At 67.9% G+C, this 50289-nt stretch carries 55 protein-coding genes; 30 read left to right on the forward strand and 25 right to left on the reverse strand.

From position 1 onward, the window contains the following. The 3 genes from leuA to QZX79_RS03725 form a co-directional block, all read left to right on the forward strand. Positions 1-1645: 2-isopropylmalate synthase (leuA, locus tag QZX79_RS03715; protein ID WP_294564831.1), on the forward strand; the 1645-nt coding region annotated here is incomplete at its 5' end. Between the two features lie 35 nt (positions 1646-1680). Beyond that, the gene (gene recO, locus QZX79_RS03720) at positions 1681-2427 is read left to right on the forward strand and encodes a DNA repair protein RecO (RefSeq protein WP_294564842.1); all 747 of its coding nucleotides are present in this window, start codon (positions 1681-1683) and stop codon (positions 2425-2427) included. Further along, positions 2424-3233, forward strand: coding sequence for an isoprenyl transferase (locus QZX79_RS03725; protein ID WP_294564844.1), 810 nt, complete (start codon positions 2424-2426; stop codon positions 3231-3233). The genes recO and QZX79_RS03725 overlap by 4 nt, the downstream gene beginning before the upstream one ends. Positions 3234-3284: 51 nt before the next feature. Here the strand turns inward: QZX79_RS03725 and QZX79_RS03730 are convergent, their stop codons facing one another. Next, positions 3285-4343, reverse strand: a complete 1059-nt coding sequence (locus QZX79_RS03730) for an alpha/beta hydrolase (protein ID WP_294564846.1) — start codon at positions 4341-4343, stop codon at positions 3285-3287. A 69-nt stretch (positions 4344-4412) separates the two neighbouring features. On the opposite strand from QZX79_RS03730, the gene QZX79_RS03735 reads away from it, so the two are divergent. Next, on the forward strand, positions 4413-5492 hold the full coding sequence (locus tag QZX79_RS03735) for a quinone-dependent dihydroorotate dehydrogenase (protein ID WP_294564849.1): 1080 nt from the start codon (positions 4413-4415) through the stop codon (positions 5490-5492). Between the two features lie 140 nt (positions 5493-5632). Here QZX79_RS03735 and QZX79_RS03740 read toward each other — a convergent pair whose 3' ends face one another. Further along, on the reverse strand, positions 5633-6199 hold the full coding sequence (locus QZX79_RS03740) for a DUF3043 domain-containing protein (protein WP_366484669.1): 567 nt from the start codon (positions 6197-6199) through the stop codon (positions 5633-5635). A gap of 144 nt (positions 6200-6343) precedes the next feature. On the opposite strand from QZX79_RS03740, the gene QZX79_RS03745 reads away from it, so the two are divergent. The 6 genes from QZX79_RS03745 to QZX79_RS03770 all read left to right on the forward strand — a co-directional run bounded on the left by QZX79_RS03745 (position 6344) and on the right by QZX79_RS03770 (position 12445). Further along, on the forward strand, positions 6344-7768 hold the full coding sequence (locus QZX79_RS03745; protein ID WP_294564854.1) for a dipeptidase: 1425 nt from the start codon (positions 6344-6346) through the stop codon (positions 7766-7768). Between the two features lie 172 nt (positions 7769-7940). Then, entirely contained in the window at positions 7941-8327 is a 387-nt protein-coding gene (locus tag QZX79_RS03750; RefSeq protein ID WP_120165504.1) for an iron-sulfur cluster assembly accessory protein, read from the forward strand. A gap of 174 nt (positions 8328-8501) precedes the next feature. Then, a complete protein-coding gene (gene coxB / locus QZX79_RS03755; RefSeq protein ID WP_294564857.1) occupies positions 8502-9371 on the forward strand; it encodes a cytochrome c oxidase subunit II in 870 nt (289 codons plus the stop codon). After that, positions 9371-11098 (forward strand): cytochrome c oxidase subunit I, encoded by a 1728-nt coding sequence (ctaD, locus tag QZX79_RS03760; RefSeq protein WP_294564860.1) that lies wholly within the window; start codon positions 9371-9373, stop codon positions 11096-11098. Before coxB ends, ctaD begins: the two co-directional genes overlap by 1 nt. Next, positions 11095-11496 carry a cytochrome c oxidase subunit 4 gene (locus QZX79_RS03765; protein WP_294564862.1) on the forward strand — a complete coding sequence of 134 codons (402 nt, stop codon included), beginning with the start codon at positions 11095-11097 and terminating at the stop codon, positions 11494-11496. Before ctaD ends, QZX79_RS03765 begins: the two co-directional genes overlap by 4 nt. A 184-nt stretch (positions 11497-11680) precedes the next feature. Then, on the forward strand, positions 11681-12445 hold the full coding sequence (locus QZX79_RS03770; protein WP_294564986.1) for a GntR family transcriptional regulator: 765 nt from the start codon (positions 11681-11683) through the stop codon (positions 12443-12445). Between the two features lie 794 nt (positions 12446-13239). On the opposite strand, the gene QZX79_RS03775 is transcribed toward QZX79_RS03770, so the two are convergent. From QZX79_RS03775 to QZX79_RS03790, 4 genes are all read right to left on the reverse strand, one after another. Next, complete coding sequence (locus QZX79_RS03775; RefSeq protein WP_294564865.1) at positions 13240-14925, reverse strand: ubiquinol-cytochrome c reductase cytochrome b subunit; 1686 nt, start codon at positions 14923-14925, stop codon at positions 13240-13242. A gap of 2 nt (positions 14926-14927) precedes the next feature. Then, positions 14928-15953, reverse strand: a complete 1026-nt coding sequence (locus QZX79_RS03780) for a ubiquinol-cytochrome c reductase iron-sulfur subunit (protein ID WP_294564868.1) — start codon at positions 15951-15953, stop codon at positions 14928-14930. Positions 15954-16027: 74 nt separating this feature from the next. Beyond that, a complete protein-coding gene (locus QZX79_RS03785) occupies positions 16028-16819 on the reverse strand; it encodes a c-type cytochrome (protein ID WP_133402349.1) in 792 nt (263 codons plus the stop codon). Positions 16820-16905: 86 nt separating this feature from the next. Next, positions 16906-17484, reverse strand: coding sequence for a heme-copper oxidase subunit III (locus QZX79_RS03790; RefSeq protein WP_294564988.1), 579 nt, complete (start codon positions 17482-17484; stop codon positions 16906-16908). 209 nt (positions 17485-17693) lie between these two features. On the opposite strand from QZX79_RS03790, the gene trpD reads away from it, so the two are divergent. After that, positions 17694-18755: an anthranilate phosphoribosyltransferase gene (gene trpD / locus QZX79_RS03795; RefSeq protein ID WP_294564875.1), complete on the forward strand. Its 1062-nt coding sequence runs from the start codon at positions 17694-17696 to the stop codon at positions 18753-18755. Positions 18756-18822: 67 nt separating this feature from the next. On the opposite strand, the gene QZX79_RS03800 is transcribed toward trpD, so the two are convergent. Genes QZX79_RS03800 through QZX79_RS03810 form a run of 3 tightly spaced genes read right to left on the reverse strand, consistent with a single transcriptional unit; the run spans position 18823 to position 21003 of the window. Beyond that, positions 18823-19104: an Lrp/AsnC family transcriptional regulator gene (locus tag QZX79_RS03800; RefSeq protein ID WP_294564878.1), complete on the reverse strand. Its 282-nt coding sequence runs from the start codon at positions 19102-19104 to the stop codon at positions 18823-18825. Between the two features lie 31 nt (positions 19105-19135). After that, complete coding sequence (locus QZX79_RS03805; protein ID WP_294564881.1) at positions 19136-19561, reverse strand: DUF3054 domain-containing protein; 426 nt, start codon at positions 19559-19561, stop codon at positions 19136-19138. A 38-nt stretch (positions 19562-19599) separates the two neighbouring features. Then, a complete protein-coding gene (locus tag QZX79_RS03810; RefSeq protein ID WP_294564884.1) occupies positions 19600-21003 on the reverse strand; it encodes a GntP family permease in 1404 nt (467 codons plus the stop codon). Positions 21004-21387: 384 nt separating this feature from the next. Between QZX79_RS03810 and QZX79_RS03815 the strand changes: the two genes are divergently transcribed. Genes QZX79_RS03815 through QZX79_RS03825 form a run of 3 tightly spaced genes read left to right on the forward strand, consistent with a single transcriptional unit; the run spans position 21388 to position 24737 of the window. Next, on the forward strand, positions 21388-22776 hold the full coding sequence (locus tag QZX79_RS03815; RefSeq protein ID WP_294564891.1) for an ABC transporter substrate-binding protein: 1389 nt from the start codon (positions 21388-21390) through the stop codon (positions 22774-22776). 54 nt (positions 22777-22830) lie between these two features. Continuing rightward, complete coding sequence (locus tag QZX79_RS03820) at positions 22831-23793, forward strand: carbohydrate ABC transporter permease (RefSeq protein WP_294564894.1); 963 nt, start codon at positions 22831-22833, stop codon at positions 23791-23793. After that, entirely contained in the window at positions 23790-24737 is a 948-nt protein-coding gene (locus QZX79_RS03825; protein ID WP_294564896.1) for a carbohydrate ABC transporter permease, read from the forward strand. The genes QZX79_RS03820 and QZX79_RS03825 overlap by 4 nt, the downstream gene beginning before the upstream one ends. 16 nt (positions 24738-24753) lie before the next feature. Here QZX79_RS03825 and QZX79_RS03830 read toward each other — a convergent pair whose 3' ends face one another. After that, entirely contained in the window at positions 24754-25194 is a 441-nt protein-coding gene (locus tag QZX79_RS03830; RefSeq protein WP_294564899.1) for a pyridoxamine 5'-phosphate oxidase family protein, read from the reverse strand. A gap of 342 nt (positions 25195-25536) precedes the next feature. Beyond that, the gene (locus QZX79_RS03835; protein ID WP_294564901.1) at positions 25537-25989 is read right to left on the reverse strand and encodes a pyridoxamine 5'-phosphate oxidase family protein; all 453 of its coding nucleotides are present in this window, start codon (positions 25987-25989) and stop codon (positions 25537-25539) included. 278 nt (positions 25990-26267) lie between these two features. On the opposite strand from QZX79_RS03835, the gene QZX79_RS03840 reads away from it, so the two are divergent. Further along, positions 26268-27167 carry a universal stress protein gene (locus tag QZX79_RS03840; protein ID WP_294564903.1) on the forward strand — a complete coding sequence of 300 codons (900 nt, stop codon included), beginning with the start codon at positions 26268-26270 and terminating at the stop codon, positions 27165-27167. An 81-nt stretch (positions 27168-27248) separates the two neighbouring features. Here QZX79_RS03840 and QZX79_RS03845 read toward each other — a convergent pair whose 3' ends face one another. Then, the gene (locus QZX79_RS03845; RefSeq protein WP_294564906.1) at positions 27249-27812 is read right to left on the reverse strand and encodes an NADPH-dependent FMN reductase; all 564 of its coding nucleotides are present in this window, start codon (positions 27810-27812) and stop codon (positions 27249-27251) included. A 97-nt stretch (positions 27813-27909) separates the two neighbouring features. On the opposite strand from QZX79_RS03845, the gene QZX79_RS03850 reads away from it, so the two are divergent. Together QZX79_RS03850 and QZX79_RS03855 are read left to right on the forward strand one after the other, a co-directional pair. Beyond that, on the forward strand, positions 27910-28335 hold the full coding sequence (locus QZX79_RS03850) for a MarR family winged helix-turn-helix transcriptional regulator (protein WP_294564910.1): 426 nt from the start codon (positions 27910-27912) through the stop codon (positions 28333-28335). A 43-nt stretch (positions 28336-28378) separates the two neighbouring features. Further along, positions 28379-29176, forward strand: coding sequence for a TIGR02569 family protein (locus QZX79_RS03855; RefSeq protein WP_294564912.1), 798 nt, complete (start codon positions 28379-28381; stop codon positions 29174-29176). Positions 29177-29297: 121 nt separating this feature from the next. On the opposite strand, the gene QZX79_RS03860 is transcribed toward QZX79_RS03855, so the two are convergent. Together QZX79_RS03860 and QZX79_RS03865 are read right to left on the reverse strand one after the other, a co-directional pair. Beyond that, positions 29298-29807 carry a GNAT family N-acetyltransferase gene (locus QZX79_RS03860; RefSeq protein ID WP_294564915.1) on the reverse strand — a complete coding sequence of 170 codons (510 nt, stop codon included), beginning with the start codon at positions 29805-29807 and terminating at the stop codon, positions 29298-29300. Between the two features lie 89 nt (positions 29808-29896). After that, positions 29897-30730, reverse strand: a complete 834-nt coding sequence (locus QZX79_RS03865) for an alpha/beta fold hydrolase (protein ID WP_294564920.1) — start codon at positions 30728-30730, stop codon at positions 29897-29899. A gap of 43 nt (positions 30731-30773) precedes the next feature. Here QZX79_RS03865 and QZX79_RS03870 point away from each other — a divergent pair, with 43 nt between their 5' ends. After that, positions 30774-31151 carry a hypothetical protein gene (locus QZX79_RS03870; protein ID WP_294564923.1) on the forward strand — a complete coding sequence of 126 codons (378 nt, stop codon included), beginning with the start codon at positions 30774-30776 and terminating at the stop codon, positions 31149-31151. 86 nt (positions 31152-31237) lie between these two features. On the opposite strand, the gene QZX79_RS03875 is transcribed toward QZX79_RS03870, so the two are convergent. After that, complete coding sequence (locus QZX79_RS03875) at positions 31238-31816, reverse strand: GIY-YIG nuclease family protein (RefSeq protein ID WP_294564925.1); 579 nt, start codon at positions 31814-31816, stop codon at positions 31238-31240. A 198-nt stretch (positions 31817-32014) separates the two neighbouring features. On the opposite strand from QZX79_RS03875, the gene QZX79_RS03880 reads away from it, so the two are divergent. Next, entirely contained in the window at positions 32015-32737 is a 723-nt protein-coding gene (locus QZX79_RS03880) for an AAA family ATPase (protein WP_294564991.1), read from the forward strand. A gap of 98 nt (positions 32738-32835) precedes the next feature. Here the strand turns inward: QZX79_RS03880 and QZX79_RS03885 are convergent, their stop codons facing one another. Both QZX79_RS03885 and QZX79_RS03890 read right to left on the reverse strand, forming a co-directional pair. Next, a complete protein-coding gene (locus QZX79_RS03885; RefSeq protein WP_294564928.1) occupies positions 32836-33603 on the reverse strand; it encodes a nucleotidyltransferase domain-containing protein in 768 nt (255 codons plus the stop codon). A 59-nt stretch (positions 33604-33662) separates the two neighbouring features. Next, entirely contained in the window at positions 33663-34328 is a 666-nt protein-coding gene (locus QZX79_RS03890) for an SDR family oxidoreductase (RefSeq protein ID WP_294564930.1), read from the reverse strand. Positions 34329-34522: 194 nt separating this feature from the next. Here QZX79_RS03890 and QZX79_RS03895 point away from each other — a divergent pair, with 194 nt between their 5' ends. Then, positions 34523-36259 (forward strand): ABC-F family ATP-binding cassette domain-containing protein, encoded by a 1737-nt coding sequence (locus QZX79_RS03895; RefSeq protein WP_294564932.1) that lies wholly within the window; start codon positions 34523-34525, stop codon positions 36257-36259. A 3-nt stretch (positions 36260-36262) separates the two neighbouring features. On the opposite strand, the gene QZX79_RS03900 is transcribed toward QZX79_RS03895, so the two are convergent. The 3 genes from QZX79_RS03900 to QZX79_RS03910 form a co-directional block, all read right to left on the reverse strand. Next, on the reverse strand, positions 36263-36952 hold the full coding sequence (locus QZX79_RS03900) for a GAP family protein (protein WP_294564935.1): 690 nt from the start codon (positions 36950-36952) through the stop codon (positions 36263-36265). Then, positions 36922-37431, reverse strand: a complete 510-nt coding sequence (locus QZX79_RS03905) for a TetR/AcrR family transcriptional regulator (RefSeq protein ID WP_294564938.1) — start codon at positions 37429-37431, stop codon at positions 36922-36924. Before QZX79_RS03905 ends, QZX79_RS03900 begins: the two co-directional genes overlap by 31 nt. Before the next feature lie 91 nt (positions 37432-37522). Continuing rightward, entirely contained in the window at positions 37523-38305 is a 783-nt protein-coding gene (locus QZX79_RS03910) for a trans-aconitate 2-methyltransferase (protein WP_294564941.1), read from the reverse strand. Between the two features lie 185 nt (positions 38306-38490). On the opposite strand from QZX79_RS03910, the gene QZX79_RS03915 reads away from it, so the two are divergent. After that, positions 38491-39279 (forward strand): pentapeptide repeat-containing protein, encoded by a 789-nt coding sequence (locus QZX79_RS03915; RefSeq protein WP_294564944.1) that lies wholly within the window; start codon positions 38491-38493, stop codon positions 39277-39279. A 130-nt stretch (positions 39280-39409) separates the two neighbouring features. Here QZX79_RS03915 and QZX79_RS03920 read toward each other — a convergent pair whose 3' ends face one another. Then, complete coding sequence (locus QZX79_RS03920) at positions 39410-39811, reverse strand: VOC family protein (protein WP_294564947.1); 402 nt, start codon at positions 39809-39811, stop codon at positions 39410-39412. Positions 39812-40061: 250 nt separating this feature from the next. Between QZX79_RS03920 and QZX79_RS03925 the strand changes: the two genes are divergently transcribed. From QZX79_RS03925 to QZX79_RS03940, 4 genes are all read left to right on the forward strand, one after another. Continuing rightward, the gene (locus QZX79_RS03925) at positions 40062-40790 is read left to right on the forward strand and encodes a GAF and ANTAR domain-containing protein (protein WP_294564950.1); all 729 of its coding nucleotides are present in this window, start codon (positions 40062-40064) and stop codon (positions 40788-40790) included. 53 nt (positions 40791-40843) lie between these two features. After that, on the forward strand, positions 40844-41683 hold the full coding sequence (locus QZX79_RS03930) for a sigma-70 family RNA polymerase sigma factor (RefSeq protein WP_294564953.1): 840 nt from the start codon (positions 40844-40846) through the stop codon (positions 41681-41683). Between the two features lie 117 nt (positions 41684-41800). After that, entirely contained in the window at positions 41801-42037 is a 237-nt protein-coding gene (locus tag QZX79_RS03935) for a hypothetical protein (RefSeq protein ID WP_294564956.1), read from the forward strand. 234 nt (positions 42038-42271) lie between these two features. After that, positions 42272-42652 carry a VOC family protein gene (locus tag QZX79_RS03940; RefSeq protein ID WP_294564959.1) on the forward strand — a complete coding sequence of 127 codons (381 nt, stop codon included), beginning with the start codon at positions 42272-42274 and terminating at the stop codon, positions 42650-42652. Between the two features lie 17 nt (positions 42653-42669). Here the strand turns inward: QZX79_RS03940 and QZX79_RS03945 are convergent, their stop codons facing one another. Beyond that, on the reverse strand, positions 42670-43137 hold the full coding sequence (locus QZX79_RS03945; RefSeq protein WP_294564962.1) for a hypothetical protein: 468 nt from the start codon (positions 43135-43137) through the stop codon (positions 42670-42672). Positions 43138-43698: 561 nt separating this feature from the next. Here QZX79_RS03945 and QZX79_RS03950 point away from each other — a divergent pair. Both QZX79_RS03950 and QZX79_RS03955 read left to right on the forward strand, forming a co-directional pair. After that, the gene (locus tag QZX79_RS03950) at positions 43699-45111 is read left to right on the forward strand and encodes a glycosyltransferase (protein WP_294564965.1); all 1413 of its coding nucleotides are present in this window, start codon (positions 43699-43701) and stop codon (positions 45109-45111) included. Continuing rightward, positions 45108-45329 (forward strand): hypothetical protein, encoded by a 222-nt coding sequence (locus tag QZX79_RS03955; protein ID WP_294564968.1) that lies wholly within the window; start codon positions 45108-45110, stop codon positions 45327-45329. Before QZX79_RS03950 ends, QZX79_RS03955 begins: the two co-directional genes overlap by 4 nt. A 37-nt stretch (positions 45330-45366) precedes the next feature. Here QZX79_RS03955 and QZX79_RS03960 read toward each other — a convergent pair whose 3' ends face one another. Then, the gene (locus tag QZX79_RS03960; protein WP_294564970.1) at positions 45367-46134 is read right to left on the reverse strand and encodes a GAF and ANTAR domain-containing protein; all 768 of its coding nucleotides are present in this window, start codon (positions 46132-46134) and stop codon (positions 45367-45369) included. Positions 46135-46428: 294 nt separating this feature from the next. On the opposite strand from QZX79_RS03960, the gene QZX79_RS03965 reads away from it, so the two are divergent. Continuing rightward, on the forward strand, positions 46429-47160 hold the full coding sequence (locus QZX79_RS03965) for a GAF and ANTAR domain-containing protein (RefSeq protein ID WP_294564973.1): 732 nt from the start codon (positions 46429-46431) through the stop codon (positions 47158-47160). Positions 47161-47227: 67 nt separating this feature from the next. Here QZX79_RS03965 and QZX79_RS03970 read toward each other — a convergent pair whose 3' ends face one another. Then, entirely contained in the window at positions 47228-47449 is a 222-nt protein-coding gene (locus QZX79_RS03970; protein WP_294564976.1) for a hypothetical protein, read from the reverse strand. A 330-nt stretch (positions 47450-47779) separates the two neighbouring features. Here QZX79_RS03970 and QZX79_RS03975 point away from each other — a divergent pair, with 330 nt between their 5' ends. Then, positions 47780-48442 carry a DUF6766 family protein gene (locus QZX79_RS03975; RefSeq protein ID WP_294564978.1) on the forward strand — a complete coding sequence of 221 codons (663 nt, stop codon included), beginning with the start codon at positions 47780-47782 and terminating at the stop codon, positions 48440-48442. 159 nt (positions 48443-48601) lie between these two features. Beyond that, positions 48602-49792 carry a glycosyltransferase gene (locus QZX79_RS03980; RefSeq protein WP_294564980.1) on the forward strand — a complete coding sequence of 397 codons (1191 nt, stop codon included), beginning with the start codon at positions 48602-48604 and terminating at the stop codon, positions 49790-49792. Positions 49793-49846: 54 nt separating this feature from the next. Here QZX79_RS03980 and QZX79_RS03985 read toward each other — a convergent pair. Beyond that, a partial coding sequence (locus QZX79_RS03985; protein ID WP_294564983.1) for a hypothetical protein occupies positions 49847-50289 on the reverse strand: 443 nt, incomplete at its 5' end.

Genomic DNA, 50289 nt, shown 5'->3' on the forward strand with positions numbered 1-50289 from the left:
CGACAAGGTCATCACCAAGGCCCCGCGCTGGTGCGCGGTGGACCTGCGGGACGGCAACCAGGCCCTGATCGACCCCATGAGCCCCGAGCGCAAGCACAAGATGTTCGACCTGCTGGTGAAGATGGGCTACAAGGAGATCGAGGTCGGGTTCCCGTCGGCGTCGCAGACCGACTTCGACTTCGTCCGCCAGCTCATCGAGGGCGACCGCATCCCCGACGATGTCAGCATCCAGGTCCTCACCCAGGCCCGCGAGCATCTCATCGAGCGGACCTACGAGTCCCTCGAGGGCGCGGACCGCGCGATCGTGCACCTCTACAACTCGACCTCGATCCTCCAGCGGCGCGTGGTGTTCAACCAGGACCGCGACGGCATCGTCGACATCGCCCTGACCGGCGCGCGGCTCTGCAGAAAGTTCGAGGAGAGCCTGAAGAACACCCACGTGACCTACGAATACTCGCCCGAGTCGTTCACCGGGACCGAACTCGAGTTCGCCGCCCGCATCAGCAACGAGGTGGCCGCGGTGTTCGAGGCATCGGCGGACCGCCAGATGATCCTGAACCTGCCGGCCACCGTGGAGATGGCCACCCCGAACGTGTACGCGGACTCCATCGAATGGATGAGCCGCAACCTGGAGAACCGCTCCAACATCATCCTCTCGCTTCACCCGCACAACGACCGGGGAACGGGCGTGGCGGCGGCTGAGCTCGGCTATCTCGCCGGCGCCGACCGCATCGAGGGCTGCCTGTTCGGCAACGGGGAGCGCACCGGCAACGTCGACCTGGTGACCCTCGGGATGAACCTCTACAGCCAGGGCATCGACCCGCAGATCGACTTCTCCGACATGGACGCCGTGCGGCGCACCGCCGAATACTGCAACCAGCTCTCCGTGCCGGAGCGCTCCCCGTACGGCGGGGACCTCGTGTTCACCGCCTTCTCCGGCTCCCACCAGGACGCCATCAAGAAGGGGTTCGAATCGATGGAGCACGACGCCGCGGCCGCCGGAGTCAGCGTCGACGAGATCCCGTGGGCGGTTCCCTACCTGCCGATCGACCCCAAGGACGTCGGCCGCAGCTACGAGGCCGTCATCCGGGTGAACTCCCAGTCGGGCAAGGGCGGGGTCGCGTACCTGCTGAAGCATGAGCACAGCCTCGACCTGCCGCGGCGGGCGCAGATCGAATTCTCCGCCGTGGTGCAGCGGCGCACCGAGACCGTCGGGGGAGAGATCAGCGGTTCCGAGCTGTGGACGGTTTTCCAGGACGAATACCTGCCGGCCCGGGCCGACGGCGGCACCCGCTGGGGCCACTACGAACTCACCTCGGTCAACACCGACACCGCCGGAGACGGCTCCCTGAAGCTCACCGCCACGCTGATGGTCAACGGCGTGCAGCAGCGGCGCTCGGCCGAGGGCACCGGGCCGATCGACGCGCTGCTCGACATCCTCGGGCAGGACGGCGTGGACGTGCGGGTCCTGGACTACACCGAGCACGCCCTGTCGGCCGGCGGAAACGCACGCGCCGCGGCGTACGTTGAATGCGCCGTCGGCGGGCGGGTGCTGTGGGGTGTCGGCATCGACGCGAACACCACCATGGCGGCCCTGAAGGCCGTCATCTCCGCCGTCAACCGCGCCGTGCGGGACAGCGCCTAGGGCCCTTCCTCCCCGGTTGGTGGGAGACTTGGAGTATGTCCAAAATGTCAGCCCGTACCTACCGTGCCGAAGGCGTGGTGCTGCGGACCTACAAGCTGGGAGAGGCGGACCGCATCATCGTGCTGCTGACCCGGGAGCACGGGCAGGTGCGCGCCGTCGCCAAGGGTGTGCGGCGCACCAGCAGCAAGTTCGGATCCCGGCTTGAGCCGTTCATGGCCGTGGACCTGCAGCTTGCCTCCGGGCGGAACCTCGATGTGATCACGCAGGCGCAGACCAAGGGCGCCTACGGGCACGGCATCGCGGCCGATTACGGGCGCTACACGGCGGCGGCCGCCATTGCCGAGACGGCCGAGCGCCTCACCGACACCGACGGCGAGGCCGCCAGCGCCCAGTACGGCCTGGTCGCCGGCGCGTTCTCCGCGCTCAGCCGCGGGCTGCACCCCTCCGAGCTGATCCTCGATTCCTACCTGCTGCGGGCCCTGGCCACGGCCGGCTGGGCGCCGAGCTTCACCGACTGCGCCCGGTGCGGAGAACCCGGTCCGCACTCGGCGTTCTCGGCGCCCCTCGGCGGGGCCGTGTGCTCCACCTGCAGGCCGCCCGGGTCGGCGTCGCCGGCGCCCGGCACCATGGAGCTGCTGGCAGCCCTGCTGTCGGGGGACTGGACCGCCGCCGATGCCTCCGAGAACCCGGCCCGCCGCGAGGCGGCCGGGCTCGTGGCGGTGTATCTTCAATGGCACCTTGAGCGGGCCGTGAAATCCCTTCGACATGTGGAGCGTGTGTGACCCCGAACCGAACCCCTTCCCCGTCGCCGACGGCACCCTGGCCGCACCCGAGCGGGGCGCGGCCTCCGCGCCTGCCCGCCGAGCTGGTGCCGCGGCACGTCGCCATCGTGATGGACGGGAACGGACGCTGGGCCAACGAGCGCGGCCTGCCGCGCACCGAAGGGCACCGGGCGGGGGAGGCCGCGCTGCTCGACGTCATGGCCGGGGCCATCGAGATCGGCGTCCAGCACGTGTCCGTGTACGCCTTCTCCACCGAGAACTGGAAGCGCTCCCCGGAGGAGGTGCGCTTCCTGATGGGCTTCAGCAAGGACGTGCTGCGCCGGCAGCGCGACCAGCTCAACGAGTGGGGCGTGCGCATCCGCTGGGCCGGACGGCGGCCGCGCCTGTGGCGCTCGGTGATCGCAGAACTCGAAGAGGCCGAGGAACAGACCCGGGGCAACTCGACATGCACGCTCACCATGTGCGTGAACTACGGCGGCCGGGCGGAGATCGCCGACGCGGCGCGGGCCATCGCCGAGGAGGTGGCCGCGGGGAACCTCCGGGCGTCCTCGGTGAACGAAAAGACCATCCAGCGCTTCCTCGACGAACCCGACCTGCCCGACGTCGACCTCTTCCTGCGCACCTCCGGCGAGCAGCGGCTTTCGAACTTTATGCTGTGGCAGTCCGCGTACGCCGAGATGGTCTTCATGAACACGCTGTGGCCCGACGTGGACCGGCGGACCCTGTGGCGGGCCATCGAGGAGTATGCCTCCCGCGACCGCCGCTACGGAGGCGCCGTCGACGCCGCCGCGGGCCTGCCCGCCTGACGTCCGCCCGCTTCAGACCCGCCCGCCTGGCACCTTCCTGACGCCCGGCCCTTACCCCTGCGCGGCGGGGCCGGTGCACCGCAGCCAGCGGTCGAGTTCGGCATAGACCTCGGCGCGCACCTCTCGGCGGGACAGCAGGACGTCGTGAAGGGCGCCGTCGAACCGGGAAAGGGTGACCCGGCGGCCCAGACCGGTGGCCCGGCGGACCATCACCGACACGTCGAGGATGCTGTCCGCTTCGAGCATCGCCGAACTCCAGGTGGGGCTGACCGCCGAGCGGGCCGAGGCGAGCACCAGCACCGGCACCTCGAGGGACAGGCCCCGGGCGACGGCTGCGTGGCCGGAGAGCACCGCGGTGAGCCACCCGGCCCGGATCGGGAAGCCGAACTCGGGGCGCCACCGCCGGTCAAGGTTCCACTCTCCATCGGCCTCACTGCTGATGCTCCGCCAGTAGTAGCCGAACTCGGGCAGCCGCAGGCGCGCCTTGGGGCGGAACCTCACGAGGGGTTCGAGCAGGCCCTGGGTGGTGTTGCGGAACAGCGCGCTGCCCTGGGTGTCGAGCCAGGGGCTGTTGAGGATCAGGGACGCGACCCGGCCGGGATGCCGGTCCGCCCACAACACGGCCGTCAGGGCGCCGGTCGAGTGGGCCATCAGATTCAGCTCCACCGCCGCCCCGGGCCCGTGGCGCGCCTGGATCTCCTCCTGCACCGCGGCGAGGGCCGCGTCGAGGTCCGAGTCATACTCCCGCAGGTCCCGCACGTACCCCGGCGTCTGCCACTCCCGCAGGCTCCTGCCGTACTTGCGCAGGTCGAGGGCAAAGAACTCGATGCCCCGCTCCGCGCAGAACTCGGCCAGTTCGGTGTGGAAGAAGTAGTCACTCCACCCGTGGAGGTAGAGCAGGGCCGGAATCCGCCGCGGCTCCGGGGTCCGGCCGGAGGCCCGGGACAGCGCTGCCCCGAGGGCCCGGCGGAAGCGGGCCGCGGGCCGCCGGACGGGCGCGCGGTGGGCGACGAGCGTCGCGCAGCAGGGCCCCTCCTCGTCGGGCTCAAGATCGAGTGTGAGCCTGCTGTAGGCCGGGCCGAGGTGGTCGGGCTCCCACGTTCTCTCCATTGCCCCCGGTTCTTCCGAAAAATGCCGCCCGAGTTGTTCGGGCGGCTGTCCTCATGGGAACTTTAGAGCATGCAGATCTATCCGGCCTTCTTCCGCCTCGCCTTCTCCCGCATGGACGCGGAGCGCGCGCACCGGATCGGCTTCGGGCTGATCCGGCTGGCGGACCGGACGCCGGCCGGCTGGCTGCTGCGGCGCTACTCCAGCCCGCACGCCGACCTGCAGACCACCGCCTTCGGCGTCGTGTTCCCCTCACCGTTCGGCCTGGCCGCCGGCTTCGACAAGGGCGGCCACGGCATTTCGGCGCTGACGGCCCTGGGCTTCGGGCACATCGAGGTCGGGACCGTCACCGGCCGGGCGCAGCCCGGCAATCCGAAGCCGCGCCTGTTCCGCCTTGAGGCCGACCGCGCGGTCATCAACCGGATGGGCTTCAACAACGACGGCGCGGCCGCCGTGGCCCCCCGGCTCGCCGCGGCACGGACCCGGCTCGAGCGCACCTACCGCTCGAACCGCCCCATCATCGGGGTGAATATCGGCAAGACCAAGGCCGTCGACCTCGCCGACGCCGTCGGTGACTTCCTGCTCAGCACCGAGGCGGTGGCGCCGGCGGCCGACTACCTCGTCGTCAACGTCAGTTCGCCCAACACCCCGGGCCTGCGGCTGCTGCAGAACGTCGAATCGCTGCGCCCGCTCCTGAACGCGGTGCGTGCCACGGCCGACGAGGCGGCGGGCCGGCATGTGCCCCTGCTCGTGAAGATCGCTCCGGACCTGATGGACTCCGACATCGACGACATCGCCGCCCTGGCCCTCGACCTGAAGCTCGACGGCATCGTGGCCACCAATACGACCATCACCCGCAGCGGACTCACCACCGATGACGCCACCGTGATGTCGAAGGGTGTCGGCGGGCTGAGCGGTGCGCCCCTGAAGCAGCGCTCCCTCGAGGTGCTCAAGCGCCTCCGGGCCGCCGCCGGGGAGGACCTTGCCATCGTGTCGGTGGGCGGGGTGGAGACCGCCGGGGATGTCCTTGAACGGCTCGACGCCGGCGCCACCCTGGTCCAGGGCTACACCGCCTTCCTCTATGAGGGTCCGCTGTGGGCGGCGCGGATCAACCGCGGACTAGCCCGGGCCTTCCGCAGCCGCCGGGACTGAACAACTCCCAACTTGAAGAACCGCCCGAATCAAACAACCGCTTAAGCAACCGCGCCCGATCCCTGCAGGGATCGGGCGCGGTTATTTGGGTCTTGGGTGCAGGCGCGGGGCGCCGGGCCGGACCCGGCCGGACCTGCCGGCTAGACGGGGTAGTCCCCGCGCTTGACCTGGGGCTTGGGCAGCCGCAGCCGGCGCAGCTGCAGGGCGCGCGTCACCCCGTACCAGAGGTCACCCGCGTTGGGTGCCCCGAATTTCGCCGTGAGGCGCTTCTTCAGCGTGCGGCGCAGGAGGAAGCAGTCGACGATTACGGCCATAATCAGCACCCAGAACCCGAGCAGCACGGCGCTCTGTACCTCGACGGTCTGGATGAAGCTGAGCACGACGAAGACGAGCGCGGCGATCATGAGGAACTCGCCGAGGTTCCAGCGGGCGTCGACGAACTGCCGGATGTAGCGGCGGTTCGGGCCCTTGTCCCGCAGCGGCAGGTACCGCTCCTCGCCGGTGTTCAGGGCCTCGCGGATGCGCAGGCGCTGCTCGGCGGCGGCGTTGCGGCTCTGGCTGCGCGCCGCCCGGCGGTCCTCGGGAACCAGCGGCCGCTTGCGGGCGGCCTGCTGGACACTGCGCTTCGGGGTGGGCGCGCCCTTGCCGGCGCTACGCTGACGGTCCTCCCGCTCGCGGCTCGCGCGGTCAATGACATCCTGGGCCACGGGGGCGTCTTTCTTTCGTCCAAACACCCCCTCAGGATACCTGTCAGACGGCCCTCACCTGTACGGGCAACCGCTTACGGGCGCGCTCCCGGGGACGCCCGCCCGGGGCTGCGGGGCGGGCAGGAGCGTGTGTAGGGTCGAGACATGACTTCTCCCGAACCGGCCAACCCGCCGTCCGCCCTCTCCGACCACCCGGCGGAGGAGCTGCGCCGCAGCGTCTCCGCCGCCTTTCCCGCCACCGTCGACCAGCTCAAGGCCCTCGTCGGCATCCGGGGCATAGCCTGGGAGGCCTTCGACGCGAGCGAACTCGACCGCAGCGCCGAGGCCATCGCCGCACTGATCCGGAACTCCGGTGTCGAGGACGTGCAGATCCTGCGCGTCGACAACGACGGCGTCCCCGGCGGGCCAGCCGTCGTCGCCCGCCGCCCGGCCGCACCGGGCCAGCCGACGGTGCTGCTGTACGCGCACCACGACGTCCAGCCCCCGGGCGATCCGGACCTGTGGGAGAGCGACCCGTTCACCGCCGTCGAGCGCGACGGCCGCCTCTACGGCAGGGGAGCGGCCGACGACAAGGCAGGCGTCATGGCCCACGTCGGTGCCCTGCGCGCCCTCACCGAGGTGCTCGGCGACCGCTTCGGCGTTGGGGTCACCCTGTTCATCGAAGGGGAGGAGGAAGCCGGATCGCCGACCTTCCGCACCTTCCTGGAGACCCACCGCGACCTGCTGGAGGCTGACGTCATCGTCGTCGCGGACTCCAGCAACTGGAAGGTCGGCGTTCCGGCTTTGACCACCAGCCTCCGCGGCCTCGTCGACGGCACCATCGAGGTCCAGGTGCTCGACCACGCGGTCCACTCCGGAATGTTCGGCGGACCCGTCCTCGACGCGCCGACTCTCCTGGCGCGGCTGATCGCGACCTTCCACGACGACGCCGGCGACGTCGCCATCGCCGGCCTGGCCGGCGGCGACACCGCCACGGTCGACTATCGGGAAGAGGACTACCGGGCCGACAGTTCCGTCCTCGACGGGGTGCAGCTTGCGGGCACCGGCTCGATCGCCTCCCGCCTGTGGACCAAGCCCGCCCTGTCCATCATCGGCATGGACATGCCCAGCGTCGCGCTGTCCTCAAACACGCTCCTGCCGCGGGCCCGCGCCAAGTTCAGCCTCCGGCTTGCGCCCGGGCAGGACCCGGCGCAGGCGATGCAGGCCGTCCGGGCCCACGTGGAGGCCTCCGCACCCTTTGGCGCCCGCGTCACCTTCACCCCGGGCGAGACCGGCAGCCCGTTCTCGACAGATACCTCCGCGCCCGCGGCGCGGCTTGCCCTCGCCTCACTTGAGGAGGCCTGGGGCGTGGAGGCCGTGGAGGCGGGAATGGGCGGCTCCATCCCGTTCATCGCCGACCTGACCGAACTCTTCCCGGCGGCCCAGATCCTGATCACCGGGGTGGAGGACCCGGATTCGCGGGCGCACAGCGCGAACGAATCCCTGCACCTTGCAGAGTTCGAGCGGGCCGTGCTCGCCGAGGCGCTGCTGCTCGCCCGCATCAACGCGGGCGGCCTCTCCGGCTCCTGACTGGAGCGCCCCTGCTCCTCCGCCGTGCGGCCGCCGCTGCGGCGGGGGAGCAGGGGTGTCAGCGCTCACGCGCCTCCGGTGTTAACTGCACGGGATGCGCGGCGTACCATGGAAGGGACTCCAGAACGCCGCAAGCGGTGTTCAGCAACGGATCCAGGCTAGGAGAGACACCATGAGCACCACCACGCCAGAGACCACCACGGCCCCCGACGAGACGTCGGCCTCCCTTCCGGAGCACGAAGTGCAGCTTTCCGAGGTCGCCGCGGGCAAGGTGCGCAGCCTCCTGGAGCAGGAAGGCCGGACCGACCTCCGCCTCCGCGTGGCCGTCCAGCCCGGCGGCTGCTCCGGCCTGATCTACCAGCTCTACTTCGACGAGCGGGTCCTCGACGGCGACGCAGTCCGCGACTTTGACGGCGTTGAAGTAATCGTTGACAAGATGAGCGTTCCCTACCTTTCCGGTGCCTCGATCGACTTCGAGGACACCATCTCCAAGCAGGGATTCACCATCGACAACCCGAACGCCGGCGGATCCTGCGCCTGTGGTGATTCCTTCCACTGACCTGCGGTTTTGCGGGGCCCGTAGCACGCTGAAAGGCGCGCCACGGGCCCTTTCGCATGTCACACGATGGCTTCGACGGCGGGTAAGCTCTACAGTGAGTAGTAAAACTGGAGGGGCACCCCGAACTGCATCAGATCGCGGGTGGCAACGCACGTAGAAAAGGATGGTCCGTCTGTGAGTTCGCAGGACCGAACCGGCGGCAAGAGCGCCAGGATCGCAAAGATTTCCAGCATTTCGCTGGCCGGGGCGCTTTTGCTGTCCGGTTGTTCAACGGAAGCCCAGAATGGCTGGCTGCCGGGGGACAGGAACACCACCAACCACACCGGGCTGATCACCGACCTGTGGGTGAATTCATGGATCGCGGCCCTCGTGGTCGGCATCATCACCTGGGGCCTCATCATCTGGTGCATGGTCGCCTACCGGCGCCGGCGCAACGACACCGGCTACCCGCGCCAGCTCAGCTACAACCTGCCGCTCGAGATCTTCTACCTGACCATCCCGCTGTTCATGGTGCTGGTGTTCTTCTACTTCACCCAGCGCGACCAGGGCATCATCGACACCCGCGTTGAGGACCCCGACGTGATCATCGACGTCCGCGGCAAGCAGTGGTCCTGGGACTTCAACTACGTGAAGCAGGACAAATACTCCACCGGAGTGCAGGCCGAGCTGACCGGCGAGCCCGGCATCCCGGACAAGCTGCCCACCCTCTACCTGCCGGTCAACCAGAGCGTCGAGCTCCAGCTGCGCGCCCGCGACGTCCAGCACTCCTTCTGGGTGCCGGCCTTCCTGCAGAAGCGCGACCTCTACCCGGGCCGCATCAACTACATCAACCTCACCCCCACCCAGGAGGGGACGTTTGATGGAAAGTGCGCCGAACTCTGCGGCCAGTACCACTCGGAAATGCTTTTCAACGTGGCAGTCGTCTCCCAGGAGGAGTTCGACGCCCGGATGGAAACCCTCGAGGACGGCCAGCTCGGCGACGAGTATGACCGCGACTCCTACCCGGACACCGACCCCGACTTTGACCCTGCCAGGAGCAGCTGATGTCCACCTACGAATACACCCTTGAGGAAGCCGGCACAGTAGCCGCTCCACGCGTCGTACCGCGCTCCAAAGGCCGCATCGTCGTCAACTGGATCACCTCGACCGACCACAAGACCATCGGGTACATGTACCTGATCGCCTCCTTCGTCTTCTTCTGCTTTGCCGGGGTCATGGCGCTGGTGATCCGGGCCGAGCTGTTCGAGCCCGGTCTGCAGATCCTGCAGACCAAGGAGCAGTACAACCAGCTGTTCACGATGCACGGCACGATCATGCTGCTGATGTTCGCCACCCCGCTGTTCGCCGGGTTCGCGAACGTCATCATGCCCCTGCAGATCGGCGCACCCGACGTCGCCTTCCCGCGCCTGAACGCGCTGGCGTTCTGGTTCTTCCTCTTCGGCAGCACCGTCGCCGTCTCCGGCTTCATCACCCCGCAGGGTGCCGCGTCCTTCGGCTGGTTCGCCTACACGCCGCTGTCGAGCACGACGTTCTCGCCGGGCGTCGGCGGGGACCTGTGGGTCTTCGGACTCGCCCTGTCCGGGTTCGGCACCATCCTCGGCTCGGTCAACTTCATCACCACGATCATCTGCATGCGCGCCCCGGGCATGACCATGTGGCGCATGCCGATCTTCACCTGGAACACCCTGGTGACGGCCATCCTCGTTCTCATGGCGTTCCCCCCGCTGGCCGCCGCGCTGTTTGCCCTCGGTGCGGACCGCCGCTTCGGTGCCCACATCTTCGACCCCGAGAACGGTGGCGCCATCCTCTGGCAGCACCTGTTCTGGTTCTTCGGGCACCCCGAGGTGTACATCATCGCCCTGCCGTTCTTCGGCATCGTCTCGGAGATCTTCCCGGTCTTCAGCCGCAAGCCGATCTTCGGCTACAAGGGCCTGGTCTACGCGACAATCGCCATCGCCGCCCTCTCGGTCACCGTGTGGGCCCACCACATGTACGTCACCGGTGCCGTGCTGCTTCCGTTCTTCGCCTTCATGACCATGCTCATCGCGGTCCCGACCGGCGTGAAGTTCTTCAACTGGATCGGCACCATGTGGCGGGGATCCATCACCTTCGAAACCCCGATGCTGTGGAGCATCGGCTTCCTGGTGACGTTCCTCTTCGGTGGCCTGACCGGCATCATCCTGGCCTCGCCCCCGCTGGACTTCCACGTCTCTGACACTTACTTCGTGGTCGCACACTTCCACTACGTGGTCTTCGGCACCGTCGTCTTCGCGATGTTCGCCGGCTTCTACTTCTGGTGGCCCAAGTTCACGGGCAAGATGCTCAACGAGCGCCTCGGCAAGATCCACTTCTGGCTTCTGTTCCTCGGCTTCCACGGCACCTTCCTGATCCAGCACTGGCTGGGCGTCATCGGCATGCCGCGGCGTTACGCGGACTACCTGCCCGAGGACGGGTTCACAGCGATGAACCAGTTCTCGACCATCGCCTCGTTTGTACTGGGCGCCTCGCTGATCCCGTTCTTCTGGAACGTGTACATCACCTGGCGCACCGGCAAGAAGGTCGAAGTTGATGACCCGTGGGGCTTCGGAGCCTCCCTCGAGTGGGCCACCTCCTGCCCGCCGCCGCGGCACAACTTCACCTCGCTGCCCCGGATCCGCTCGGAGCGCCCGGCGCTGGACCTGCACCACCCGGAACTCCAGCAGCAGCACACCGACGAATCCGCCGCCGGCAAGGTGCTCGGCTCCGCAGCCCGGAAGGACGCTACCCAGTGAAAATTGAGACACGCCTGTTCACCCTCCTTGCGCCGTTCTTCTTCCTGGTCGGCACCGTCTACGGGGTCCTCGTCGAATGGCAGGAGCCCGTAGGGTTCCTCGGGCTGTACCTGACCGGTGGCCTGGCCATCATGATCGGGTTCTACCTCGGCTTCACCGGCAAGAGGGTCGGCATGCGGCCGGAGGACCGGCTCGACGCCGAGATCCACGAAGGCTCCGGCGAGCAGGGTCACTTCAGCCCCTGGAGCTGGTGGCCCCTGTTCCTCGGCCTGTCTGCCGCCGCCGGATTCCTCGGACTGGCAGCCGGCTGGTGGATCCTCTACATCGGTCTTGGCTTCACCGTGATCGCCCTGGTCGGCTGGGTGTACGAGTACAGCCGCGGGGCACACGCCCACTAAGCTCCCAACCCCGCAGAACCCGAAGGACCCGCACCCCGGTGCGGGTCCTTCGGCGTTTCCGGGCACCGCCGCCGCGGAAGAATTTCGATAGACTCGGAACCACCCGGCGGTCGGCCGCCGGCCCCGAAACTACCACCATGGAAAGCTGGCAATTGTGGCGGCGACCGCTCCCAAGCTCCTAGGGGTGCCGGCCCTCGATGAGGCCTCACCCGTGGCCAAACACGTGCAGCTGCGGGAAATTCTGAGGGCCTACATCCTGGAGCGGGCCGCGCCCGGTTCGCCGATTCCGTCCGAGCGCCAGCTGTCCCTGCACTTCGGCGTCGCCCGGATGACGGTGCGCCACGCCATCGATGCCCTGGTTGCCGAGGAGGTCCTGGAGCGGATCGTGGGCCTGGGGACATTCGTGGCCCATGCCAAGGTCGACCTGCAGATGAAGCTCACCTCCTACAGCGAGGAGATGCTCCGCCGGGGCATGGTGCCGGACGCGCACGTGCTCAGCTTCGAGCAGATCGGCGCCACACCCCTGATCGCCCGTGAACTGCAGCTCGAGCTCGGGCAGCCCGTGGTGCGGTTCCGGCGGCAGCTGCTGGCCGACGGCGAGCCCATGAGCGTCGACGAGAACTTCATCCCGGCGCACCGGGTGCGGGGGATCCTCGACGACCCCCCGCCGGCCTCCCTCTACAACGTGTTGAGCGAGAAGTACGGGCTGGTCATGGAGTGGGGGGAGGACACCATCGAGGCGACGGCGGCCTCGCCGTCCATCGCCCGCCTGCTGAACGTGGAGATGGGTGCTCCGCTGCTCAAGATCCAGCGCCACGCGTACGTTGCCCGCGCCATGGTTGACTACTCCGTGTCCTACTACCGGGCCGACCGCTACAAGCTGTGGGTGCCGCTGCAGCGCCCCGGAGCGCGCACACCCCGGGCCTACACCTCCAACAGGCTGCGCTAGGCATCTGGGACGCGCGAGGCCCCGTGCCGCGTGTCCAGGCGCCCCAGTAGCTCCGCCGAGTTGGCAGGTAACCACGCTTAGAACCCGCAGAAGCGTGGTGATGTGCAGTTTCGACGTCGTGCGCGCTCGTGAGCAGGGAGTGGTGGCGCACCGTCCCCGTCGAGTTGGCACGAAACCACGTTTAGAACGCGCGGGAGCGTGGTTATCTGCAGTTTCGACGTCGTGCGCGCTCGTGGGTGGTGGTGTGGTGCATCGACGTCGCTTCCGCCGGCACTGGGCGTCGACGGGCCGCTAGGGGTCCCGCGAAGGGGATCGCTGGCACAGCATCTCCGTCGAGTGGGCACGTAACCACGTTTAGAACGCGCGGGAGCGTGGTTATCTGCAGTTTCGACGTCGTGCGCGCCCATGAGCAGGGAGTGGCGGCGCACCATCCCCGTCGAGTTGGCAGGTAACCACCCTCAGAGGGCGCGGAAGCGTGGTCATCTGCAGTTTCGACGTCGCGTGCGCCCATGAGTTGGCACCGCAGGCGCAGCGTCCCCGTCGAGTTGGCACGTAACCACCCTTAGAACGCGCGCGAGCGTGGTCACCTGCAGTTTCGACATTGCTGGCGGTCGGCAGGCGATGACGGGTCCCGCGTAGGGGAGCGCTGGCACAGCATCTCCGGCGAGTTGGCAGATAACCACGCTTACGACGCTCCGAAGGGTGGTGAAGTGCAGTTTCGACGTCGGGAGTATGCAAAAGGGCCCGGACAGCTAATGCTGTCCGGGCCCTTCCAGGCTGGCGGTGCGGCCGGCCTAGTGGCTTGCGATGGACTCCCGGTCCTGGGCATTCGCAATCTCTCCGTGGTGACCGGAGTGCGACGCGTGCAGTTCCGACGGAGTGACCGGAGCGACCCGGTCCTCGAAGAAGAACCGCGAAGCCCGGCTGCGCAGCTTCTCCGACCGGCTGACGTGGCCGTTGCCGTCCGCGACCGGGGCGTAGGCCTCCGGCGACTCAAAGCTGACCAGCTGGTAGCGCTTGTACTCGTCGACCGGCTCGTGCACCTCGATGAACTCACCGTGCGGCAGGCGGACAATGCGCCCGGTCTCCCGGCCGTGCAGGGCAATCTCGCGGTCCTTGCGCTGCAGGGCCAGGGCCACGCGGCGGGCGATCATGAAGCCGATGATCGGGCCGACGATCACGAGGATCCGCAGCCAGTAGGTCACGTCGTTCAGGGATACGAGGAAGTGCGTGGCGATCAGGTCGGAGCTCGCAGCGGCCCACATGACGCAGTAGAACACGACGCCGGCGACGCCGACCGCGGTGCGGGTCGGGGCGTTGCGGGGCCGGTCGAGCAGGTGGTGCTCCCGCTTGTCCTTGGTTACCCAGGACTCGATCCAAGGCCAGGCGAGCATGAGGGTGAAGACGATGCCGGCTGGTACCAGCGCCGGGAAGAGAACGTTCAGCGACAGAGTGTTCACGCCCCAGGGGAACGGGATGTTCCACTCAAAGTCCCAGTTCGCGCCCACGGTGCCCGGCATCAGGCGCAGCGCGCCGTCGACCCAGCCGATGTACCAGTCGGGCTGCGTACCCGCCGACACGGGGGAGGGGTCGTAGGGGCCGTAGTTCCAGATCGGGTTGATCGTGAACGCTGCGGAGATGGCGGCGACGATGCCGAAGACGATGAAGAAGTAGCCACCGGCCTTCGCGGCGTAGACCGGGCCGACGGGGTAGCCGACGACGTTGGTGTTGGTGCGTCCCGGGCCGGGGTACTGGGTGTGCTTGTGGATGACCACCATGAACAGGTGGATACCGATCAGCAGCAGGATGACGGCCGGAATCAGGAGGATGTGAAGGACGTAGAGACGGCCGATGATCGCGGTGCCGGGGAACTCGCCACCGAAGAGGAAGAAGCTGATGTAGGTGCCGATCACCGGGATGGACTTCACGACGCCGTCGATGATGCGCAGGCCGTTGCCGGAGAGCAGGTCATCGGGGAGCGAGTAGCCGGTGAAGCCGGCGGCCAGGCCCATGATGAGGAGCGTGGTGCCGACGACCCAGTTCAGCTCGCGGGGGCGGCGGAACGCGCCGGTGAAGAAGACGCGCAGCATGTGCACGGCGTTCGCTGCAACGAACAGCAGCGCCGACCAGTGGTGCACCTGGCGCATGAAGAGCCCGCCGCGGACGTCGAAGGAGATGTCCAGCGACGATGCGTAGGCCACCGACATCTCAACACCACGCAGGGGCAGGTAGCTGCCTTCGTAGTGCGTCTCCGCCATCGAGGGGTCGAAGAAGAAGGTGAGGAAGGTCCCCGAGATCAGCAGGATGACGAAGGTGTACAGCGCCACCTCGCCGAACATGAAGGTCCAGTGGTCCGGAAAGATCTTCCGGCCGAACTCCTTGACCATCCCGGAGCCGCCGACCCGTGAGTCGACGAAGTGGGTGACCCGGCCAACCCGGGTCTTAGGCTGATATTCGTGCGTCGCGGTAGAGCTGCTCATTGTCAGCCTCGCTCCCAGAAACTAGGTCCTACGGGTTCTTGGAAATCGCTCCTGGCAATGAGGTAGCCCTCATCGTCAACGTCGATGGGAAGCTGAGGGAGCGGTCGTGCGGCCGGGCCGAAGATGACCTTGCACTCTTGTTCGAGGTCAAAGGTCGACTGGTGGCACGGGCACAGCAGGTGGTGGGTCTGCTGTTCGTAGAGCGCTACCGGGCAGCCAACGTGCGTGCAGATCTTGGAATACGCAACAATTCCGTCGTATCCCCAGTCCTCCCGGCCTTCCGAGGGGTTCAGGGATTCGGGGTCGAGGCGCATCAGCAGGACAACAGCCTTCGCCTTCTCCTCGAGCTTGTTCTCGGCCTCGTTGAGGCCTTCGGGGATCACATGGAAGGCCGAGCCGACGGTCACGTCGGAGGCCTTGATCGGGGTGCCGCTTGGGTCACGGGTGAGGCGCATGCCGGCGTCCCAGAAGGTGTGCTTCAGGGCGTCACCGGGCAGCGGGCCGAGGTCGCGGAAGATCGCGATGGCGGGCAGCGGGGCCAGGATCGCGGCACCGATGAGGGTGTTGCGGATGAGCGGGCGGCGCTTGATGCCGCTCTCGTCGAGGATCGTGCCGACGATCTGCTCGGCCTCGGCGCGGTCCTTCTCGTCGGTGACGGCGTGGCGCTCCTCGGTCAGCTCGTGGTCGGGCATGAGCGTCTTGGCCCAGTGGACGATGCCGACGCCGATGCCCAGCATGGCGAAGGCGGTGCCCAGGCCGAGCGCGAGGTTCTGCAGCCGCAGGCGCTCGATGGTGTCGTTCAGCGGAATGAAGAAGTAGGCAACGAAGAAGAGTAGCGTGCCGAGGACGGAAATGAAGAACAGGAGGGCAACCTGCCGCTCCGCCCTCTTCTCGGCACGTGGATCCGTGTCCGCAAGCCGCGGGCGGTGCGGCGGGAGGCCGGGGTTGGTGAACGTGTCGACCCCGCCCTGGCCCGGCGTAGCTACGGTGACCGACGTATCCGGGCTGCCGTGACTATTGTCGGCCATGATCCCTCTCATCCTTCTTTAGATGCTTCAATGTGCAATTCGTGTAAACCGGGGTGCTGGATGGGTCCAGCGGATCAGGACGACCGCGAGGTCAGCCAGACCGTGAAGGCAATGACGACGCCAAGGCCGGCGACCCAGATGAACAGGCCTTCGGAGACCGGGCCCAGCGAGCCGAGGTCGGCTCCGCCCGGGGAACCCTGCTCTTCGATGGTCTTCAGGAACGCGATGACATCGCGCTTGTCCTCGGGGGAGATGTTCGCGTCGTTGAAGACGGGCATGTTCTGCGGGCCGGTGACCATGGCCTCGTAGATGTGCTTCTCGCTCGAGCCTTCGAGTGAGGGGGCGAACTTGCCGCGGGTCAGGGCGCCGCCGGCTGCCGCAGCGTTGTGGCACATGGCGCAGTTGACGCGGAAGAGCTCTCCACCGTTGGCGGGATCGCCTTCAGAGGCGTCGAGGATCTCCTCGTCGGGGATGGCCGGACCGGCGCCCAGGGTGGCGACGTAGGCGGCGAGCTGGCGGGTCTGCTCTTCGGTGAACTGAACCGGCTTGACCTGAGCCTGCGGGCCGTCCATCTGAAGCGGCATGCGTCCGCTGCCGACCTGGAAGTCGACCGAGGCGGCACCGACGCCGACGAGGGAGGGACCGGCCGAGGAGCCCGAGGCGCCCAGGCCGTGGCAGGAGGCGCAGTTGGCGGCGAAGAGCTTTTCGCCTTCCTCGGCGTCGTTCGCGGAGAAGGACTCGGTCTGGGCCTGCGCCTGGTTGGCTGAGCTTGCCGCGGAGTAGATTGCTCCGACCATGAGCAACGCCATCAGCAGCAGTGCGATTGCTGCTAGGGGGTGGCGCCGCCTCTGAGATAGTGCCTTCACGCGATGGTTCCTGTCTTCTGTAATGCCATGGCTGCTGTGCTTCCTCGTCGAATTCTACCTCTAGTAGAAAAGTCTACCGCAGGAGGCTATTTGAGGAAGTAAATAATGATGAAGAGTCCGATCCACACGACGTCGACAAAGTGCCAGTAGTAGGAGGTCACGATGGCCGACGTCGCCTCGAAGTGGCCGAAGCGGCGGGCGGCGTAGGCGCGTCCGATGATCAGCAGGAATGCGATGAGCCCGCCGAGCACGTGGAGGCCGTGGAAACCGGTGGTGATGTAGAAGGCCGAGCCGTAGGCGTCCGAGGAAAGCGACACACCCTCGGAGACGAGCTGGGCGTATTCGTAGGCCTGCACCGCGACGAAGATGCCACCAAGGACGAAGGTGAGGAGGAACCACTCGACCATTCCCCAGCGGCCGATGGAGAGAAGCCCTCCGGTGCGGCGCGGCTGCAGGCGCTCGGCGGCGAAGACGCCGAACTGGCAGGTGACGGAGCTGGACACCAGGATGATGGTGTTGATCAGCGCAAACGGCACGTTGAGCTTCTCGGATCCCTCGGCCCACATCTCGCCTGAGGTGGACCGGAGCGTGAAGTACATGGCAAAGAGGCCGGCGAAGAACATCAGCTCGCTCGAGAGCCACACCACGGTTCCGACGGAGACCATGTTGGGGCGGTTGAGCGCGGGATGTGGGGCGGCGCTTGGGGCTTGGGTCGCAGATGTCACGAACTCATTATGGCTCTAAAAGTTCCCACTTCACCAACGCCTGAGGCCTTGCGGCGCGTCCAAATCGGTGCCCAAGGGCGCGTGATCCGCGTAACGGCGCGGAAGTAGGAGGGTGATGACTTTCTACAATTCGTAGATAACCTAGGAGTGTGACCACTACTTTGCGCGCTGACGAGGCCAAACAGTCATGGCCGCCGCTGTTCTCAGCCCTCATTTCGGGGAGGGATCTGACCCCCGCGGAGGCCGGCTGGGCGATGGAAAACATCATGTCCGGCGAGGCGACCCACGCGCAGATTGCAGGCTTTCTGCTCGGCCTGCGCGCGAAGGGGGAGTCGGTCGGCGAACTCACCGGGCTTGTCGAGGCGATGCTCGGGCGCGCCCGGCGGATTACGGTGAGCGGCCCGGCCCTTGACATCGTGGGAACCGGAGGCGACGGGCTGAACACGGTCAATATCTCCACCATGGCGTCCCTGGTGGCCGTGGGCGCCGGGGCGAGGGTGGTGAAGCACGGCAACCGGGCGGCGTCGTCGTCCTCCGGGGCCGCTGATGTGATCGAGGCGCTCGGCGTCCGGCTGGACCTGAGCCCCGACGACGTGGCGCAGTGCGCCGAGGAAGCGGGGATCACCTTCTGCTTCGCGCAGGTCTTCCATCCCTCCATGCGGCATGTTGCGGTGCCGCGGCGTGAGCTTGGCGTGCCGACCGCCTTCAACTTCCTCGGGCCGCTGAGCAATCCCGCCGGGGTGCAGGCCCAGGCGCTTGGCTGCGCCGATGCGCGCATGGCGCCGCTGATGGCCGGTGTGCTCGCCGCCCGGGGCGTGCGGGCGCTGGTCTTCCGCGGCAGCGACGGCAGGGACAAGCTGACGACGAGCGGGTCCTCAACCATCTGGGAGGTGCGCGGGGACCGGATCACCGAGCAGGTGGTTCATCCCGCGGACTTCGGCGTCGCCGAAACCGGCGTCGACGCCCTCCGCGGCACCGATGCCGCCGGCAATGCGCAGATTGTGAGGCGCCTGCTCTCGGGCGAGGAGGGCCCGATCCGCGATGCCGTGGTGCTCAACGCGGCGGCCGGCCTCGTGGCGCTCGACGAGGACCACGAGGGGCCGGTGGTCGACCGTATCCGGGCCGCCACGGTCCGGGCGCGCGAGTCGATTGATTCGGGGTCGGCGCTGGCCGCCCTTGAACGCTGGGTCGCGGTCAGCGCCTCACTCTGAGCGCCCTCGCGGAGGGGCTGCGGTTGGCGCGCCGATGCGGGCGTGCGGAGGGCCGCCCGGGCCGGTGCTAGCTGTCGAAGCCGAGGGAGAAGGCCGCGTCCAGGTCGTGCTTGGAGTAGGACCGAAAGGCGATCTGCGTCGTCGTTGACTCCACTCCCTGAACCTTCGAGAGGCGGTCGGCGATCACGTCGGCGAGGTCCTCATGGCGGGACACCCTGGCCATGGCGATGAGGTCCCATTCGCCGGTCACCGAGTACACCTCGCTGATGCCTTCGATTTCGGAGATTTCCTGCGCGCACTCGGGGATGCGCGCGGAATCCGTCTGAATGAGGACAAAAGCGGTGATCATGGTCGGCCTTTCCACTGAGATGGGTACTTCCTCACCGTACCGCCTGGTTTGCGAGGCCGGAGCGGGCACGCCCGCGGCCCCGCACGGCGGCGGCCACCAGCAGCCGCGGTATGAGCAGCAGCAGTCCCAGCACCACGAGCGTGACCACCTGGAAGCTCAGGGCCACACCGCCCCCGGTGAGGAACCGCAGCAGCAGGCCGCCGGCCACCGTGGTGATCCAGATTCCGACACCCGTCGGCCACAGGCGACGCGGCGTCCGCCAGGCGCGCAGGCCCATCCAGCCCGCGACGCAGGCGGCGACGAAGGGCGCAGCCGTCGCCGCGATTCCCGCAGCACTCAGGCCGTGCTCGTGGGTGCTGCGGCCGGAAACCGCGAAGAGGATGATCGCGGCGATGTCGACCGCCAGCCAGGGCCAGAGCCCGGGCGCGGGTCGGGGTGCCGTATGCGGGGATGCCATAGGACAACTTTAAGGCCTCCTCGGGTCCGGCCGGCGCGCTAACCGGCCAGTCCCGCCAGCGCGAAGATGGCTGCGGCGATGACGAAGCCCATCACGCCGATCAGGGTCTCCATCACGGTCCACGTGGCCAGGGTGGTCTTGACGTCCATGCCGAAGAAGCGGCCGACGAGCCAGAACCCCGAGTCGTTGACATGCGAAACAACCACCGATCCGGCGGCGACAGCGATCACCAGCGCGGCCAGCTGCAGGCCGTTGAACCCCGCATCGGCGACAGCCGGTGCGATGAGCCCCGCAGTGGTGGTGAGGGCGACCGTCGCGGATCCCTGGGCGATGCGCAGGATCGACGAGATCATGAAGCCGGCGACGATGAGGGGAATGCCCACCCCGCCGAGCACGTCGGCGAGGGCGGCGCCGATCCCGGAGGTGCGCAGCACCCCGCCGAACATGCCGCCGGCTCCGGTGATGAGGATGACCGAGCAGACCGGACCCAGCGAGGATTCGAGGAGTTTCTCGAGGTTGCTCCCGGTGGTGCCCCGGCGCCGGCCGAGGACGAACATGGCGACGAGGACCGAGATCAGCAGCGCCACGGGCGTCTCGCCCAGTGCGCGGAGGATCTGGTACCAGGAGGCGTCCGCCGCGGTGTCCGGAAGCAGGCCGCCTGCGGCCGCGGTGTTCAGCCCGGTGTTGAGGAAGATGAGTACCAGCGGCAGCAGGAGCACGCCGACCACCGTGCGGAAGCGCGGCGGGTGGGATTCGGCCTCTGCGTCGGCTTGCCCCAGCAGGGCCGGAACGGGAAGGACAAGCCTCCGGCCCGTCCGAAGTCCGAAGAGGTAGGCGGCGACGAACCAGGTGGGGATCGCCGTGATGAGTCCGGCGATGACGACGAGGCCGACGTTCGCTTCAAAGAACGTCGATGCGGCGACCGGGCCCGGGTGCGGCGGCAGGAAGATGTGCATCACCGAGAACGCGCCGGCCGCGGGGAGGCCGTAGCGCAAAACGCCGCCGCCAAGGCGGTGGGCGACGGCGAAGACGACCGGCAGCATCACCACGAGGCCGGCGTCGAAAAAGATCGGGAAGCCGAAAATCAGTGAGGCAAGACCGAGGGCGAAGGGAGCCCGGTGCTCGCCGAACCTTCCAATGAGGGAGTCGGCGAGCGCTTTGGCGCCGCCGCTGGTCTCGACGATCCGGCCCAGCATTGCGCCCAGGCCGACCAGCAGCGCAACCGTGCCCAGCGTGGTGCCGAAGCCGTTAATCAGGACCGGCACTACCTGGTCCGCGGGGATGCCGGTGGCGAAAGCGGTGCCGAGGCTGACCAGAATGAGCGCGAGCAGCGCGTGCAGGCGCAGTTTGATGATGAGGAACAGCAGGACGGCGATGGCTGCTGCCGCGATGAGCAGCAGCGGACCTGCGCCAAGTGTTTGGGTCCATCCTTCGATCTCCATGAATTTCCTTCCAATCACCGAGGGCAGTTTCTACCGGGCTGTGCGTGGCGCCGGAGACCGACCGCACCGGCGGCCTGCGCGTCGGTTGATCGTACCTTTCGGGCAGCCGCTGTCCCAGAAGCAGGGCCGGTGTCCGCACAATTCCGCCAGCACACCGAAGGAAGCGGGCCGGTTCTTGGGCCGAGGGCGGGGTTTCCGGTGGGCGCGCACGATAGCCGACGGCAGGAAAAAGCGGATAGACGCCCCGAATGTATTGATGAAGTGAAGGTGCCGGTGTTCAATGATCCCAGTGCTCCACGGTCAGTGGATCCGTCAACGACGACGGCCCTGTCGAGCACCGGCCGGGCCTGACCTCCCGCGCTGACCTCGACCGAAGGAGGCACGATGCTCAATCGACGACTGACCGCCGGGTCGGTGCTCATGACGGCCCTGCTGGCCGTCACCGGGTGCACCGGATCCGGGGAAACCTCGGAGGACGACGGCGCCCTGATCGTTTGGACGACGGAGGACGTCGCCGAGCGGGTGGCGACCCAGCAGGCAATCATGGACCGCTTCACGGAGAGCACCGGCACGGAAGTCGAGCTCGTCGCAATCGCCGAGGACCAGCTGTCGTCGGTGCTTTCGTCCTCCGCAGCGGCCGGGGAGCTGCCCGACGTGATCGGCGCGCTGTCCCTGAACGGCATGAACCAGTTGTACACCGACGGCCTGCTTGACACCGGTGCGGCAGCCGACGTCGTCGAGGAGCTGGGAACGGACACCTTCTCAGCCCGCGCGCTCGAGCTGACGTCCGCGGAGGGCGAGCAGCTCTCGGTGCCCAGCGACGCGTTCGCGCAGCTGCTGTACTACCGCAAGGACCTCTTCGAGGAGGAGGGCCTTGACGCCCCCGACAGCTACGAAGCCATCGAAGCCGCCGCCAAGGCCCTCGACGCCGAGGGCATGGCCGGGATCGTGGCCGCAACGGCTCCCGCCGACTCCTTCACCCAGCAGACCTTTGAGCAGATCGCCCTGGCCAACGGGTGCGAGCTGGTCGATTCCGAGGGTGAGGTCACCCTTGACAGCAGCCAGTGCGAGGACGCATTCAGCTTCTACGGAAACCTCATCCGCGACTACTCCGTTCCGGGCAACCAGGACGCGGACACCACCCGAGCCAGCTACTTCGCCGGCGAAGCGGCGATGACCGTGTGGTCCTCCTTCATGCTCGACGAGCTGGCCGGCCTCCGCAACGATGCCCTGCCGACCTGCCCCGAGTGCGGGGACAACCCCCGGTTCCTCGCCGAGAACACCGGGATCGTCAGTGCGATCCAGGGCCCTGACGGGGAGGAACCCGCCGGGTACGGGGAGGTCGTCTCCTGGAACATCCTCAACGACGCCTCGGCCGAGGCCACGGACCTGGTGACGTTCATGATGAGCGAGGGCTACGAGGACTGGCTCGGGGTGGCACCGGAGGGCAAACTGCCGGTGCGCCTTGGAACCGCCGACGCTCCCACCGAGTACGTGGACGCCTGGCAGTCCCTCGAGGCTGGGGTGGAGACCCGGGCGCTGCTCTCCGATATCTATCCTGCCGAGACCCTGCAGGCGCTGACGGAGAGCACCGACACCTTCAAGCGCTGGGGCATTCCCCAGGGCCAGGGAGCCCTGGCCGCGGCCGTGGGCGGCCAGTTCATCGCTCCGCAGATCGTGGCCCAGATGATCAGTGCGGGCAGCAGCGGCGCGGACGCCGCCGCGCAGGCCCAGGAGGAGGCCGAGGGTCTCAAGGCCGACCTGGGCCAGTAGCATGCCACCACCTGCGCGGACGCCGTCCGGTATCCGCCCGCTGTAAGGAGCGCTATGTCCGCACTTCCGCTTCGGCCACCCCGACGACGCACCCTGTCCCAGCGCGACGCCCGCACCGGTATCGCCCTGATGTCGCCAACCCTGATCATCGTGCTCGCGGTCGTCGTCGTGCCGCTGCTGTGGTCGATCCTGATTGCGTTCCAGCAGCTCAAACTGCTGGAAATCGGCACCGCCAACCCGTTCCGGTCCCTGACCCTGGCGAACTTCGAGCGGGTCTTCGCCTCCGGTGGGCTCTGGGTGAGCCTCGGCACCACGCTCGTCTACACGGCCGGGTCGGTCCTGCTGTCCATTGGCATCGGGCTGCTGGCGGCAATGGCCGTTCGCCGGCCGTTCCGGGGACGGAACTTCGTGCGGGCCGCGTTCCTGCTGCCGTACGTGGCGCCGGTCGTGGCGGTGACCTTCGTGTGGCGCACCATGCTCAACCCGCAGTTCGGCATCGTCAACGAGGTGGGCCAGTCCACCTTCGGGTGGGCCGACCCCATACCGTTCCTGTCAGAAGCGCAGCGCACGGTGGAGTTCCTCGGAGCGCAGTTTCCAATCCCGACCGCGCTGCTGACCGCCATCGCCTTCGAAGGCTGGCGTTACTTCCCCTTCGCCTTCCTGTTCCTCATGGCCCGGCTTGAGGCACTGTCCGCGGAGTCGGAGGAAGCGGCGCTCGTGGACGGGGCGAGCCCCCTGCAGACCTTCCGCTACATCATCCTGCCCCAGCTGATGCCGGTCATCGCGCTGCTCGCGGTGCTGCGCACCATCTGGACGTTCAACGAGTTCGACGACATTTTCCTGCTGACCGGCGGAGCAGCCGGCACCGGGGTCGCCAGCGTCCGGGTGTACGAGTTCCTCACGGTCCAGCGCAACGTCGGTGCCGCCGCGGCACAGTCGCTGGTCCTCGCGGTCGTGCTCGTCCTGATGCTGGCCGTCTATCTGTTTCTGATGCGCAGGAGGGGAGAACGGCTGTGAGCGCACCCACCACACCCGGAACACAGACAAGTACGGCGCCCGCGCCGAGGCCGCCGGAGGTTCAGCGGGTCCGGGGGTCCCGCCGGCACGAGATCGAACGGCGCAGCCTGCGCATCCTGCGGTGGGTGGTCATCATCGGCCTCCTCATCGTCACCCTGCTGCCGTTCTACTACATGGTGCTGCTCTCCCTCCGGCCGATCGAGGCACTGCTGCGCAACCCCAGCTCGCTCATCATTCCGCCGGCGGAGTTCACCCTGTCCTCCTACCAGCAGGTGCTCGCCTCGACGGCCGCCGGCGGCCAGGGCTTCGGACGGTTCATCGCCAACAGTGCCCTGGTCGCGGTCAGCGCTGTGATCATCTCCCTGATCGTCGCCGTCCCCGGGGCCTACGCGATCGCCCGCCTGCCGTTCTTCGGCCACCGGCAGGTGAACGCGCTTTTCCTCGCCGCGTACCTGTTCCCCGCCATCGTCATGGCGATCCCGCTCTTTGTGCTCTTCACCCGGGTGGGCCTGCGCGGCTCGCTGGTGGGCCTGATCCTTGTGTACATCGCGCAGACGGTGCCCGTGGCGATCTATATGCTCCGCAACTACCTCGACACCGTGCCCGTCGCCGTAGAGGAGGCAGGGCTCGTCGACGGGCTCACCCGGATCGGGGTGCTGCGGCGGATCAGCCTGCCCCTCGTTATGCCGTCGATCATGGCCACCGGGCTGTTCATTTTCATGATCGCGTGGAATGAGTTCCTCTTCGCGCTGCTGTTCCTCGTCGAACGGCGTGAAAGCTGGACGGTCTCCCTGGGCCTTTCACAGCTCTCGGGCAGCGCCGAGATTCCCACCACGGTGCTGATGGCCGGCTCGGTCGTCCTGACCCTGCCGATTCTCATCCTGTTCTTCTCGACCGAGCGGCTGCTCACCGGCGGGCTCACCGCCGGTGCGGAAAAGGGCTGAACCGCAGCGGCGGGTATCAGGCGGTGCCGACTCTTCGGCCGGAGATGGTCGAGGGCCGGAGTCCGATGAAGCGGGCCCGGAAGCCGCCCGCCCAGGGCTCCTCCGTGGAACGGCCCCACAGGGTCTTCAGTAGGTCTTCATCGTCGACCGCTTCAGGGCGGCCCTGCGCGAGCACCGTCCACCCGGCCATGGCCTCGGGCTGCACGTCGTCGACCTGGAAGGCGGATGAACCAAGCGGTGCCCGCCCGAGCTCGCCCTCCTCCGACGTCCTGAAGTAGATCCCGCCGTCGTGGACCACGTAGTTCACGGGAAAGATGTAGAGCGATCCCTCTTTCGTGAACCCGATGCGGCCGGTATGCCGCGTGGAAAGCAGCGCCCAGCATTCGTCGGGGGAGAGCTCAGCGGAGGCGTGCAGGGTGCCCGGCATTTCCCAGTATTCGTTGTCGACGTGTTCCACCCGGTGTCCTCTCGGAAGGCTTGAGCCGGGAGCGGACGCCCCGGCGATGGGCTGGCCCTCCCTAGGCTACCGACCCCCGGGCTGCCTGTGCAGCCCCGGCAGGGGCCCTTTCTCCGGCGCCGTGCCCCGCTGCCTCGGTGCACATCCGGAGACCCCCGGCACCAGAGGCCGTTGGACCCTGTGCGTCCCGGCGGTCCGGTGGGACGCTCGGGGCAGCGCGGGCGCCGCCGGTGTCCGCGACGCCAGCCGCTCGGCTCGGTGAGCCACAGGGTCCTGCTGAACCTTAGCTGTCCGACGCTCGTCACCCGCCCGGCGGTGCCGGCCCCTGCCTGACCAGCCGCGCTACTCGTCCCGCGCGGCTGTGCGCGAGGCGGTCGGGGGTGCCTCGGCGACGGTGAACCTGCGCCCGGTGACGCCGTCCGGAGTGACCCGCACGAACCGGTCCTTCCGCCCGGACTCCCAGGGGTGGACGGGCAGGTCGATGGTGTCAAGCAGTTCCTTGGTTGTCGAAATGGTGCGTGCTACGCCCTTGACGACCACACTCCAGGCCCTGGATCCGCTGTCGTCGAGCCCGTCGGCTTGAACCGCGATGGGCGCCTCGTCAATGGCCGCACGCGCCTTGGTTCCCTCGGAGGTTCGAAAGACCACGGTGCCGTGATCGACCTGGATGTTGACCGGGAAGATCTCGGGCTGGCCCTCGACGCACAGGGCCAGCCGTGCCACCGAGGCGGTGCGCAGCAGGCGCCAGCACTCGTCGGCTGTAAGGACTTCGGTCTGCTCGGCTGCGGGTTCCATACGGTCAGCCTAGGAGTCCGGCCGCCGGTTGGACAGGGCCAAATTTCCCTCGTTCGACGGCGGGACCGCGCAGCGGAGCGGGAGGTCCGGTCGGGTGCCACCGAGGCACGGGACCAAAGCCCCTTTCCACGATGGGGCGGGCGCTCGATGCTTGAAGGGTTCGATGCTTGGCGCGGCGACCAGGGTGCAGGAGGAACCATGGAAGGGAAGGCAGGCGGGAAGGCCCGCGCAGGATGTCCTAGGGCGGGCCGGCCGGGGCCCGCCGCGGCGGTGGCGGCATGAACGGCCCCGCGCTCCCGGTCCTCGTGGGCTACGACGGATCCGACGAGGCCGGCACGGCCGTCCGGTGGGCCGCGCGGTACGCCCAGAGCACCTCGCTGCCGCTGACCGTGGTGCACTGCTGGATCTGGCCGCTGTTCACCCACAACCTCGGCCCTGTCCGGGGTGTGGAGGGCAGCGGTCTGCGCCATGCCGCGGAGGCCGCTCTGGAGGAGGGTCGGGAGATCGCGGTGGAGACCGCCCCCGGTCTGGGGGTCGACACCCGTCTGGTGACCGGGTATCCCGCCGCCGTGATGACGACCCTGTCCCGCAACGCCTCCATGGTGGTCTCCGGCAGCCGTGGGCTTGGCGGATTCCTCGGTCAACTGGTGGGTTCGGTGAGCCTGCACCTGGCCGCCGGAGCCCACTGCCCCGTGGCCGTGATCCGCCAGACCCCTGCAGAGGGTGCACCCGTCGTTGCCGCCGTTGACGGTTCCGAGGAAAGTCTTGGGGCCCTGGTGCTGGCCTGCCGCATCGCCGTCCAGCAGGGTGCGGTGCTGGAGGTGGTCCATGTGGGGCAGGACCTTCCGGCCTCGCTGCTGCGCCGGCGCACGCAGCCGGCGCCGCAGGATGAGTCGATCCTGCGTCGGGCCGTCGAACTGGCGCACGCAACGGAGCCCGAACTCACCGTTAAAGAGGTACCGCTGATGAGCCGGTCGGTGCCCGGAAGCCTGCTTAAGCTGACCAGCGATGCCTTCTGCCTCGTCCTCGGGGCCAAGGGAATGGGTGGTCTCGGTACGCGCCTCGGCTCGACGGTCCACGCGGTGCTCCACCACTCGAAGGGGAACGTGGTCATCTGGCGGAGCACCGCGGCTCCGGCCCCGGATGCGCCGGGTGATGAAGGGGAGGCGGAGGGGTAGCACTCCCGCCTGCCGGAGTGGAGCCGCGGCGGGCGAAACCCAGACGGGCTGGCTGCCGCGGATGGTGCGGACGGCCGGGGCTCAGGCCGGCTGCAGGCGCAGGCGGGTGGTGGCCCGGGAGATCTCGTCGAGCACGGCCGACGCCTGGCGGTCCGGTGCCCTCCGGTCGACGAGCCCGCCGGTCTCGTCGAACGCCGCATAGGCCTTCGCCAGGATGACCTGCTCGCGGAGTGGCACCATGCCCAGTTCGACGACGACCTGCCGGAGCTGCTCGACCGCACGGATGCCGCCGCCCGGGCCCCCGTACCCGACGAAGCCCACCGGCTTGCCGTTCCACTCGTGGTACAGGTGGTCCAGGGCGTTTTTCAGCACGGCGGGGTAGCCGTGGTTGTACTCCGGAGTTACCAGGATGTACCCGTCGGCCTGGGCGATCTTTGTGCCCCACGCCCGCGCCGCAGGGTCCGGTGACGGACCGAACGCGGGAGGTACCGGCGCGTTGAAGAACGGCAGCGGCCAGTCGGCGAGGTCGAGGAACTCAGTCGTGAAGTCGGTCCGGGCCCGCGCATGGTCCATGAACCATCGGGCCACCTTCTCGCCGACCCTGCCCTCCCGGGTGGAACCGAGGATGATCTGCACATGTGCCACTTGGGTCCTCCGCAGGATCGATTCAACGCCGAATAGTCCTAGTTTCCCACCACAGTTGAAGTAGTCAACTATCTATTCCAACAAGTACCGTGCCTTCATGCCATCGCGCCAGGAATCGACCTTCGAACTCGTTCAACTCGTGATCCGCCTTGGCGAACGGATGCGGCAGCACTATGCCCGCCGCGCCGACGAATTTGACCTCACCCCGACACAGGCCCAGGTGCTGCGCGAGCTGACAGCCGGCCCCGCACCCATGGGCGAACTCGCCGTGCGGTTGTCGTGCGATGCCTCCAACATGACGGGCGTCTCGGACCGGCTGGAAGCCCGCGGCCTGCTCGAACGGCTCCCGTCACCGGGGGACCGGCGGGTGAAGGTGCTGTCCCTGACCGACGACGGCCGGGCGCTCCACCGCAGCCTGTGGACCCGGCTCATGGACAATTCCCCGGTTGCCGAGGGGCTGAATGAGGCCGAGCAGGAAACTTTGAAGATGCTTCTGCAGAAGCTGGAGCGTGCAGGCGGGTAGGAGGCTGCGGGCGTCCATCCCGGGCCATCACTAGGATCGGAGAATGATGCCTCCGCAACCGGTCCTTGATGCCTTCGGGATCGCCGGGCCCCTGAAGAAGCTGGAAGGGGGGAAGGGCTCCGCCTGGCTGGCTGACGGCCTCGTCCTCAAGCCCCGGGACCTGCTCCCTCAGGAACTCGAGTGGCTGGACACGAGAGCACGGGAACTCAGCCACGGCGGGCCGCTCCGGCTGTCCCTGCCGGTACGAAGCACCGCGGGGAACCTGAGTGAGGAAGAGTGGGTGGCCTACGGCTACCTCCCGGGCGAGTACACGAGCGGCAGGTGGCTTGAGAAAGCCTCTGTGGCGCTCGCCTTCTCCGGCCTCTTCACCGGTGAGCCCCGTCCACCGTTCCTGGATGAGAGGAACCACGCATGGGCCGAGGCGGACCGCTTCGCGTGGGAGGAGACTTCGGCGCTCGGTGGGCAGGAGATCCCGTATGTGCCCGAGCTCGTTGCCGCCCGACGACCGGTCGACGGCGTGCCCTGCATCATCCACGGTGATCTGACCGGCAATATCCTGGAGCACCCGGGCGGGGTGCCGGCAGTGATCGATCCGACCCTCTACTACCGGCCTGTGGATTATGCGGTTGCGATTATTGCCGTCGATGCCGTGTGCTTCGAGGGCGCGTCCCTGTCGCTGTTGGAGTCGATGTCGCCGGGGCAGGCGTTTCCCCAATACCTTCTTCGCGCATTGCTCTTCCGCATCGTCACTGACGCGCTCAACCACCGGCAGGAAGCGGCCTTCGGCGCCTACCGCCACACGGTCGAGCGTGTGCTCGATCGAGCGGCTTCGCACCGTTGAAGCCCTTGTGGCCCGCCTGCTGCGCTCGCAGGCTCCGGTGGCGTGCCGGCCGTCACCGGCAGTACGGTACGGGTCGCGGGCCCCTGGCCGTTTCCCGGCAGGGCGGCCAGGAGGGTGAGCTTCAAGTGCGGGAGAGCGGTCCGGGGAGCCGGACCATGCGCAGATCAAGGACTCCTCCCTCGATCTTGCTGCCGCCGTCGAGTTCGAAGCCGTGTTTTCGGTAGAACGCCTGGGCCCGCGGGTTCCGCTCGGCGACCCACAGCGTCGTCCCTTTGTCCGGGTCGATCACGGCGTGGAGCAGGTCGGTTCCTGTCCCGGAGCCGTGGTGTTCCGCGAGGAGATACAGCACGTAGAGGTGCATGAGATCCGGCTCCTCATCCGAGGGCCCGGCCATCGCGAGGCCGACGAGCGGCCCGCGGTGCTCGGCGACGGCGACGCGGTTGGTGGCCCACCGCGGCTCGGTGAGGGCGTTCAGCCACTGGCGTTCCCGGGCTGCAGGGAAACCAGGATCATCGAGTACCGCATCGGGCACGAGGCCGCGGTAGGTCTCCTGCCACGACTCAACATGGACCCGCGCCATCGCCTGGACGTCCTCGACGCGCGCAGCACGGACCCCAATTCCCTTGGACATACGAGGAGCATAGGGGACCGCGTGGATTTCGGAGAGTACGTGCGCAGGGCGCCGGCCCGAAAGCCGGCGCCCCGTGTCAGCGGTCCCCGCTAGCTGGCCAGGAAGCGCAGCAGGACCTCGTTGATCTCGGCTCCGTGCGTCCAGAGCATGCCGTGCGGCGCGTCCTCGATCTCGACGTACTCCGCGGAGGGGAGGCGCTTGGTGAACTCCCGGGCGGTGGCGTCGATCGGGAGGATGCGGTCGTCGGTGCCGTGGACGATCAGGGCCGGAACGGTGACCTTTTCGATGTCCGAGCGGAAGTCGGTGAGCCACGAGTCGACGACGGCGAAGGAGGCGTACCAGGACGCGCCGGAGGCCACGTTCCAGGCGCTGCGCAGGGCTTCCTCGCTCAGGCGGTTGCCGAGGAAGTTGTCCGTGTTGAAGAAGTCGTTGTAGAAGTTCGTGAACCAGGCGTACCGGTCCTCGATGGCGGCGGTGCGGATGCCGTCGAACACGGTGGAGGGAACGCCGGTGGGGTTGTCGTCGGTCTGGAGCAGGAATGGCTCCAGGGATGCGAGGAACGCGGCCTTAGCGACCCGGGCCTCCCCGTAGGTGCCGATGTAGCGGCCCACCTCGCCGGTGCCCATCGAAAAGCCGACCAGGACCACGCCGTTCAGGTCAAGGGTTTCAAGGACGGTATTGAGGTCGGCGGCGAAGGTGTCGTAGTCGTATCCCGTGGTGGGCTTGCTCGACTTGCCGAACCCGCGGCGGTCATAGGTGATGACCCGGTACCCGGCGTTCAGGAGGGCGGCTGACTGCTTCTCCCACGAGCCGCCGTCGAGGGGATAGCCGTGGATCAGCACGACGGGCTGTCCCGTCCCATGGTCCTCGTAGTAGAGCTCGATGTCAGTGCTGTTCTCGGTGCCGACTTTGATAAAGCCCATGTGCTATTTCCTTCTTTTGATGTGAGAGAGGGGTCCTCCTCTCATGGCGTTTGCATCGTCTCATCGACAATTCGGCAAGCAAACGATCGGTCGAATTTTACGTTTTATGACCGCTCGCGTGTCGGCATGGACGAACTCCAGACGGCTGCAGGCGTGTCGCTCAAAAAGCTTTACGCCGAATTTCCCCGAGGTCGCGGCCTACGCCAGGGAACATAAGGAAGCGTTCCAGCGATATGTCGCCCGGCTCGCACAGGAAGCAGGCGCGCCCGCGCAGTTGGCGCCGCAGCTGTCCATCCTGGCGGAGGGAGCGCAGACGACCGCCGCCATCGCGGGCAGCACCGACGCAGCACTGCAGGCACGGGCGGCGGCCGAGGTCCTGATTGATGCCGCCCTGTCGTCCCGGACCGCCGCAGCTGACTAGGTGCGGCTTCGGCTGCACCCTCCGGTGTGTGAGGCTCTACGGCGGCCGGGCCCCGGCGGGCGGCTTTGACCCGGGCCTGGGCGGACTCACCCCCGCAGGGCGGCCGCCTCTCCCACCCAGCGGGCATAGCGCGCCCAGGGGTCGTCGACGCCCGCGGCCAGCGTGCGGATGTGTTCCTCGAGTGCCGGTGCCGGCTCGAACCACTCGGAGCGGTTCAGGCGCCAGCGCGCAAACTGTTCGTGGCGGCGGTGCTCGACGAGCCGGTCGCCCCGCTCGAAGGCCAGCACCTCGTCATGCCAGAGCCGGGCGAGCCGTTGGCGCGGGTTCGCCGTCGTGCCGATCTTGATCCGGTCTTGGAAGCGGATGTAGTAGACGACGTCGACCCGTGGGGGCGGCAGGTCCCCATCGGGGGCGTCCCCGACGCGCCATTCGCAGGCCGCGCAGACCCATCCGGAGGGGTACTTTACGCCGATCCGCGACCCGCAGGCCAGGCAGGGCCCGGGCAGGACGTCGGTGCGGCCCATCTCGGTATCCGCCCAGTCCAGCACGGCGGCCAGGTGGGCGGGGCAGAGCGGAAACGGGGAGTCGCCTGCGGGCCTGGCGCAGGGGCGCCCGTCCCCGCCGGGCAGCACGCAGTGGCGGTCGCTCGGCGCGGAGTCGTACATACGTTCGATTCTGTCGCCCGTGACTCCCGTGCGCAAGGCGGGGCGGGTGGCGCGCAGGGGCGACCGTCAGGGCCACAACCCGACGGCGGAAATTCCGGTGGCGGTTCCGCGTCCGGCATCGCCGTGTCCGAATGGTCAGGGTCGTGCGGGGAGTCCCGTGCCGGGTCTGCGACGGCCCTGGCCGTGTCACACTGGCGCATGAGACTCAAGCAGTACCCGCTCCGAGCAGTGAGTGAGCACGAGCTTAACAGGTTGGACCGAAGCGTCTGGCCGGCGACTCTCGCCCCGGTCCGCCAGTTGCTCGACGACGGACTGGACCTCGCACCGGCCACCGTGCTGGTGGGGGAGAACGGCTCAGGGAAGTCCACGATCATTGAAGCGCTCGCCCTGGCGTACGGACTCTCCGCCGAGGGAGGATCAACCGGTGCCCGGCACAGCACCCGCGCATCGGAATCCGCGCTCGCCGAGCATCTGCAGCTGATCCGCAATGCAGGTGCGGCCCGGCGCGGGTACTTCCTGCGCGCCGAGACCATGCATGGTTTCTACAGCTACCTCGAGGCGAACCCAAGCCTGTACCGGCCCGACCTCACCTTCCACGAGATGTCCCACGGGGAATCCTTCCTGCAGCTTGTTGGGGACCGTTTCAAGGGTCCCGGACTGTGGATCCTGGACGAACCGGAATCGGCGCTGTCGTTCTCGGGATGCCTGGCGTTGTTGGGCATGCTCAAGGACAAGGTCGCCACGGGCAGGTCCCAGGTGGTCATGTCAACCCACTCACCGCTGCTCGCCGCGCTGCCGGGCGCACGGATTCTGGAACTGGGGGAGTGGGGCTATCGCCGCCGGGAGTGGGACGAGCTGGACCTCGTGATCAACTGGCAGCAGTTCCTCTCCGCTCCGCAGCGGTATCTACGGCACCTCTGAAGGCGGTCGTCACGACGTCGGTCCACGACGTCGTCCGCTTCGTCCTGTCCCGCTCACTGGCTTCCCCACGTTTTCGACCGGGGCGGGCGGAGCGTGAGCTAGGCGGTCCGGGCGGCTTCCAGTGCTGCCGCACAGAGGCTTCGCGTCGCCTGCACGGTACGGACGAGGGCCCCGGGGGCCGGACCGGTGCTGTTGAAGATGCCGTCGATGGAGGCGATTCCGGCCCGGGTCAGGAGCGTTTTCTCGTTTGAGGGCCACTGACCCCGGGCGGCAAGGACGGCGTGTGCGGCGTGGGCGGCGGCCTGTGCGGTCAATCCGAGGCACAGTGCGAAGCGGCCGGCCCTTGCATGGGCATTTCCGGCGTAGTTGAAGAGGTGGCTGGCGGAAGCCCACCAGGCCTCGGACGCGGCCACCCGCAGCCTGTCGGGGTAGATGGGCCGTGGAAGCTCTCCGTGCAGCACCCGGTTCACGCTCAGCTCCCCGACGACCAGGTAGGAGGGGATGCCTGCGAGGTGGAACAAAAGGGGCTCCACCCGAAACCTGCCGTGTTCGGCCTCGGACATTTCGTGCTCGACGGACACCAGGTCCCGGTAGTGCACGTCGACCCGCCTCCCCTCGATGGTCAGCCAGGCGCCTCCATTGAAGACGCCACCGCCCCACCCTCCGATGTCCGACACCTCGCCCGGCCATCCGACGTTGCGCAGGTCCTCGGGGTCGAAGCGGCCGCGGTAGTAGAGGCCGAGATCCCAGTCGCTGGAACCGGTGTGCGTTCCCTCTGCGCGTGAGCCGCCCAAGGCCACCGCCTGCACCCCGGGCAGGGAGGCAAGGGTGTCCACGACCGACCCAAGGAAAGCGGAGTCATCCATGCCCGCAGTCTATGCAGCAGCGGCGGGTCCTGGCTGGACCGTGTTGACGTCCGGCCCGGTCAGAAGCGGGCCGAGAAACCTCCGTCGGCAAAGAGAAGCTGCCCGGTGATCCAGCGCCCCTCCGGGGAGACAAGGAACGAGACGACGCCGGCGATGTCGGCGGGCGTGCCGAGGCGGCCCAGGGGGTGGTGGGGCGTGAGGGTGTTGCGCAGGTCCTCATTCATCCAGCCGGTGTCGATCGGGCCCGGGCTGACGACATTGGCGGAGATCCCGCGCGGGCCGAACTCGCGGGCCGCGGAGATGACGATGCGGTCAAGGGCTCCCTTGGAGGCGCCGTAGGGCAGATTGCCGGTGGTGTGGTCGCTCGTGAACGCGATGATGGCCCCGCCGCTGGGTGGTGCCTGCCGGGCGAAGGCGGCGATCAGCAGCAGGCTGGCGCGGGCATTGACCGCGGTGTGAAGATCGAAGCTCTCCGGGGTGGTGTCCAGGATCCCCGTTTCCACATCGTGGGCGTGGCTCAGGATGAGCGTGCTGACCGGCCCGCGGTCCCGCGTGACGGCGGCGAAGAGTTCGTCGGGGCCGGTCGGTCGGGACAGGTCGCAGGGGTAGTCAGTGGTGTCCAGGTCGCTGGTGGCTACCTCCCACCCGTCGGATTTCAGCCGGGGCACGATCCCTGCGGCGATGCTGTTGCTGCGGGCGGCTCCGGTGACAAGGGCAAGAGGCATGCCTTCTACGGTAGTCCAACAACAGGTCGGCCCGGCTGGGCCATGGCGGAGCCGCATTGGCGCCGGCGGTGCCCCGCCCTTGCGCCCGGTGATCCCCGTGTGCCTATAGTTGGTCCATGTTCCTGTGATCCTCGTTCTTCTCCTGAGTCCGCGGCCGGTGCCCGGTGGGAGGTCGACCGACGTCGAGGATCCCCATGACCACTTCTTTCTTTTCCCGTCCCGGCCGTGCCGCTGCGCATCTCGGGGTTGAGGGCATCTCAATTTCGTTCGGCGCCCGGCGCGTGCTCACCGATGTCTCCTTTACCATTTCGGCGGGCCGGACCGGTGTCATCGGGGACAACGGATCGGGCAAGAGCACCCTGCTGCGCATCCTCGCCGGCCTGCTGGCGCCCGATCGGGGAACGGTGTCGGTGACGCTTCCCGGTGTCGACCGGCCCCGCATCGGGCTGCTGCACCAGGAGCCTCCCTTCGGGCCGGCAGCATCGATCGCCGAAGCGCTGGAATCCGCCGTGGCTCCCGTCCGCGCGGCCGCCGACGCGGTCACCGCCGCGGGGCTGGCTCTTGCACGGCGCCCGGATGATGCGGCGACGGCCACCGGCTATGCGGAGGCCCTGGCGGCCGCGGAGCGGATCGGTGCCTGGGATGTGGATGCCCGCATCGCGGCCACGGTGGCGGGGCTTGGCCTCGCGGGCCTGCCGTCCCACCGGAAAACCGGGCAGCTCTCCGGGGGGCAGCGCTCACGCCTGTCCCTGGCCTGGCTGCTGCTGAGCAGGCCCGACGTGCTCCTGCTGGACGAGCCGACGAACCACCTCGACGACGACGCCGCCGGCTACCTACGCAGTCTGCTGGTGTCGTGGCCGGGACCGGTACTTATCGCCAGCCACGACCGGGCGTTCCTTGACGAGGTGGTGACGTCGCTTCTCGACCTTGACCCCGCGCCGCTGCCCCATGCGGTGGCCGGGCCCCTGGTCGGGGACGGCGATGGAGCGGCCATCGGCGTGGTGCGGTTTACGGGCACGTACACCGAGTATCTCCACGCCCGCCTCGATGCCCGGGAGCGATGGGCCCGCCAGTACCGCGACGAACAGGCGCAGCTCTCGCGGCTGCGGGCCGCGGCCCCGTCCAACTACGTCGTGGGACATGAGGACTGGTCGCCGCGGTCCGAGGCCCGCAGTTCGGCCAAGTTCTACTCCGACCGGAACGCCAAGACGGTGTCCCGCCGGGTCAACGACGCGAGGGCCCGCCTCGAGGTCCTTGAGGAGCGGCAGATCCGCAAGCCGCCCAGGGAACTTCGCTTCCAGGGGCTCACCGCCGGCAGGGGTTCGGGACCGGGCCTGCAGCACACCGGGCCGGTCCTTACGGCTGCGGGCGCCGCCGTCACCGGCCGCCTCGGTACCACCTCGCTGACCCTCAGCGCGGGGGAGAAGGTGCTGATCACGGGGCCCAATGGATCGGGCAAATCCACGCTGCTGCTCCTGCTCGCCGGAGCGCTCCTGCCCACCACCGGAACCGTCACCGCGGCACCGTCCCTGCGGACCGGCCTCCTGGCCCAGGACGTCGACCTGCCCGACCTCCGCAGGCGGGGGCACGGACGCACGACGCGGCGGGCCTACGAGGACCTTGTGGGGGAGGCGCGCGCCGCACAGGTTCCCCTCCGGGCCTTCGGCCTCATTGCACCGCGGGATGAAGACCGGCCGGTTGCGGCGCTCAGCGTCGGTCAGCAGCGCCGGCTCGCGCTGGCCGTGCTGCTCGCCGACCCGCCCGACGTGCTGCTGCTCGACGAACCCACCAACCATCTCTCACTTTTCCTGGCCACCCAGCTGGAGGCGGCGATCCCGGACTACCCGGGCGCCGTCGTCGTCGCCTCCCACGACCGGTGGCTGCGCCGCACCTGGAAGGGGGGCCGGCTCGGCCTCACCGGGGTGCGGTGAGGCTCAGGGCCACAGCGCGATGGCGAGGACTCCGGCGGCGAGGAGGATGAGTGCAAGGGCCGCGGGGATCGACCGCTTGAGGGTGCCCGTGGAAAAGCGGTCGTAGACGGACTGAAGGCGGGCCCGGACCTTGCCGCCGTGAGCCATGCCGAGCGCCAGGAGGATCAGGCAGGGGACGCAGTACACAATGGCGTATCCGGCGAGAACCAGCAGGCCCGCGGCCAATCCGGTGTCGGCGTCGATCAGGCGCTCTATGGCGATGAAGTAGGGGAAGGCGTTGGGGAGGTCAGCGCCGGTCATCAGCACCCCGAGAGGGAAGGCGGTCCCGACGCCGAACCAGGACGGCAGATTGACGCCCTTCCGAGGGCGGTCCTTCAACCGCCGAATGCCGGCCGTGAGGAGGGCGGCCGCGGCGACGAGGAAGACAATCCGCCGCAGCCAGATGAGGCCGTCTCCGACCGCGCCCGCTGCCGCATCGGCGCCGAGGAAGATCGCGGCTCCCAGCACGGCAACGGTGCTCATGGCGCCCAGGACGAAGGTGATGGCCGAGGCCAGCGGCCGCGTGCGCACCGTCAGGAGGATCAGTGTGATCGCCACGATTGTGACGGGATTGAAGGAATCCGCGACGGCGAGCCCGGCGATGGCGGCCAGCAGCCCCCCGCTCACTCCCGGCCAGCCCTCGGCTTCAACCACTCGAGCACCGATTCTAGCGGCGGCAGCCGGTCGCCGGTCACCGAGTTCATGACCATGCCGTCCCCCAGGAGCCGGATGACGGCTGCCGCCACCGGGTCGCCCACCTCGTCGGCGATCAGGCGTTCCCACCGCTCGGTAGCCTCCGCCGACCGTCGAAGCAGGGCCTCCGTCGTCGAGCCGGAGTCGGTGAAGGACACCAGCAGGGCCCGGTACAGGTCGGCGTCCTCGCGCGACATGGACAGGCGCAGCCACGTCTCGGTCACGTTCCCGCCCTCGGCCGCGGCGGCCAGTGCCTCGTCCATCGCCTCGATGGCCTGGGCGGCGATGCCGTCAAGGAGCGCGGCCCTTGAGCGGAAGTGATGCATGAGTCCGCCCTTGGAGACCCCCGATGCCGCGGCCACGGCGTCAAGGGAGGGGACGGAACCGGCTTCGATGGCGAGCCGCCGTGCCGTCTGCAGGATGCGTTCCCGATTGCTCATGCAGGAACTTTAGCACAGAACCGACCGACTAGTCGGTCGGTTCTGTGGAACGAGAAAACTGCGCCCCGCCTGCGGACGCGCCCCCGCTGCGCTACGGGAAGGCTGCGCGTTCCACCACAATCAGCGGCGTGACGTAGTGCTCGGTGACGCTGCCTCCTAGGTCGCGCACGGCCTGGGTGGCCTCCTCGACCTCCGCCGCGCTCCAGTTGCTGAAGGTGCTGAAGAGGCCGTGGACCTCATCGGCGCCGAGCACGATGCTCCACCGAAAGGTATCCGTTGAGACTTCGGCGAACAGTCCGCCCGCGGTCAGCTCCCTCACCCATCCCGCGGTATCCAGTTCGTCGGGGCCGGGCCTCGCCGGAGCCGCGCGCCGTCTTCCGACAATCTGCCCGGTCCGCTCGCGGAAGCGCGTCCTGACGGTCGGATCACCGAAGGCCGTGCGCCACACGGCGAAACTGCTGCCGGGTACCAGGGCGCGGTGCAGCTTCGGCAGGACGATTTCGAGATTCAGCCAGTGCACGGAGGTGGCCGCCACGGCCAGATCGAAGCCGGCCTCCGGCAGCTCGGCCTCTTCGGCCGTGCCGGTCAGCACGGTGACCTGCGGCAGGCGTGCGCGCAGCCTCCCGGCGAGGTTCGGGCCGGGTTCGACGGCCGTCACGCTGAGCCCGGCCTCGACCAGGGCTGCCGTCGCCTGCCCGGAGCCGGCGCCCAGTTCGACCGCGCGCTTGCCCGGCATCATCAGGCCAAGGTCGCGCAGCCGCTCCCACAGTGCATCCGGATAGGGCGGGCGGAATCTCTCATACGCCCCGGCCCACCGGTCAAAGTGCATCGGATCGACCATTGGATTTCCCGCCTCCATAGGCAAATTCTCCATGGCGTCCGCCTTTTTGTCGGTGTATTTTGACGGCAGTGATACTCCAATTTTCTCTGTGAGCCAGAGTTCAAGCGATTGCTTGCCGCTCCATGGAGGGGCGGTGAATCTGTGTGTCCCGGGAGGCAGCTCCGCAAGGAGCTCCCCGAGCCTCCGGCCCCTCACCGACATCACCCCTGGAGAATCTCATGCGCCCAGCACCAACCTCTTCCATCACGGACACCCCGCCTTCCCTTGACCGGCGCTCCCTGCGTCCGGACTGCACAAATTGCTTCGCCCTCTGCTGCACCGCCCTTGGCTTCTCGCGGTCCGCGGACTTCGCCGTCGACAAGCCGGCTGGAACGCCCTGCCGGAACCTCGCGTCCGACTTCTCCTGCACGATCCATGGGGCCCTTCGTCCGCGTGGCTTCCGCGGCTGCACCGTCTTTGACTGCTTCGGGGCGGGCCAGCAGGTCTCCCAGCGACTGTTTGGAGGAATCAGCTGGGCTGCGGACCCGGACTCGCGGCGGGACATGTTCGCCGCGTTCAACACCGCGCGGCAGCTTCACGAGATGCTCTGGCATCTGGTGGAGGCACAGGGCCGGACCTTCGACCCGGAGGCCCGGCAGCGGGCGGGCCTGCTCAGGAGGACAATCGAGGCGGCCATGGGCGGCGGGGTGCGGCAACTTCTGGGATTGCATGTCGAGGAAGTGCATGCCAGTGTGCGGGCGGTCCTGATGGAGATCAGTGAGGGAGTGCGGGAGTCCTACTCCGCAGCGGGCCGCGAGCATCTCGACGCCGCGCTGGTGCCCGGCGCGGACCTGATCGGCAGGAATCTGAGGTCGAGGCGGCTGTGCGGGGCGGACCTCCGCGGTGCGTATCTGATCGCGGCGGACCTGAGGTTCAGCGATTTCTCCGGCGTCGACCTGCTTGGAACCGACCTGCGCGACGCCCGCCTCGACGGCGCGGATCTCTCCCAGGCCCTGTACCTGACCTGACCCAGTCCCAACTGGAGGCAGCCGGGCCACCCGCCTCCCGGCCGACCTGAAGGTGCCCGCCCACTGGGGGGGACAGCTGAGGGAGATCGACGGGCCGGCCGCCGGGTACGACCCGGCCCGGTCCAGACCCTTACTGCCCGGGTTCGTACCCGATCAACCAGTGGACCCCGTGACGGTCGACGACCTGGCCATCGGAGGCGCCCCACGGCTTCGGCGAAAGCGGGTCGATGACCTCGCCGTCGTCCGCGAGCCGGTCGAACCACCCGTGAAGCGTGTCCGGTTCAGCAGTGCCCAGCAGGGAGAGCATCACGCCTTCAAACCGGACACTCTTCTCACCGGCTGCCGCATCGGACCCGGCCAGATCGACCGCGCCGCTGAGCACTCCGTGCGCGATCGCGTCCGCAGGTCCATCGGTCCGGCCGAAGTCCTCGAAGGTGTGAAGGGAGAGCGTGCCGCCGAATACGTCGGCGTAGAAGCCCAACGCTTCACGCGCGGTGCCGGGGAAGCTGAGGTAGATCTGCGGGGCCGTCATGGCCACAGTCTACAAAGCCGCCGCTGCCGCGGAACCCTTGCGGGGGTGCTGGTGCCGGCACCGTGAAACGCGGGCCGTTCGACGCCGACCCCGGCTTCGCCCCGCGCCGGTTGAAACCCACGGCGCCGATCCCCAAACGGGCGCGGTGCGGCGTATGGTTGGTCGTGTCGCTTAGCAGTGGGCGTGGTCGTCCCCGCTGCGCCTCAAGGCCCATGACGCACGGTTTTGCTTAGCAACCGGAGGAGTCCTGATGGCGAACCCCAAAGCGGCGATTGAACCGGAGCGGGGGTTCTCCGCGCTCCTCGACGCCGTCGTTCTGGAGAGCACGGATGTGTCGGAATTTCTCACCGATCTCTCGGTGCTGGCCGCGGCACGGCTTTCTCCACCGGGCACGGAGCTCGAATGCAGCACCACGCTGATTCGCCCGCGGAAGGCCGGGACGGTCGCCGGCAGCAGCCCGCGTGCCGCCCGGATGGATGAGTTCCAGTACCGAGCGGGTGAGGGGCCTTGCCTCGAAGCGGCCAGAACCCAGCAGACCGTCTACGCCGGGGATCTCGGAAGGGAGACCCGTTGGCCCGGGTACCGGAAAGCCACCGCCGGCAGCGGGATCGGCTCGGTGCTCGGGGTGCCCATTCCCCTCGACGGGGAGGCTGCTGCCAGCTTGAACCTGTACTCCGCCTTCCCTGACGGCTTTGACGCGAAGGCGCGCCAAGCCGCGGAATCTTTCGCCCGGCAGGCCTCCCGGGCCCTGCGGCTCGCCGTTCGCATCGCGGCCCTGACGGATACGGCCCAGAACCTCCGGGTGGCCATGCGGTCGCGCACCACCATCAACCTCGCCGCCGGGATCGTCATGGCCCAGAACCGGTGCAGCCATGAGACCGCGATCGATATTCTGATGAAGGCATCGAGTATCCGGAATACCAAACTCCGTGAAGTGGCCACCGCGGTTGTTGCGTCGGCCGCGCAAAAGGGCCGCTGAACGGCTGGCTTCCGTCGTTTCCCTCCGCCTCGGACCCGCATAGGGTGAACCTCATGGACCCGATTGAGCAGTTCGAGGCGGAGCGCCCCCGGCTCGTCCGCATCGCTGCCGGTCTGCTTGATGATCGAGCCGAGGCTGAGGACATCGTCCAGCAGGCCTGGCTGCGGTTCGACGGCACGGGGGCCGAGATCGCCAGCGTGCCCGCCTGGCTCACCGTCGTGACGACACGGCTGTGCCTGGACCGTCTCCGCGCCAAGGTTCCCGAGCCCACCGAACCGATGGAGCTGCACGAAGCGCAGTTTGCGCCGGACCCGGCCGAACGGGTGGCGCTGGCCGATTCGGTCGGAGTCGCGCTGCAGGTCGTCCTCGAGCGCTTGTCGCCCGCGGAGCGGGTGGCGTTCGTGCTGCACGACACCTTCAGCGTGGACTTCCATACCATCGCGTCCGTCCTCGACGTCTCCTCGATGGCCTCCCGCAAGCTCGCCTCACGGGCGCGGTCGAAGGTGTCGGCGGCGGCGCCGCAGGGGACGCCGGCCGACTGGGAAGTGGTCGATGCCTTCCTGTCCGCCGCCAGGGGCGGCAACTTCGCACGCCTTGTCCACCTCCTGGCACCCGACGTCCTGGTCACCGCCGATGCGGAGGCCATAGCGGCTGGTACTCCCCACCGGCTCGAGGGCCGGGATGAGGTCGCCGCGATGTTCGACGGCGCGGCCAAGGCCGCCCTGCCGGTCTTCCTTGGAGATCGTCCCGGCGCGGCCTGGTTCCACCGCGGCCAGGCCCGCGTGGTGTTCGACTTCACCATCGCGAACGGGGTTGTGCAGGCGATCACCTTCCGCGCGCAGCCGGACGTGCTGGCAGCCCTGACGCGGCGTAAGGCCGCTGCGCGCAGGTAATCCGCAGGCTGCCCGAACTTTCAGTGCCCGGTGGTCACATCTGCGGCGCGGCATCCGTCATAGAGATAGGACCCGCGATGCGGTCCCGGATCGAACCGACAGAAGAAGGAACCCGCGATGAAAACCATGACCTGCAAGCAACTCGGCGGCCCCTGTGATCTGGCGCTGAGCGGAGACACCGCCGACGACGTCATCCAGGCCCAGGACCGGCACCTCCGCGACGCCGTGAAGTCCGGCGACTCCACCCACCAGGAGGCCCACGAAGCGATGAAGGGCCGGTGGAGGAATCCCGTCAAAGGGATGGGGTGGTACCGCAACACCAAGAAGGCCTTCGCATTGCTTCCCGAAGGCTGAGACAGCCAGGCGCCGGCGCGGAACACGGAGAATGGCCGGAATGGCCGTTCACCGCGTTCCGCCCCGGACCCGCCCGCTCCCCGACACGGCACCCCGGGGTTGGCCCGGAGCCCATCCCGCGCGAAGATGGGGAAGTCATCGTGACGCCCCCGGAAGCGGTTCCACGGTCATCGGCACGGACGTCGTTGCCTGTTCGACGGCGTTGGACCGCGCAGCCGACAACGAGGAGCCCCCATGCACCGCAGCCGCCTGTCCACGATCCTGATCGACACCCCGTCCGACCAGGCCGAGGCGAGCACCAGCTTCTGGTCGAGCGCGCTTGGGGTGCCGGCCCAGAGTCCGCCCGGGGAACCGCAGTTCCGAACCCTGCAGGACTGTGTGCCGAACCTGGTCGTCGCCGTTCAGTCGGTCGAGGACGTGGCCCGCTACCACGTGGACATCGAGACGGATGACGTCCAGGCGGAGGTGGCCCGGCTGACCGCCCTGGGCGCCATGGAGGTGTCGAGCTGGCAGGGGTGCCACACCCTCCGTGCCCCCGGCGGCCACCTGCTGTGCGTCATTCCGGTCCACAGCGACGAGGAGACGTTTCGTGCCCTGGCCCGCACCTGGCCATGACACCGCGGGCGGCGTGACTACAGGGCCGCGGCCGTGAGGCTGTCGAAAAACCGCGACTTGTCCGCTTCGACGTCCGTGCTGGTCCGCTTTAGGTGGTTGTACTGCTCCCGTGCCGCGGCACTCCGTGCCATCCGTTCCCAGGACCGGACGAACCTCAGGTCGTGTTCGGAACCGACAACGGTGACCGCCACACCGACCGGAGGTGTGGAGGCCCTCTCAAAGACGGCGAACCAGGAGGTCCAGATCTCCGTCCGGGCCGCAGCGAAGAGGCCCGGAAGCCGGGAGCGCGCCACCGGGAAGTCCTCTGCCGTGACCCGGAGGTGAAGGTCGATATCCCCCTTGGTGAGAAGGCCCGCCAGGCTGCTCCCGCCGGTCAGGAACAGGTCTCCCGGCACTCCTTCGGCGATCAGTTTCCTGCGCTCCTCGGCGAGCGCGGCGACCGCCTGACCGACGGTTTCCGGGGTGGTGAGTTGCCAGCGGGTCACGGCGTTCTCCTTTCGGCCGCACAACCACCCACGGGAACCGCGGGGTGTGCACGATAGGTCGGTTTCTCCAATTCTGCCCGGTCGTGGGAGGGCGCGGCTCCGCGGCCGGCCGGGTGCATCCCAGACCGCCTCCGGCACACCGGCGGAGGGACCCGACGGCAGGGCCAACCGCTCGTCGGCGGAGAGCCGCGGCCCGCTTTGCCGTGGCTGTGTGGCGGAAAGGGATGCAGTTCGATACCGTGAGCAGGCCGGGAAGGAAGTACCCGCCGCACCGCTGGGGTGTGGGGCGGACTCGGCAATCCGAGAAGCTGCGGTCCGCAGCGCGTGCGAAAAGGTCTCAATCTCATGAATGTTCAGGCGCTTCATCCTGCCCGTATTGGCGCCCGGCCGGCTGCCGGCTGACGCTCCGTGGACACGACGAAAACCCAACCGCCCCGCACTCCGGCACCGCGCCCGCGCCGGCAGTCGGCTCCTGATTCCACCACCACGCCCTCGGGGGAGGGGACGTCCTCACGAGGGACCGCTTCGGGCCCGGCAGCGAGAGGACGCTTCCACCGGACGGTGGGCCTGGTCATCGCCGTGCTGGCAGCCGGAGCGGCGGCCGCGCTGTGGGCAGCCGTCGCCGTCGGTGGGCCGTCCCAGGTGGAAGGTCCGGCCAGCGGCGTCATCCTGGGGTTGTGGCGCGTGCTGTACAACACGGACACGCCTCCGGTCCGCGTGCTGGCCATCGCCATGGCCCTGGCGGTGCTTCTGGCGGCCGGCGTGGCGCTGCTGGAACACCGGATCGCGACCCGGTCGCGGCGTTCGGCCAACCCGGTCAGTACTCCGCTTGCGCCGCGGATCGTGATGGCCGCGACGAGGGGTGTCTATTCCGGCCCGGTCAGCGTCACCGTGCTCATCCCGGCGCACAACGAGGAGGCCTCGCTGCCGGCCACGATCGCATCGCTCCGGACCCAGTCGCACCCCCCGGAGCGGATCATCGTAGTTGCGGACAACTGCACCGACGCCACGGTCACGCTGGCCCGCCGTGCCGGGGTGGAGGTGTTCGAGTCGGTCGACAACACCCGGAAGAAGGCCGGTGCCCTGAATCAGGTGCTCACCCGGATCCTCCCGTCCCAGGGCCTCAACGACGTGGTCATGGTCATGGACGCCGATACCCGGATCGACGACGGATTCCTCGCGGCGGCCGTACAGCGCTTCACGGATGACCGGGCGCTGATGGCGGTCGGCGGCCTGTTCTACGGTGAGCAGGGACACGGACTGCTGGGCCAGTTCCAGCGCAACGAGTACATCCGCTACAGCCGGCAGATTCGGCGCCGACGGGGACGGGTGTTTGTCCTGACGGGGACGGCGTCGCTCTTCCGTCCTGCCGCCTTGACAACTGTGGCCGAGCAGCGGGGGATCTCAATCCCCGGCACCAACGGGGACGTCTACGATACGGCGGCCCTCACCGAGGACAATGAGCTGACGATCGCGCTCAAGTCCCTGGGCGCGCTGATCATCTCCCCGCACCAATGCACTGTTGTCACCGAACTGATGCCCAACTGGTCCATGCTGTGGGCCCAGCGGCTCCGGTGGCAGCGCGGGGCCCTTGAAAACATCGGCGCCTACGGCGTGACGCCGCAGACCCTGCGGTACTGGGTGCAGCAGCTCGGAATCGGGTACGGGGTCATTGCCCTTGGCTCCTACCTGCTGCTCGGACTCCTCATGGTGCTTTCCCTCGATGAGTGGGTCTGGTTTCCGTTCTGGCTGGGCCTTGGCGCCCTGTTCATGGTCGAACGGGTGTGCACCGTCTGGAAGGGCGGGTGGCGTGCCCGCCTGCTGGCCGTGACGCTCCTGCCCGAACTCTGCTTCGATATGTTCCTCAATGTCGTCTACGTCAAGGGCATCATCGATATCTCCCTTGGCCGTGCCGCGGACTGGAAACATGTACCCCATGCCAGCGCACTCGATGGACAGGAGGCGGCATTGTGATTGGTGCACTGCGCGTTCCCAACGGGGTTGTCTTCCCCGAATCGATCCTGCACACCGAACTGTTCGCCGTCCTGGCCACCTTCGTGGCTATCAATACCGTCATGTACGCAGCGCTGGCCATCGTGAAGGTGCTGCCGAAGGTCGACGCACCGGGGTGGCTTCGCTCCCGGGGGGAACGCAGCGAAACCCGCAGCATCCACCCCGACATGCCCTCCTGAACCTGCGTAGTGGAGGCACCGGCTCGAGTACGCGCTCTCAGCTGTCGAAGTGGGTCGTCGGCGCCGACCCGCCCGTGGAAGCAACCACCGCGGCCGCGACGTCACGCAGCTTGATATTTCGCGCGCTGGAGGCGGCTTTGAGGATAGTCATCGCTGCCTCTTGGCTGCACCTGTTCTGGGCCATGATGATGCCAACGGCAAGATCGATCGTGGTGCGGGAGTCCATCGCAGCCTTGAGGTTCTCGCCGGTCTCGGTGAGATTTGCTATCCGGATGGCCAGACGGAGGGACCGCGAGGCGTCGCGGGCGAAAAGCGCGGCCGCCTCCCGGTCTCCCTCGTCGAATGCGTCGGGAGCCGTGGAGTAGAGGTTCAGGCCGCACGCCGCGTTCCCCTCCAGCGGGATGGGCACGGCAAGCACCGAGCGGATACCCTGCCCGACGGTGGCGGCGTGATACTCGGGCCATCGAGAGTCCCGTCCGGTGTCTTGGACGTAGACGGTCACGCTCGTCCGGGCCGCCGTCAGGCAGGGCCCGTCGCCGAAGGCATATTGGATCTCATCCATGCTTTGTGCCTGGGGACTGCTGCTGGCAACGGTCCCGGTCCTGCGCGGGCGCAAGAGCGTAATCCCGCAGAGGACGTCGTGCTGTGGTCCTGCGAGATGGCTGGCCGCCAGCACCGCCAGATCATTGAGGAATTCCTTGACGTCGGAACTATCAAGGACTAGATCCTGCAGGAGTGCTGGGATCTCTTGCCGGGTGGGGTCGGCGGTCACGAGGTCATTAAGGGCGGGTATGTCGGCGGTCATGGCAATCCTATTGTTGGCGCGCCGGGCACGGTCGCGCCCGTGATCTCAAGGCAGTATTCAGGCGAGATACCCTGGGGCGTTTGTGCCGCCCGCTGCTGAACGACCTTCCCAAGGATACGCCGGTCGTTGAGCATCGGCCGCTGCCCGTCGGCTACCTGCGTAATTCCGCCGGCACTACGCCGCATTCAGGAATGTTCTGCACTCGGGGAAATTCTCCTTCAGGTTCCCCGCCGGGCGCTATCGAAAGGCGTAAGGTCTGGAGTGGATGACGACCCGCAGGGGGAGGCTGCGCACATGGAACAACAGGCTATGCCGGAGGCCGGTGACGACCTCTATTTATTGATTCTCTCAACCGACGGAGTGCTCGATTTCCTCGAGGAATTCACCCGGTTCACCGTTGAGCGCCTCTCGCCCCCGCACACCCGGCTGCTGTGCGGCCTTACCCTGATCCGGCCTCGACGGCCGGTCACTGTGGCCGCGGACGGTGATAGGACCCGGCAGTTGGACGAGATCCAATATGCCCATGCCGACGGGCCCTGCCTGGAGGCCTGCCGCACCTCGTCAAAAGTTCTTGTCGCGCGGGTGAGCACCGAACGGCGGTGGCCCGAGTACATGGCAACCGTTGCGGACGATGGCGTTCGATCCATCCTGGCCGTGCCGTTCGACCTCGATGGAGCCGGTCAGGCCGCCCTCAACCTGTACGCGGAGGCTGCCGGGGTCTTCACGCCGGAGGTGATCGCCATTGTTGAGGCCTTCGTGGAGCGCACCTCGGGGGCGCTCAAGCTCGCCGTGCAGGTCGCCAAGCATGCCGAAACCAACCTCGACCTGCAGGCGGCGATGGGATCACGAACTACGATCGATCTCGCTGCGGGAATCCTCATGGGGCAGAACCGGTGCAGCCAAGAGGATGCCATCGCGCTTCTGCGCCGTGCCTCAAGCAGCCGGAACATGAAGATGCATGACATCGCGGCCGCAGTCGTCGCCGGTATCACCCCCACGGCACCCACGACCCACTTCGATCACTAGCCCAGCATCGCAGTTGACGGGACGACGCTGGTTCCGCTTGGTTCACCACACGCGACCGAGCAGTCGTCTAGGGCGCACTGTCGGCACGCCGGATGCTGGCCTGCACATCGCGCGCTGTGTTGGCAAGCTCGGTCCAGGAGATGCCGTGGCCCGGGCTCCAGTACGCGCTGATCCGCCGGTCCAGTTCGACGGCGAGGGCTTCGGTGTCCAGCGCCGCGGCAACCGGGCGGACATCACGTACAGCCTGGGCCAGCGCATCGCACAGCTGGTCGTAGACGGGCCCACTCATGACTGATCACCACTATCGAGGGCGGCTGAGCCGGGCGGGAAGTCGGGGCGAGGCGCGAATGCGGGTGCAGGGGCTGGCATGAGATCTCCATGAAGATCGGTGTCACGGCCTCCTGCTCAACCGCACCTAAGAATCTAGTCCCGTTCTTCGCAATCGTAAAGCTCAGAATGCTCAGCCGTCTCAGGGGGCTGCCTCTGCCCCAAGGTGCCAGCACGGCGGGAGCCACTGACCGGTATGGCGTCAAGAAGCATCGGTCCCACGATTCCGCTATTACCGATCATCAGCAGGCTGATAATTGTAGCGAGGATGGGGGATGCGAGAAGGAGCGTCATGAAAACCTGGATGAGGGATCACGGGCTGCTGGTGACCAACGCCGCTTTGTTCGTTGTCTTTTTCGCCGGCATGGTCATCAGCGGCGTCTATTCCTACAACGAGGACCAACTCGCGCACGGCCAGCCGCCCGTGAGCCTGCTCGAATACCTTGGCCGCGGGGAGTTCATGGAGGCAACCTTCGAGAACTGGGAGTCGGAGTTCCTGCAGATGGGGATGTACGTCGTGTTGACGGCTTATCTGTTCCAGCGGGGGTCCTCGGAGTCGAAGCTGCCGGGGGAGCAGGAGCCCCAGGATGAGGATCCCCGTGAGCACCGCACGCGGCCGGACGCGCCGTGGCCGGTACGGCGGGGAGGATGGGTTTTGAAGATCTACGAGCATTCTCTGTCCAGCCTGTTTTTTCTCCTGTTCCTGCTCTCGGTCGCCTTTCATGCGATCGGGGGAAGCAAGGCCTACAACGAGGAACAGCTCGTCCATGGGGAGCAGACGGTCTCGGCGCTCGAATATGTCGGAACGTCCCGGTTCTGGTTCGAATCCTTCCAGAACTGGCAGAGCGAGTTCATGGTCATCGCCCTCATGATCGGGGCCTCGGTCTACCTGCGCGAGCGCGGGTCCGTGGAGTCCAAGCCAGTGGCAATGCCGCATTCCAGTACGGACACCTAATCACTTCGCACCGACCCTTACAGGCCCGAAACCAGTCCGGTGGACGCGGTCTTGCCGTCCCGCGATGAGGAGCGGAATGCTTAGGTCACCGGGGGGATCGGGCTGCAGTAGGTCGACCCATTCCGCTGAGGGGTGGTCGAGGATCTTCAAGGGGACGCAGTGAGAATTTTGCTGGTGACGGCGGGGACGCGGGGCGACGTCGACCCCTTCGCAGTGCTCGCCCGTCGGGCCTTGCGGGCAGGGCATGAGGTGCGCCTTGTAGTTCCCGACAATTCCGGTGTGGATACCTCGGGCATCGATGTCGCCAGTCTGGGTGTCGATTACAGCCAGTGGATCGAGCATCAAGGCGTTTCCCTTGGCGCCGCGCTTCGCTCGTACCGCTCGGTGGTGCGCCCGGCCATGCGCCGCGTCATGATCGAGTCGGCGAAAGCGGCCCTAAAGTATTCCCCTGACGTGCTGGTGGCGCACCCGAAGATTCTTTCGGCGCCGCTGGCTGCCGAGGCGCTCGGGATTCCCTTCGTATGGGTGGAGCTGGTGCCGGTGCTGACCCCAACGCGCGCGTTTCCCGCCGCGGGAACCATCAGCCGGAATCTGGGCCCGCTCAACCGGTTCACCTACCGGGCGGCTGCCGGGGGCGCGGCCATGTTCCGCCGGGATCTGGCCGAGGTGGCGAAGCTTGTCGGTAACCGAGGCGGCCGCGCTGCGCCGGCGGCGGCGACGCTGATGCCTATCAGCCCGGCGATCCTGCAGCGCCCTGCGGACTGGCCGGCCACTGTTCACCTCACCGGGCCGTGGCGACCGCAAGCGACAGGAGTCCTCCCCGGCCACGTCGCCGATTTCATTGGAGGTGGGGACTTTGTCTATGCCGGGTTTGGTTCAATGGCTGCCGGGGATCCAGTGGCCCGGGCACGGGAGGTGGTGGGCGGTATCCGCAGGACCGGTGTGCGTTCCCTTATAGCTACCGGTCTTGGCGGCCTGTCCGTTCCCCCTGAGGTGCTCGGTGAGGATGTGCTCGTGACCGATTCCGTAGCCCATGACCTGGTCCTGCCCCTGGCGGGGGCTGCCGTGCACCACGGTGGGATCGGGACCGTTCAGGCAGCGCTGGCAGCCGGAACGGTGTCGGTCATCGTGCCGTTCATTGCAGACCAGCCCTTCTGGGGAGCACGGATTCATGAACGCGGACTCGGGCCGGCGCCGATTCGACAGCGTGCACTCACCTCGGACCGCCTTGCGGCCGCCCTGTGGCAGGCGGAGGAGTACCGTCCGGCGGTGCAACGGACGGTACGCGCCATGGCGGCTGAGGACGGGCCGGCCGCTGCTGTGGACATCATCGAGTCACTCCACCGCTGAGCCTGGTCGGTGGCTTTGTCGGCGCCCTCGGTCGGGCAGGGACGACGCACGCTTCTACGGAGGGGAGTCGTCGGCGTCCACGTCGCCACGGAGGCCGAGACCGCGTAGATACAGCGGGTCACCGGCCACTTCGAAAGGGCGTTGACCAACCATGAAACCCAACGCCTGAAACCCCTGTTCGAGTTCGGGTGCCTCCCGCGGCCGGAGCGGCCGTGCCCCAAGCGGTCGTGGAGACAGAATCCGCAGCGGTGCGCCGACTGGTCCACTTGTCCGTCCCCGCAACTGCTGGAACAGGAACCCCGAATCGGTGAGGGCGAGGCACCCCGCCCTCCAACCGCTGTTTGGAGCGATTTCTGCCTCGTCGGGGTAGCGAACGACCGCTTCAATGACTCCCCGGGCAATATTGGCGTCAATGCGGCGCAGCCGGTGCTTCCTCCCTGCCCTGCGCACCAGCAGGGCAGACACGAGGGCCGGCACCACGGCAACCGCCGCTGCGC

Source organism: uncultured Arthrobacter sp., from assembly GCF_902805515.1.
Taxonomy (GTDB): Bacteria; Actinomycetota; Actinomycetes; order Actinomycetales; family Micrococcaceae; genus Arthrobacter_D.

Coding starts and splice junctions, on each gene's coding strand:
- QZX79_RS03875 (WP_294564925.1), bottom strand. CDS start 31,816: ATGTACGACTCCGCGCCGAGCGACCGCCACTGCGTGCTGCCCGGCGGG.
- QZX79_RS03930 (WP_294564953.1), top strand. CDS start 40,844: ATGGACCCGATTGAGCAGTTCGAGGCGGAGCGCCCCCGGCTCGTCCGC.
- QZX79_RS03865 (WP_294564920.1), bottom strand. CDS start 30,730: ATGGGCTTTATCAAAGTCGGCACCGAGAACAGCACTGACATCGAGCTC.
- QZX79_RS03910 (WP_294564941.1), bottom strand. CDS start 38,305: ATGGAGAATTTGCCTATGGAGGCGGGAAATCCAATGGTCGATCCGATG.
- QZX79_RS03940 (WP_294564959.1), top strand. CDS start 42,272: ATGCACCGCAGCCGCCTGTCCACGATCCTGATCGACACCCCGTCCGAC.
- QZX79_RS03745 (WP_294564854.1), top strand. CDS start 6,344: ATGACTTCTCCCGAACCGGCCAACCCGCCGTCCGCCCTCTCCGACCAC.
- QZX79_RS03905 (WP_294564938.1), bottom strand. CDS start 37,431: ATGAGCAATCGGGAACGCATCCTGCAGACGGCACGGCGGCTCGCCATC.
- QZX79_RS03860 (WP_294564915.1), bottom strand. CDS start 29,807: ATGTCCAAGGGAATTGGGGTCCGTGCTGCGCGCGTCGAGGACGTCCAG.
- QZX79_RS03790 (WP_294564988.1), bottom strand. CDS start 17,484: ATGGTCTCCGTCGGAACCGTGGTGTGGCTCTCGAGCGAGCTGATGTTC.
- QZX79_RS03870 (WP_294564923.1), top strand. CDS start 30,774: ATGGCGTTTGCATCGTCTCATCGACAATTCGGCAAGCAAACGATCGGT.
- QZX79_RS03820 (WP_294564894.1), top strand. CDS start 22,831: ATGTCCGCACTTCCGCTTCGGCCACCCCGACGACGCACCCTGTCCCAG.
- QZX79_RS03880 (WP_294564991.1), top strand. CDS start 32,015: ATGAGACTCAAGCAGTACCCGCTCCGAGCAGTGAGTGAGCACGAGCTT.
- QZX79_RS03730 (WP_294564846.1), bottom strand. CDS start 4,343: ATGGAGAGAACGTGGGAGCCCGACCACCTCGGCCCGGCCTACAGCAGG.
- QZX79_RS03850 (WP_294564910.1), top strand. CDS start 27,910: ATGCCATCGCGCCAGGAATCGACCTTCGAACTCGTTCAACTCGTGATC.
- QZX79_RS03975 (WP_294564978.1), top strand. CDS start 47,780: ATGAAAACCTGGATGAGGGATCACGGGCTGCTGGTGACCAACGCCGCT.
- QZX79_RS03815 (WP_294564891.1), top strand. CDS start 21,388: ATGCTCAATCGACGACTGACCGCCGGGTCGGTGCTCATGACGGCCCTG.
- QZX79_RS03855 (WP_294564912.1), top strand. CDS start 28,379: ATGATGCCTCCGCAACCGGTCCTTGATGCCTTCGGGATCGCCGGGCCC.
- QZX79_RS03800 (WP_294564878.1), bottom strand. CDS start 19,104: ATGATCACCGCTTTTGTCCTCATTCAGACGGATTCCGCGCGCATCCCC.
- QZX79_RS03775 (WP_294564865.1), bottom strand. CDS start 14,925: ATGAGCAGCTCTACCGCGACGCACGAATATCAGCCTAAGACCCGGGTT.
- QZX79_RS03885 (WP_294564928.1), bottom strand. CDS start 33,603: ATGGATGACTCCGCTTTCCTTGGGTCGGTCGTGGACACCCTTGCCTCC.
- QZX79_RS03935 (WP_294564956.1), top strand. CDS start 41,801: ATGAAAACCATGACCTGCAAGCAACTCGGCGGCCCCTGTGATCTGGCG.
- QZX79_RS03735 (WP_294564849.1), top strand. CDS start 4,413: ATGCAGATCTATCCGGCCTTCTTCCGCCTCGCCTTCTCCCGCATGGAC.
- QZX79_RS03810 (WP_294564884.1), bottom strand. CDS start 21,003: ATGGAGATCGAAGGATGGACCCAAACACTTGGCGCAGGTCCGCTGCTG.
- QZX79_RS03805 (WP_294564881.1), bottom strand. CDS start 19,561: ATGGCATCCCCGCATACGGCACCCCGACCCGCGCCCGGGCTCTGGCCC.
- QZX79_RS03835 (WP_294564901.1), bottom strand. CDS start 25,989: ATGGAACCCGCAGCCGAGCAGACCGAAGTCCTTACAGCCGACGAGTGC.
- QZX79_RS03970 (WP_294564976.1), bottom strand. CDS start 47,449: ATGAGTGGGCCCGTCTACGACCAGCTGTGCGATGCGCTGGCCCAGGCT.
- QZX79_RS03890 (WP_294564930.1), bottom strand. CDS start 34,328: ATGCCTCTTGCCCTTGTCACCGGAGCCGCCCGCAGCAACAGCATCGCC.
- QZX79_RS03925 (WP_294564950.1), top strand. CDS start 40,062: ATGGCGAACCCCAAAGCGGCGATTGAACCGGAGCGGGGGTTCTCCGCG.
- QZX79_RS03960 (WP_294564970.1), bottom strand. CDS start 46,134: ATGACCGCCGACATACCCGCCCTTAATGACCTCGTGACCGCCGACCCC.
- recO (WP_294564842.1), top strand. CDS start 1,681: ATGTCCAAAATGTCAGCCCGTACCTACCGTGCCGAAGGCGTGGTGCTG.
- QZX79_RS03840 (WP_294564903.1), top strand. CDS start 26,268: ATGAACGGCCCCGCGCTCCCGGTCCTCGTGGGCTACGACGGATCCGAC.
- QZX79_RS03915 (WP_294564944.1), top strand. CDS start 38,491: ATGCGCCCAGCACCAACCTCTTCCATCACGGACACCCCGCCTTCCCTT.
- QZX79_RS03920 (WP_294564947.1), bottom strand. CDS start 39,811: ATGACGGCCCCGCAGATCTACCTCAGCTTCCCCGGCACCGCGCGTGAA.
- QZX79_RS03895 (WP_294564932.1), top strand. CDS start 34,523: ATGACCACTTCTTTCTTTTCCCGTCCCGGCCGTGCCGCTGCGCATCTC.
- QZX79_RS03750 (WP_120165504.1), top strand. CDS start 7,941: ATGAGCACCACCACGCCAGAGACCACCACGGCCCCCGACGAGACGTCG.
- QZX79_RS03780 (WP_294564868.1), bottom strand. CDS start 15,953: ATGGCCGACAATAGTCACGGCAGCCCGGATACGTCGGTCACCGTAGCT.
- QZX79_RS03965 (WP_294564973.1), top strand. CDS start 46,429: ATGGAACAACAGGCTATGCCGGAGGCCGGTGACGACCTCTATTTATTG.
- ctaD (WP_294564860.1), top strand. CDS start 9,371: ATGTCCACCTACGAATACACCCTTGAGGAAGCCGGCACAGTAGCCGCT.